Annotated in this window: 53 protein-coding genes, 2 pseudogenes, 1 CRISPR repeat array and 1 riboswitch (1 of these 57 only partly in view); of the genes and pseudogenes, 14 read left to right on the top strand and 41 right to left on the bottom strand. The window is 50.3% G+C overall.

Annotated elements, in window-relative coordinates:
* The 4 genes from TCARDRAFT_RS03200 to TCARDRAFT_RS03185 all read right to left on the bottom strand — a co-directional run.
* Nucleotides 1–49, bottom strand: the 5' portion of a protein-coding gene (locus tag TCARDRAFT_RS03200; protein ID WP_040682995.1) for a CitMHS family transporter. Its footprint begins 1,280 nt before the window's first position; only the first 49 of its 1,329 coding nucleotides appear in the window; its start codon is at nucleotides 47–49; its stop codon lies off the left edge, out of view.
* Between the two features lie 240 nt (nucleotides 50–289).
* Nucleotides 290–2,632, bottom strand: coding sequence for a hydratase (locus TCARDRAFT_RS03195; protein ID WP_007288565.1), 2,343 nt, complete (start codon nucleotides 2,630–2,632; stop codon nucleotides 290–292).
* Nucleotides 2,633–2,790: 158 nt separating this feature from the next.
* Nucleotides 2,791–4,194: a DASS family sodium-coupled anion symporter gene (locus tag TCARDRAFT_RS03190; protein WP_007288564.1), complete on the bottom strand. Its 1,404-nt coding sequence runs from the start codon at nucleotides 4,192–4,194 to the stop codon at nucleotides 2,791–2,793.
* 143 nt (nucleotides 4,195–4,337) lie between these two features.
* Nucleotides 4,338–5,486 carry a 2-methylaconitate cis-trans isomerase PrpF family protein gene (locus TCARDRAFT_RS03185; RefSeq protein ID WP_007288563.1) on the bottom strand — a complete coding sequence of 383 codons (1,149 nt, stop codon included), beginning with the start codon at nucleotides 5,484–5,486 and terminating at the stop codon, nucleotides 4,338–4,340.
* A 146-nt stretch (nucleotides 5,487–5,632) separates the two neighbouring features.
* Here TCARDRAFT_RS03185 and TCARDRAFT_RS03180 point away from each other — a divergent pair, with 146 nt between their 5' ends.
* Nucleotides 5,633–6,520 carry a LysR family transcriptional regulator gene (locus tag TCARDRAFT_RS03180; protein WP_007288562.1) on the top strand — a complete coding sequence of 296 codons (888 nt, stop codon included), beginning with the start codon at nucleotides 5,633–5,635 and terminating at the stop codon, nucleotides 6,518–6,520.
* 15 nt (nucleotides 6,521–6,535) lie between these two features.
* Here TCARDRAFT_RS03180 and TCARDRAFT_RS03175 read toward each other — a convergent pair whose 3' ends face one another.
* Complete coding sequence (locus TCARDRAFT_RS03175; RefSeq protein ID WP_007288561.1) at nucleotides 6,536–7,924, bottom strand: alanine/glycine:cation symporter family protein; 1,389 nt, start codon at nucleotides 7,922–7,924, stop codon at nucleotides 6,536–6,538.
* A gap of 114 nt (nucleotides 7,925–8,038) precedes the next feature.
* A riboswitch (glycine riboswitch) is annotated at nucleotides 8,039–8,142 on the bottom strand.
* Nucleotides 8,143–8,545: 403 nt separating this feature from the next.
* On the opposite strand from TCARDRAFT_RS03175, the gene TCARDRAFT_RS03170 reads away from it, so the two are divergent.
* The 4 genes from TCARDRAFT_RS03170 to TCARDRAFT_RS03155 all read left to right on the top strand — a co-directional run bounded on the left by TCARDRAFT_RS03170 (nucleotide 8,546) and on the right by TCARDRAFT_RS03155 (nucleotide 11,791).
* Nucleotides 8,546–10,000 carry an amidase family protein gene (locus tag TCARDRAFT_RS03170; protein ID WP_007288560.1) on the top strand — a complete coding sequence of 485 codons (1,455 nt, stop codon included), beginning with the start codon at nucleotides 8,546–8,548 and terminating at the stop codon, nucleotides 9,998–10,000.
* Nucleotides 10,001–10,140: 140 nt separating this feature from the next.
* The gene (gene queC / locus TCARDRAFT_RS03165) at nucleotides 10,141–10,812 is read left to right on the top strand and encodes a 7-cyano-7-deazaguanine synthase QueC (protein WP_007288559.1); all 672 of its coding nucleotides are present in this window, start codon (nucleotides 10,141–10,143) and stop codon (nucleotides 10,810–10,812) included.
* On the top strand, nucleotides 10,812–11,204 hold the full coding sequence (gene queD / locus TCARDRAFT_RS03160) for a 6-carboxytetrahydropterin synthase QueD (RefSeq protein ID WP_007288558.1): 393 nt from the start codon (nucleotides 10,812–10,814) through the stop codon (nucleotides 11,202–11,204). The genes queC and queD overlap by 1 nt, the downstream gene beginning before the upstream one ends.
* Nucleotides 11,165–11,791: a 7-carboxy-7-deazaguanine synthase QueE gene (locus TCARDRAFT_RS03155; protein WP_232199082.1), complete on the top strand. Its 627-nt coding sequence runs from the start codon at nucleotides 11,165–11,167 to the stop codon at nucleotides 11,789–11,791. Before queD ends, TCARDRAFT_RS03155 begins: the two co-directional genes overlap by 40 nt.
* 9 nt (nucleotides 11,792–11,800) lie before the next feature.
* Here the strand turns inward: TCARDRAFT_RS03155 and TCARDRAFT_RS03150 are convergent, their stop codons facing one another.
* Both TCARDRAFT_RS03150 and TCARDRAFT_RS03145 read right to left on the bottom strand, forming a co-directional pair.
* Nucleotides 11,801–12,067, bottom strand: coding sequence for a hypothetical protein (locus TCARDRAFT_RS03150; RefSeq protein ID WP_007288556.1), 267 nt, complete (start codon nucleotides 12,065–12,067; stop codon nucleotides 11,801–11,803).
* A 58-nt stretch (nucleotides 12,068–12,125) separates the two neighbouring features.
* A pseudogene (locus TCARDRAFT_RS03145) lies at nucleotides 12,126–12,443 on the bottom strand (arsenate reductase family protein); the annotation flags it as partial.
* 132 nt (nucleotides 12,444–12,575) lie between these two features.
* Here TCARDRAFT_RS03145 and TCARDRAFT_RS03140 point away from each other — a divergent pair.
* Complete coding sequence (locus tag TCARDRAFT_RS03140; protein WP_040682993.1) at nucleotides 12,576–12,902, top strand: hypothetical protein; 327 nt, start codon at nucleotides 12,576–12,578, stop codon at nucleotides 12,900–12,902.
* Nucleotides 12,903–13,091: 189 nt separating this feature from the next.
* On the opposite strand, the gene TCARDRAFT_RS03135 is transcribed toward TCARDRAFT_RS03140, so the two are convergent.
* Nucleotides 13,092–14,249, bottom strand: a complete 1,158-nt coding sequence (locus TCARDRAFT_RS03135; protein ID WP_007288554.1) for an MFS transporter — start codon at nucleotides 14,247–14,249, stop codon at nucleotides 13,092–13,094.
* A gap of 76 nt (nucleotides 14,250–14,325) precedes the next feature.
* The gene (locus TCARDRAFT_RS03130; protein ID WP_007288553.1) at nucleotides 14,326–14,883 is read right to left on the bottom strand and encodes a hypothetical protein; all 558 of its coding nucleotides are present in this window, start codon (nucleotides 14,881–14,883) and stop codon (nucleotides 14,326–14,328) included.
* Nucleotides 14,884–15,337: 454 nt separating this feature from the next.
* Between TCARDRAFT_RS03130 and TCARDRAFT_RS03120 the strand changes: the two genes are divergently transcribed.
* On the top strand, nucleotides 15,338–15,898 hold the full coding sequence (locus TCARDRAFT_RS03120; RefSeq protein WP_040682991.1) for a DUF6883 domain-containing protein: 561 nt from the start codon (nucleotides 15,338–15,340) through the stop codon (nucleotides 15,896–15,898).
* Entirely contained in the window at nucleotides 15,885–16,082 is a 198-nt protein-coding gene (locus TCARDRAFT_RS03115) for a hypothetical protein (protein ID WP_007288552.1), read from the top strand. Before TCARDRAFT_RS03120 ends, TCARDRAFT_RS03115 begins: the two co-directional genes overlap by 14 nt.
* Before the next feature lie 223 nt (nucleotides 16,083–16,305).
* A CRISPR array of direct repeats spans nucleotides 16,306–17,321; the repeat unit is 37 nt; unit sequence CTTTCAGTCCCCATTAAGCGGGGAATGTGGGTGCAAC.
* Between the two features lie 130 nt (nucleotides 17,322–17,451).
* Here TCARDRAFT_RS03115 and cas4a read toward each other — a convergent pair.
* From cas4a to cas6, 9 genes are all read right to left on the bottom strand, one after another.
* A complete protein-coding gene (cas4a, locus tag TCARDRAFT_RS03110; RefSeq protein WP_007288551.1) occupies nucleotides 17,452–18,372 on the bottom strand; it encodes a type I-A CRISPR-associated protein Cas4/Csa1 in 921 nt (306 codons plus the stop codon).
* The gene (gene cas4 / locus TCARDRAFT_RS03105; protein ID WP_007288550.1) at nucleotides 18,356–18,970 is read right to left on the bottom strand and encodes a CRISPR-associated protein Cas4; all 615 of its coding nucleotides are present in this window, start codon (nucleotides 18,968–18,970) and stop codon (nucleotides 18,356–18,358) included. The genes cas4a and cas4 overlap by 17 nt, the downstream gene beginning before the upstream one ends.
* Entirely contained in the window at nucleotides 18,963–19,232 is a 270-nt protein-coding gene (cas2, locus tag TCARDRAFT_RS03100) for a CRISPR-associated endonuclease Cas2 (protein WP_007288727.1), read from the bottom strand. The genes cas4 and cas2 overlap by 8 nt, the downstream gene beginning before the upstream one ends.
* Nucleotide 19,233: 1 nt before the next feature.
* Complete coding sequence (cas1, locus tag TCARDRAFT_RS03095; protein WP_007288549.1) at nucleotides 19,234–20,241, bottom strand: CRISPR-associated endonuclease Cas1; 1,008 nt, start codon at nucleotides 20,239–20,241, stop codon at nucleotides 19,234–19,236.
* 209 nt (nucleotides 20,242–20,450) lie between these two features.
* Entirely contained in the window at nucleotides 20,451–22,826 is a 2,376-nt protein-coding gene (locus TCARDRAFT_RS03090; RefSeq protein ID WP_007288548.1) for a CRISPR-associated helicase/endonuclease Cas3, read from the bottom strand.
* A gap of 8 nt (nucleotides 22,827–22,834) precedes the next feature.
* A complete protein-coding gene (cas5, locus tag TCARDRAFT_RS03085; RefSeq protein ID WP_007288547.1) occupies nucleotides 22,835–23,608 on the bottom strand; it encodes a CRISPR-associated protein Cas5 in 774 nt (257 codons plus the stop codon).
* Nucleotides 23,596–24,693, bottom strand: coding sequence for a type I-B CRISPR-associated protein Cas7/Cst2/DevR (gene cas7i / locus TCARDRAFT_RS03080; RefSeq protein WP_007288546.1), 1,098 nt, complete (start codon nucleotides 24,691–24,693; stop codon nucleotides 23,596–23,598). The genes cas5 and cas7i overlap by 13 nt, the downstream gene beginning before the upstream one ends.
* 7 nt (nucleotides 24,694–24,700) lie before the next feature.
* Complete coding sequence (locus TCARDRAFT_RS03075) at nucleotides 24,701–26,104, bottom strand: hypothetical protein (RefSeq protein WP_007288545.1); 1,404 nt, start codon at nucleotides 26,102–26,104, stop codon at nucleotides 24,701–24,703.
* Nucleotides 26,098–27,078, bottom strand: coding sequence for a CRISPR system precrRNA processing endoribonuclease RAMP protein Cas6 (cas6, locus tag TCARDRAFT_RS03070; RefSeq protein WP_007288544.1), 981 nt, complete (start codon nucleotides 27,076–27,078; stop codon nucleotides 26,098–26,100). Before cas6 ends, TCARDRAFT_RS03075 begins: the two co-directional genes overlap by 7 nt.
* 177 nt (nucleotides 27,079–27,255) lie before the next feature.
* On the opposite strand from cas6, the gene TCARDRAFT_RS15210 reads away from it, so the two are divergent.
* Nucleotides 27,256–27,480 (top strand): rhodanese-like domain-containing protein, encoded by a 225-nt coding sequence (locus TCARDRAFT_RS15210; protein WP_050769569.1) that lies wholly within the window; start codon nucleotides 27,256–27,258, stop codon nucleotides 27,478–27,480.
* A gap of 63 nt (nucleotides 27,481–27,543) precedes the next feature.
* Here TCARDRAFT_RS15210 and TCARDRAFT_RS03060 read toward each other — a convergent pair whose 3' ends face one another.
* Nucleotides 27,544–28,128 carry a DUF6036 family nucleotidyltransferase gene (locus tag TCARDRAFT_RS03060; protein WP_007288543.1) on the bottom strand — a complete coding sequence of 195 codons (585 nt, stop codon included), beginning with the start codon at nucleotides 28,126–28,128 and terminating at the stop codon, nucleotides 27,544–27,546.
* Between the two features lie 611 nt (nucleotides 28,129–28,739).
* On the opposite strand from TCARDRAFT_RS03060, the gene TCARDRAFT_RS03055 reads away from it, so the two are divergent.
* The 3 genes from TCARDRAFT_RS03055 to TCARDRAFT_RS03045 are packed head-to-tail and all read left to right on the top strand — an operon-like array spanning nucleotide 28,740 to nucleotide 30,356.
* Nucleotides 28,740–28,934, top strand: a complete 195-nt coding sequence (locus TCARDRAFT_RS03055; RefSeq protein WP_040682990.1) for a hypothetical protein — start codon at nucleotides 28,740–28,742, stop codon at nucleotides 28,932–28,934.
* On the top strand, nucleotides 28,931–29,647 hold the full coding sequence (locus TCARDRAFT_RS03050; RefSeq protein WP_007288542.1) for a CoA transferase subunit A: 717 nt from the start codon (nucleotides 28,931–28,933) through the stop codon (nucleotides 29,645–29,647). Before TCARDRAFT_RS03055 ends, TCARDRAFT_RS03050 begins: the two co-directional genes overlap by 4 nt.
* A gap of 40 nt (nucleotides 29,648–29,687) precedes the next feature.
* A complete protein-coding gene (locus tag TCARDRAFT_RS03045) occupies nucleotides 29,688–30,356 on the top strand; it encodes a 3-oxoacid CoA-transferase subunit B (protein WP_007288541.1) in 669 nt (222 codons plus the stop codon).
* 168 nt (nucleotides 30,357–30,524) lie between these two features.
* Here the strand turns inward: TCARDRAFT_RS03045 and TCARDRAFT_RS03040 are convergent, their stop codons facing one another.
* The 19 genes and pseudogenes from TCARDRAFT_RS03040 to TCARDRAFT_RS15425 form a co-directional block, all read right to left on the bottom strand.
* A complete protein-coding gene (locus TCARDRAFT_RS03040) occupies nucleotides 30,525–33,590 on the bottom strand; it encodes a molybdopterin-dependent oxidoreductase (RefSeq protein ID WP_007288540.1) in 3,066 nt (1,021 codons plus the stop codon).
* The gene (nrfD, locus tag TCARDRAFT_RS03035) at nucleotides 33,517–34,761 is read right to left on the bottom strand and encodes an NrfD/PsrC family molybdoenzyme membrane anchor subunit (RefSeq protein ID WP_007288539.1); all 1,245 of its coding nucleotides are present in this window, start codon (nucleotides 34,759–34,761) and stop codon (nucleotides 33,517–33,519) included. The genes TCARDRAFT_RS03040 and nrfD (TCARDRAFT_RS03035) overlap by 74 nt, the downstream gene beginning before the upstream one ends.
* Nucleotides 34,754–35,569 (bottom strand): sulfate reduction electron transfer complex DsrMKJOP subunit DsrO, encoded by an 816-nt coding sequence (gene dsrO / locus TCARDRAFT_RS03030; protein ID WP_007288538.1) that lies wholly within the window; start codon nucleotides 35,567–35,569, stop codon nucleotides 34,754–34,756. Before dsrO (TCARDRAFT_RS03030) ends, nrfD (TCARDRAFT_RS03035) begins: the two co-directional genes overlap by 8 nt.
* Nucleotides 35,570–35,874: 305 nt before the next feature.
* Entirely contained in the window at nucleotides 35,875–37,272 is a 1,398-nt protein-coding gene (locus TCARDRAFT_RS03025; protein WP_007288537.1) for a sigma-54-dependent transcriptional regulator, read from the bottom strand.
* On the bottom strand, nucleotides 37,229–39,094 hold the full coding sequence (locus TCARDRAFT_RS03020) for a sensor histidine kinase (protein WP_007288536.1): 1,866 nt from the start codon (nucleotides 39,092–39,094) through the stop codon (nucleotides 37,229–37,231). The genes TCARDRAFT_RS03025 and TCARDRAFT_RS03020 overlap by 44 nt, the downstream gene beginning before the upstream one ends.
* Nucleotides 39,091–40,131: an ABC transporter substrate-binding protein gene (locus TCARDRAFT_RS03015; protein ID WP_007288535.1), complete on the bottom strand. Its 1,041-nt coding sequence runs from the start codon at nucleotides 40,129–40,131 to the stop codon at nucleotides 39,091–39,093. The genes TCARDRAFT_RS03020 and TCARDRAFT_RS03015 overlap by 4 nt, the downstream gene beginning before the upstream one ends.
* Before the next feature lie 119 nt (nucleotides 40,132–40,250).
* Nucleotides 40,251–40,652: a transposase gene (locus TCARDRAFT_RS15430; RefSeq protein ID WP_007288725.1), complete on the bottom strand. Its 402-nt coding sequence runs from the start codon at nucleotides 40,650–40,652 to the stop codon at nucleotides 40,251–40,253.
* A 238-nt stretch (nucleotides 40,653–40,890) separates the two neighbouring features.
* Nucleotides 40,891–41,109 (bottom strand): annotated as a pseudogene (locus tag TCARDRAFT_RS16335) (group II intron maturase-specific domain-containing protein); the annotation flags it as partial.
* A 573-nt stretch (nucleotides 41,110–41,682) separates the two neighbouring features.
* Nucleotides 41,683–42,537, bottom strand: coding sequence for an NrfD/PsrC family molybdoenzyme membrane anchor subunit (nrfD, locus tag TCARDRAFT_RS03005; RefSeq protein WP_007288534.1), 855 nt, complete (start codon nucleotides 42,535–42,537; stop codon nucleotides 41,683–41,685).
* Nucleotides 42,538–42,552: 15 nt separating this feature from the next.
* Complete coding sequence (gene dsrO / locus TCARDRAFT_RS03000) at nucleotides 42,553–43,158, bottom strand: sulfate reduction electron transfer complex DsrMKJOP subunit DsrO (protein ID WP_007288533.1); 606 nt, start codon at nucleotides 43,156–43,158, stop codon at nucleotides 42,553–42,555.
* Nucleotides 43,159–43,178: 20 nt separating this feature from the next.
* Nucleotides 43,179–45,872: a molybdopterin-dependent oxidoreductase gene (locus tag TCARDRAFT_RS02995; protein WP_007288532.1), complete on the bottom strand. Its 2,694-nt coding sequence runs from the start codon at nucleotides 45,870–45,872 to the stop codon at nucleotides 43,179–43,181.
* Entirely contained in the window at nucleotides 45,869–46,546 is a 678-nt protein-coding gene (locus tag TCARDRAFT_RS02990) for a TorD/DmsD family molecular chaperone (protein WP_007288531.1), read from the bottom strand. Before TCARDRAFT_RS02990 ends, TCARDRAFT_RS02995 begins: the two co-directional genes overlap by 4 nt.
* Before the next feature lie 93 nt (nucleotides 46,547–46,639).
* The gene (locus TCARDRAFT_RS02985) at nucleotides 46,640–46,828 is read right to left on the bottom strand and encodes a hypothetical protein (RefSeq protein ID WP_007288530.1); all 189 of its coding nucleotides are present in this window, start codon (nucleotides 46,826–46,828) and stop codon (nucleotides 46,640–46,642) included.
* Between the two features lie 89 nt (nucleotides 46,829–46,917).
* Nucleotides 46,918–47,250, bottom strand: coding sequence for a hypothetical protein (locus tag TCARDRAFT_RS15685; protein WP_071934002.1), 333 nt, complete (start codon nucleotides 47,248–47,250; stop codon nucleotides 46,918–46,920).
* Between the two features lie 12 nt (nucleotides 47,251–47,262).
* A complete protein-coding gene (locus TCARDRAFT_RS02975; RefSeq protein ID WP_007288528.1) occupies nucleotides 47,263–48,417 on the bottom strand; it encodes a hypothetical protein in 1,155 nt (384 codons plus the stop codon).
* Between the two features lie 229 nt (nucleotides 48,418–48,646).
* Complete coding sequence (locus TCARDRAFT_RS02970; protein WP_007288527.1) at nucleotides 48,647–49,327, bottom strand: Crp/Fnr family transcriptional regulator; 681 nt, start codon at nucleotides 49,325–49,327, stop codon at nucleotides 48,647–48,649.
* A gap of 167 nt (nucleotides 49,328–49,494) precedes the next feature.
* Nucleotides 49,495–50,055, bottom strand: coding sequence for a GDSL-type esterase/lipase family protein (locus TCARDRAFT_RS02965; RefSeq protein WP_007288526.1), 561 nt, complete (start codon nucleotides 50,053–50,055; stop codon nucleotides 49,495–49,497).
* Nucleotides 50,056–50,057: 2 nt separating this feature from the next.
* Nucleotides 50,058–50,366: a hypothetical protein gene (locus tag TCARDRAFT_RS02960; protein ID WP_007288525.1), complete on the bottom strand. Its 309-nt coding sequence runs from the start codon at nucleotides 50,364–50,366 to the stop codon at nucleotides 50,058–50,060.
* A gap of 108 nt (nucleotides 50,367–50,474) precedes the next feature.
* A complete protein-coding gene (locus tag TCARDRAFT_RS15425) occupies nucleotides 50,475–50,651 on the bottom strand; it encodes a hypothetical protein (RefSeq protein ID WP_156784630.1) in 177 nt (58 codons plus the stop codon).
* Between the two features lie 177 nt (nucleotides 50,652–50,828).
* Here TCARDRAFT_RS15425 and TCARDRAFT_RS02955 point away from each other — a divergent pair, with 177 nt between their 5' ends.
* Together TCARDRAFT_RS02955 and TCARDRAFT_RS02950 are read left to right on the top strand one after the other, a co-directional pair.
* Nucleotides 50,829–52,163: an NAD(P)-dependent oxidoreductase gene (locus TCARDRAFT_RS02955; protein ID WP_007288524.1), complete on the top strand. Its 1,335-nt coding sequence runs from the start codon at nucleotides 50,829–50,831 to the stop codon at nucleotides 52,161–52,163.
* Between the two features lie 25 nt (nucleotides 52,164–52,188).
* Complete coding sequence (locus TCARDRAFT_RS02950; protein ID WP_007288522.1) at nucleotides 52,189–53,499, top strand: hexokinase family protein; 1,311 nt, start codon at nucleotides 52,189–52,191, stop codon at nucleotides 53,497–53,499.
* Here TCARDRAFT_RS02950 and TCARDRAFT_RS02945 read toward each other — a convergent pair.
* The 3 genes from TCARDRAFT_RS02945 to TCARDRAFT_RS02935 all read right to left on the bottom strand — a co-directional run bounded on the left by TCARDRAFT_RS02945 (nucleotide 53,496) and on the right by TCARDRAFT_RS02935 (nucleotide 57,051).
* Nucleotides 53,496–54,476, bottom strand: coding sequence for an asparaginase (locus TCARDRAFT_RS02945; protein ID WP_007288523.1), 981 nt, complete (start codon nucleotides 54,474–54,476; stop codon nucleotides 53,496–53,498). The genes TCARDRAFT_RS02950 and TCARDRAFT_RS02945 overlap by 4 nt on opposite strands.
* 249 nt (nucleotides 54,477–54,725) lie before the next feature.
* A complete protein-coding gene (locus tag TCARDRAFT_RS02940) occupies nucleotides 54,726–55,958 on the bottom strand; it encodes an IS110 family RNA-guided transposase (RefSeq protein WP_007288521.1) in 1,233 nt (410 codons plus the stop codon).
* A 382-nt stretch (nucleotides 55,959–56,340) separates the two neighbouring features.
* A complete protein-coding gene (locus TCARDRAFT_RS02935) occupies nucleotides 56,341–57,051 on the bottom strand; it encodes an IS110 family transposase (RefSeq protein ID WP_007288520.1) in 711 nt (236 codons plus the stop codon).
* Nucleotides 57,052–57,399: the final 348 nt, after the last annotated feature.

Genomic DNA, 57,399 nt, shown 5'->3' with positions numbered 1-57,399 from the left:
ACACACATACCATCACAAAACCGATGATAGCCAATGTCGACACATTCATCCCCCCTGAATTATTTTTAACGGTTTGAATTTTTCGTCTATTTGCCCCATTCTCACCCTCCCTCATGCGTTTTAATCCATTTACAGTTTACTGCATGCCAGCCGCAGCGAGAGCCTTTTTGGTCGTTTTGGTCGTACTGGTCATAAAGGCCGCCAAAATAAAAACCCTTTGCCGAAGCAAAGGGTTGCAAATATCCCATTCTACCTGAAATCATTACAAAGCATGCAAGGCCATGAATAATTATTTGGCATAATAGTTGATCAAGCAGCCGGCGAGGATTATTTCCCGTTCCTCGCCCGTCAAATCTTCCAGTTTCAATTCAAGGGGTATTTCGCCGGCCGGCTTGAGAATTACGGCAGGCACGCTTTCTTGCCCATTGGCTACCGCTTGGCGAATACCGGGAATATATAGCCAGTCATTGACCGCCAGGTTTTGTTCCTGGCCAGGTTCGATCGTAAACGGCAACATCCCCCAGTTGATGAGGTTGCTCCGATAGCGCTTGGTCGCGTACTCGATGGCAATATTGGCGTCCCCGCCCAGCACCCGCTGGCTGGACGCCGCCTGCTCCCGTGCCGAGCCGTCGCCGGGACGGACGGCGAAGATGACGCTGCCCAGGCCGGTTGTTTCGATAAGCCGATGCAATCGCTCGCTTGTTTTGTCAGTTTCCCGCGCCAACAGCGGCCCGAAAACTTCCGCCAGTGCGGCTACATCGCCACCCTCGGCAACCAGTTTTTGCCGCTTCAGCTCTTGTGCCTGGACGGCTTTGGCCCGGCCGACATATCCCGGGTCTTTACGGGCCAACGTGAACTCGGCCAGTTTAACCGGGTTTGACCGTAATGACGACGTTTCACCCGACGGAATGAGCTCGTCGGTGGTAGTAACCGGATCATGAATCACCGCTGCCACCTTCAGCAGCAAGTTTTCCGGCAACGGACGAAACTTGGGCCAATCAGCGATATTGGGCCCAAACACCAGCTCTTCGTCAGGACATGGCCGGCCAAAACCGTGATAAACCCGGTTAGTATAAACCTGTTTGTTGAAATAGTACGGTTTCGTCGGCGATGCAGTACAAACTTCGGTGGCTGGGGTGAGAATACCGCCGTTGGCCGCCGTCGCGGCGATTGAGCGTGCATCCATCAGCGCTACGGCCGCCAGTTGCCCGTTACCCGGTTTCGATCCCTCCCGGTGCGGGAAATTGCGGGTAGTATGCCTGATACTCAAGCCATGATTGGCAGGAATATCGCCAGCGCCGAAGCACGGCCCACAGAAAGCGGTATGGACGACCGCGCCGGCCACCATCAATTTTTCCAGCGAGCGGTTATTGAGAAGTTCCAGATATACCGGCTGACTCGCCGGATAAATGCTGAGCGAAAACCTACTATCTGTAATAGGCTTTTGCAAAATCTCCGCCATCGCCACGATATTTTCAAAACTGCCGCCGGCACATCCCGCGACCACGCCTTGATCGACTTTCAGCCGGCCGTCGACCAGTTTATGCGTCAGATTAAAGGTTAGGTTGGGATTTTCTAGCTGCTTTTGCCCTTCCGCCTCGACCTCGCGCAGAATCTCGACAGCGTGCCGGTTGAGTTCGGCAATTGTCCAGGCGTTGCTGGGATGAAACGGCAGCGCAATCATTGGCTCAATCCGGCTCAGGTCTACTTTAACCAACCGGTCGTAGTAGGCCACTTCCCCAGGTTCCAGCCGGCGGTAGTCGCCCGGACGGCCATGGATCTTATAATACTCCGCGACCAGGTCATCGGTACACCAAACGGACGAAAGGCACGCCGTCTCGGTAGTCATCACGTCGATGCCGCTGCGGAAATCGACCGAAAGATTGGCCACGCCCGGGCCGACAAACTCCATGACCCGGTTTTTCACAAACCCGTTTTTGAACACCGCCCGGATGATCGCCAGCGCCACGTCCTGCGGCCCGACGCCCGGGCGCGGCTGCCCTTCCAAATAAACGGCTACGATTTCAGGATAAGCAATGTCATAAGTTTTGCCAAGCAGCTGTTTGACAAGCTCCGGACCGCCTTCGCCGATGCCCATCGTCCCCAAGGCCCCGTAGCGGGTATGGCTGTCCGACCCCAATATCATTTTCCCGCAACCGGCCATCATTTCCCGCATGTATTGATGGATGACCGCCTGATGCGCCGGAACAAAAATCCCGCCATATTTACGGGCGGCGGACAGGCCAAATACATGGTCGTCCTCGTTAATCGTCCCGCCGACCGCGCACAGGCTGTTGTGGCAATTGGTAAGGACATAAGGCACGGGAAACTCTTTAAGACCGCTGGCCCGGGCCGTCAATATTATCCCGACATAGGTTAAGTCATGCGACGTCAGCGCATCGAAGCGCAACTTCAAGTCGCGCCAGTTGCCGCTTGTATTGTGATTGGCCAGTATTTGATAGGCAATGGTGCCTTTGCGCGCCGTGTCGCGGTCAATATGTCTGACCGTCAGCGGCTCGCATCCGGCCTGCCCCAGGATATTGTTTAACTCGTCCAGGCTTCGCCTGTCCGCATCCTCCATAAGCACGCGTCCTTTTAACAGATAAACGCCTTTCGCAACTAGTTCAACCACTGTAGCTTTCGCCTCCAAAATCTTACAAGTTATCTATCATGGCATCTGCAAATTGTTACGTCCGCAATTCTTTAGCCCCAGGCATTGCCTAGGCCGAAGCATAGATGACAGTTTTTTACCGTACGGTTTTGCCCAGCGCATCAATGATTAGTTCTGCGTTACCACATCCCTAAAATTTTCCACCATGCCGCACCGGCGATTAACCAGATAACCATTCCCACTATTGTTACAATGTGGCCAATTTTCCACCATGCACTTTGTTCGACATAACCCGTACCAAATAGAATAGGCCCCAAGGCGTTACCATAATGGGTCATAACACTTCCCAGCATTGATGATGCCGCCATAATCAAAACCAACGGTTTAGCCGGTAAATGGGCTAGAGCTCCGAGCGTATAAAACACCGGTATCAGTGTTGCCACGTACGCAGCCGTTGAGGCGAACAAATAACGGACAATTATACTGATAAACAAAATTCCAAACAATACCAAGTACTGATTCAATCCGGCAATATTAAAGTTATTAGCAATCACTTGCCCAAGCCAACTAAACAACTTTTCTTTTCCCATACCATTAGCCAGGGATACAATACCGGCAAACCATAAAAAAGTGTTAAATGCTTGTTCGCAAGCAAGCAAACTCTTCCACTTCACTATACCTAACCAGACGCTGGCCGCCACAATACCAATTGCGATAGCAGTAGCATTTATTTTGGTAATAATACTGGTCGACCATCCCAATAAAGCTATAACAAAGAGTATGAGTAGCCGTTTTTCCTGTGAAGTTATAGGCCCAAGCTCCTGCAAGCCTTTGTTTGCTATTTCCCGATTATTTATACTTTTAATTTCAGGCGGATAAATTTTATATATAAGATATGGTACTGCCAACAAAGTAAGAATACCTGGCACAAACATGCCTACCGCCCACTCAATCCAGGAAATTTCAACATGTAATATATTTTTAGCAAAAGTAAGATTTAGAGGATGAATAACTCCTGCCGTAATAAACATAGCTGCAGTAACTAGACTAATATTGTACATAACTAGCATCTGGTAAGAACCAATGCGGCGAGCTGTAGGCCCAGGTTTCGAATCAAGCGTAAGCACCAAACTTTGAAAAATGGGAAAGACCAAACCTCCGGTACGAGCGGTATTAGAAGGTATTGCCGGCGCAAAAAACAAATCAGCAAAAGCCGCCACATAACCTAGCCCCAAACTTGATTTCCCAATATACCTGATTAATAAGTATGCGATCCGGCGACCTAACCCGGTTTCAATAAAACATATCGAAATCATAAATGCGGCGAAAATCAGCCAAGCTGTGGGATCAGCGTAACCAGACAATGCCATGCCAATATTTTTATAGACAATACCGACCACTGCAATAGCCGTAAGCAGAACAACAGCTTCCGGCACCGGTTTTAGCATAAGCCCCAGTATAGCGCCGATATATACCGCCAGAAGCTGCCAGGCAAGAACCGATAATCCCGTTGGCACCGGAATGGCCAAAATCAACAATGGCACGCATAAACAAATTAGGCCCCTCAACAAATTACTTCGCATTTTCTTCCCTCCCTAAAAATCTGCTTAGCATAAACTCGCACCAGTTTTATCTGCACATTCAAATACATTATCAACTACCGGACAATCTAACATCACCAGCGCCCATGCAGCAGATCCGGCAGATCATGCATGCATATTAAACTTTAACCAAAAACCCTACGGGGAACATATACATAGCCGTCCATGATCCAACGGGCCGTGCGCCCCACTCCCGCTTTTGTCAACGTTAAACCAGCCCCGCTCCGTTCGAGCCGTATTTCGAAATCCAAAACCCCAGACGGATGGCCGACCCGCACTATGCCGGTTTCCTTGGCACGCTTGGCCACAACCTCGTTGACGACCGTGCCTTCAATCAGCGCCGCCGTCGCCACGCAAATCCCACCTGTCACCGCATAGGCTTTGTGCATTACCGCCAGCGCCTTGGTGCGCGCCAATAGATCAATTTGGCTGGCGTCAACTCTCGTCCCAGTCACAGTAAAATAGTCTTGCGGCGCAGCGACAAACGCTACTTTCGGCACGGCCGGCCCAACCTGAGCCTTGTCGGCGGCCAAACCCATCATCACTGCTGCCGTCGTCCGAATATCTTCCATTGTTGCCAGTATGGCCGGATTTGTCTCCGTATCCTTGGGCAACTCTTTCCCACTGCACCCAATATCTTCAGCTTTGACGAAAACGGCCGGATTGGCGGCATCCACCATGCTTACGCGCACCTTTTTCCCGGTCGCCAACGTTATCTCGTCAACCGGGTTGCCGGTAGGCAATAACTTTCCGGTCTTTGATCCTTCTGAATTCAAAAAATTCAAAATAATTTTGGCACTCGTACCCGGCACCCCGTCAATGGCGTAATCCCCTTCGGTGACGACCTCGCCGTCTTTGACCGGCACCTCGGCTTCGATAACTTTATTGGTATTGGTATTATAAATCCGGACTTTGGTTATCGGTTCAACGCATGGCACCAGCCGCTTCATTATCGCGAACGGTCCCACCCCCGACGAAATATTGCCACAGTTGCCGTCATAATCGACAACCGCCTCTTTAATGCCGACATAGCCAAACGTATAATCGACATCGACACCTTCGCGCCGCGACGGCGAAATGATCGCCACTTTACTGGTAAGCGGGTCTGCCCCACCCAGGCCGTCAATTTGCCGTATGTCCGGGCTGCCAAAAATACTGAGAATGACCTTGTCCCTAACCGCCGGATCGGCCGGCAAGTCGTCGGCCATCAAGTAAACGCCTTTGCTGGTGCCCCCCCGCATAATAACGGCCGGAATTCTGACATTCGCCCCCATGTTACTCCTCCTTGCAAGTTGTAAAAAAATATTATTTAATTTCGATAATCAGTATAGTAAAATAAGTGTTATAAGTGAAATATTTGCATTTTATTCGTTACAATCAAATTTTTTTATTGCAACAATAATTGACCGAGGTGGGCGCCGTGGACGATAAAGACTGGCTTATCCTGAAAACCATCTGTGAGGAAAAAAATATCACCAAAGCCTCCGAGCGGTTATATATATCCCAGCCCGCCCTCACCTACCGCTTAAAAAATTTGGAGGCCGAATTTAAAACCAAACTTTTTCACCGTTCAACCAGTGGCGTGTTTTTGACACCACAAGGGGAATATCTGCGCAAATATGCTGAAGAAATGCTGCAACGCCTGCAACTTGTCAAAGACCACTTGGCAAACATGGAAAATACCATTCAAGGGACGTTACGGCTGGGCGTATCATCTATTTTCGCCCACTACCAACTGCCGACCATTCTTAAAACTTTTGTCGAGCAATTCCCCGACATTGAAATTACCGTCAAAACCGGGTTAAGCTACCAAATCAACAAATTATTACATAAAGAAGAAATAGCCGTCGCCATTCTCCGCGGCGATTATTCCTGGCCGGAAACGAAAATATTGTTGCGAGAAGAACCCATCTGTCTGGCCACCCACAAAAAAATAAGCCTGGATAAGCTACCATCTTATCCAGGCATTAGTTATAACACCGACTCATCCTTACAAGCGATGATCGAAAACTGGTGGCACGAGCGTTACTCCTGTCCGCCGCACATCACCATGGAAGTCGACAAGATGGACACTTGCATCCAACTTGTTCACAGTGGCTTAGGCTGGGCGATTTTGCCCGCGATCGGACTGGATAACCAGCCGTCCTTGTTTACGCAAGAACTCTTCTGGCAAAACGGCGAGCCCTTGGTGCGGCGAACCTGGCTACTGTGCCGGCACTCGGCCTTAAATTTGTTACCGGTTAAAGCATTTGTCGAGTTTATTACCACCAGGGAACTCTACGCAGCTTACACCAATACCCCAAAATAGCTTTAAGGCATTTCTTTAACCCTGAACATCTTCAACTGCAGGCATTGCCTCAGTTTCTGCTTCCTCGATCCGCAGATACGCAAGGTACCGCTCTGTTTCCCGGACGACCACACCGGATAAGCCCAGCAAGGCAACCAGGTTGGGCAGGGCCATCAGGCCGTTGACAATATCGGCGATGAGCCAGATGGTTTCCAGTTTGAGAAACGCGCCGGCCGCTACCAAGGCGATGAACGTCCAGCGATACGGTTTGATGCCTTTAACACCGAACAAATATTCGCAGCAGCGCTCGCCGTAATAGTTCCAGCCAAGAATGGTCGTGAAAGCAAACAGCACCAGACCGAAGGTCAACACGTACGACCCAGCCACCGGAAAAGCGGCGGCAAAGGCCTGCTGGGTCAACGCCGCGCCTTTGAGGCCGCTTTGCCAGGCACCAGTCACGACAAGCACCAACCCGGTCATGGTACAAATAATGATGGTGTCAATAAATGTACCGGTCATAGAAATAAGACCTTGCTCGGCCGGCCACTTGGTCTTGGCTGCGGCCGCAGCAATTGGGGCGCTGCCCAAACCAGACTCGTTGGAAAACACACCGCGAGCCACGCCATTACGAATGGCCATCATCACCGTGGCTCCCATAAAGCCACCGGTCGCCGCCGTGCCGGTAAACGCGCTGGATACAACCAGCCGCACGGCTTCCGGCAGTTTGTCGGCAAATACGACCAACACGCCTATACACGTCGCTACATAAAACACGGCCATAAACGGCACGATTTTCTCGGAAACACTGGCAATACTCTGCAGGCCGCCTAAGGTAATCATCGCGACCAGCAGGGTGATAATGCCGGCAGTAACAGGCACCGGCACGCCAAACGTCAACTGCACGCTATCAACGATGGCATTGACCTGGGGAAAGGTACCGATACCGAAAAAGGCGACCAATACGCCGCTGGCCGCGAACATCACGGCTAGCGGACGATACCGCGCACCAAGCCCCTTTTCAATGTAGTGCATCGGACCGCCGGCGATTTCCCCGTTGGCGTCGACCGACCGAAACTTCACGGCCAGCAGCCCCTCGGCATATTTGGTGGCCATGCCGAAAAAGGCGGCCATCCACATCCAAAAGAGCGCTCCCGGGCCGCCGGCATAAATAGCCGTCGCCACGCCGACAATGTTCCCAGTGCCAACCGTAGCCGCCAGAGCGGTACATAAGGCGCCGAAGCTGTTGACATCACCGGCACCGTCGTTTTTGGCGGAAAAAATGAGCCTGAGCGCGAGCGGCAGCCGTACAACCTGCAAAAGGCGCAGCCGCAGCGTAAGCAGAATCCCGGTGCCGACAAGCAAAATAAGCAGCGGCGACCCCCACACAAAACTATCAATTTCATCCAGTAGTTTTAGCCAATCCATTGTCACCATCTCCTTTTATCGTAGAAAAATAAAAAGAGCCAAATCCTGCGATTTGACTCTGGTGACAAGACGCGATGAAAATGCAAATGCCAAACGACCGGTCAGTTTGGCCTGCCGTGCGTCTCTGTCCTTTTGCCTGAGAGATTTAGCGGACAGCGTAAAGCTCTCCGCATTGCCCCTTCGGCGCCCTTTTGCAGGGTCTCTCCAGAGTCCCGTCCGCTAACGGTTCCCGCTTAAAAAAGCGCCTGAGAGTTTTACTCCTTCGGCGGGCCTTACGGCCGCTCTTCCGTTTAGCATCATCCGGCATATTTAGTTATCCAGATAACAAGCATTATTGTAGTGGACAAGTTTCCAAAAATCAAGTCGAGATGTGTTTTTCTAAAATTCAGTTTTACGCGGCGCTTTACACCATGACCCTTATTGGCAGCTATTCCGGCAGGCTGGCAAGATGCTGCGTTACCCGCGCCACACGCCGCACTATTTATTTTTTACAGAAAAAGGAAATGGGCAGGCGGCGTAGAAATCAAAAATAACTTTTATTTTTTATTTTAGTAAAGATAGGCCGAGGATAAGGGAGGAATCTTTACGTCTTTTCATCTTGAAGAAACAACCATCAGCGATGTGCATCAAGCGTACTTGTCCGGTAACTTAACCACGGTAGACCTGATCCAATGGTATTTGCGGCGGATTGACGCTTACGACAAACAGGGTCCGAAACTCAACGCCGTCATTTACATAAACCCCAATGCACTGGCAGAAGCAGCCGCCTTGGACGCTAAACTGGCCGCTGCCGGTAAACTGGTCGGCCCCCTGCATGGCATCCCCGTCCTGCTTAAAGACAATGTCAACACCAAAGATATGCCGACTACGGGCGGGTCGTTAAGCCTTGCGGACTATGTGCCGCCTGAGGATGCAACTGTAACCAAAAAACTGCGCGCCGCCGGCGCCATTATTCTGGCGAAAGTAAACCTCCATGAATTTGCCATCTGGGGCGAAACCGTCAGCTCCATCCTTGGCCAAACACTCAACCCCTACGACCTTACCCGTACCCCGGGCGGCTCTAGCGGCGGAACGGGGGCGGCACTTGCCGCTAACTTCGGCCTGCTCGGTATCGGCACTGACACGGTAAACTCCATCCGTTCCCCCGCGTCGGCCTGCGGCATCGTCGGCATCCGCCCCACCCTTGGACTAATCAGCCGCGCCGGCGTAATCCCCTATTCTTTTACCCAGGACACCGCTGGCCCGATGGCCCGCACCGTTAGTGACGCCACGAAACTGCTGAACGTTTTGGTCGGTTATGACCCGGCGGACGAAGCTACCGTCTGGAGCATCGGCCATGCCGAACAAGACTATACTGTGCATTTGAAAGCAAACGGACTGCAAGGTAAACGTATCGGCATCCTGCGCAGCTTTTTCGGCAAAGAACCGGTTCACGCTGAAGTAAACAAAGTTGCCGACCGGGCCGTAGAAGAACTGAAAGCATTCGGTGCAACCGCCATAGGCCTTGACACACCTGACCTTGACGCGGGAAAAATTGCCGCTGAAATCAGCGTGCATCTTTACGACCTGAAACCTCACCTTAACGCTTATCTTTCTGCTCCGGATGCCAACACGCCGGTAAAATCGCTTGCCGAGATTATCGCTTCCGGCAAGTATCATCCCGGCATCGACGCCAACATCAAACAAGCCCAAGCGCTGGAGCAGGACGACCAATACCGCCTTCGCCTGGCCAAGCGCGCCGCCCTTAGGCAGCGAATAATGAAAATCATGGTCGATAATAATTTGGATGCCATCATGTTCCCCCACCAGAAGCGGCTGGTCGTTCCCACCGGCGGCTATGTGCAGGTCGACCGCAACGGCAGCCTCGGCGCAGTCACCGGCTTTCCTTCCATCGTCGTTCCCGGCGGCTTCTCTCCGCCGACTGAAACCGCCAAAATCGGCGTCCCGGTCGGCATCGAATTTCTCGGCCGCCCGTGGAGCGAAGGAATACTTATCGAAATCGCCTACGGCTACGAACAAGGCGCCAGCCACCGCAAACCGCCGCCAACCACGCCGCCGCTGCCTGGGGAACCATAAGGCGGTTTATTTATGTCCTAGGACAACTTGAGAATATCAGTCCAAGGACATCTCGAAAATGTTGGCACCGCTCTTGGCATACTAACCAAGAAAACTTATAATTGATGTGAAATTGCTGTAATAGCGCGGAGGTATGCTGCATGTTCGGATTAAATAAAGAAAATGCCCTGGTTGTTTTCAGCGGGGGCCAGGACAGTACTACCTGTCTGTTTTGGGCTATGAAACATTTCCAAGAAGTTGAGGCGGTAACCTTTGATTACGGACAGCGGCACCGGGCGGAAATTGAGTGCGCGCAAAAAATAGCCGCCGAACAGGGTATCGCGCATACCATTCTCGACCTGTCTTTATTAAATCAGCTCGCGCCCAGTGCGCTAACGCGCGCCGATATTGAGGTCAAAGCCGGGGAAAACGGCGGTCTGCCGACAACCTTCGTGCCTGGACGCAATCTCTTGTTTTTATCGTTTGCCGCCGTATTGGCCCGGCAAAAAAACATCCGGCATATCGTTACCGGGGTCTGTGAGACCGATTTCAGCGGCTATCCGGACTGCCGGGACGCATTTATCAAATCGCTTAATGTCACCATCCAGCTGGCCATGGACTATCAGTTTGTCATCCATACGCCCCTGATGTGGCTAAACAAAGCCGAAACATGGGAGCTAGCCGACCAGCTTGGGGTGCTGGATTATATCCGCAGCAATACCCTAACCTGTTACCATGGCGTAATCGGCGACGGCTGCGGCCAATGTCCGGCGTGCCGGCTGCGGGTAGCCGGTCTAAACGCCTATTTGGCAAAGAGAGGACGGATGAAATAATGCGTCAACCCACTGTACGAACCACCAAGATTTTTACCTTTGACGCGGCCCATTTCCTCCCCGGCCATGAAGGCAAATGCGCGCAAATGCACGGCCACACCTACCGACTGGAGGTAACGGTTGAAAGAAAAGACGGCGGCGTCGCCACCGGCGGGCCGGAAGACGGCATGGTCATTGATTTCGGCCGCTTAAGCGCCCTCATCAAAGACCGCGTCGTCGACAAACTGGACCACAAAGTCCTGAACGACTGTTTTCCCTTCCGCCCAACATCGGAGAATATGGCGCGGCATATTTTCATCGAACTCAGCGCCATCTTGGCCAACGAAGACGTTAACGTCGTCCGCGTCGTGCTGTGGGAAACCCCTACCTCTTACGTGGAGGTCACAGCATGAAGGCGATTAAATATCCAGTTGTCGAAATCTTTACCAGCATCCAAGGCGAAGGCACCCATATGGGGCTGCCGGCAGCCTTTATTCGCCTGGCCGGCTGCAACCTGCGCTGCCGTTGGTGTGACACCGTCCACGCCTTCGATCCCGCCAACGCCACTTATCTAACGCCGGACGAGATCGCTACCGGCCTTGCCCCACAGCTGGTGGTCATCACCGGCGGCGAGCCGACGCTTCACGACCTCGGGCCCCTGGTCGCCGCCCTACACGCACGCGGCAAATATGTGGCCATCGAAACCAACGGCACCAACCCCATTCCCGAGAAATGGGGCATTGACTGGGTGACCGCCTCGCCCAAGCCGAACAGTGGCTATCTGCTGGCCTGTCAGGCGGACGAGCTCAAGTATGTCGTCGATGACGAGTTTACCCTCGACTGCGTTGCCGATGACGCCGTGCCGCCGGGCCGTATCTTTTTGCAGGTTGAAAGCGCCCGCCCGGAATCGGCAAAAAAAGCGTTCGCCCTGGTCATGGAAAATCCCGAGCGCGGGCTGCGGCTCGGGATCCAACTGCATAAAATATTAGGGGTTGACTAGGGCGCTGCCTTAACCCAAGGCGGCCAAATGCTGGGCTACCTGCTCGCGCAGTTCTTCTTCGCTCAGCGCAAAATCGGCGTCATACTCTGCATCGGCAAAAATCGCCATACCGTTGTCTTCACTAATCTGGTCAAAGACCTCGTATTCCTCGTCGTTGAGCGCGTCCTCAACCTCCGCGTAGGTTTCGGCGAACGCTTCGAGATAGTCGAAAAGATCGATCTTTTGGTTGAGAAAATCCAGGCATATCGCCTTTAATTTTTCGGCTGCGGCCGTCATTGTGAGCATCTCCTTCTGGAAAAGTGGAAATCGGTAAGTGGAAAGTAACAACGTCAGTTTAAGATTGGCTGCTAGTAACCAACATTTGATACTCGTTTTCTTTAAAGCCTAAGACAACAGTTTGGCCATCGGTCACTATGGGTCTAACCATCATAGTAGGATTGGCCTGCTCCAGGCCGATGATCTCCTCTTCGCTCATGCGGCCAAGATCGGGTTTAATCCTTTTGTAAGTTTGGCTGTTCGTGTTAACAAGCTGGGCCAGCGCCACACCGCCGCACTCGGCCAATTGCCTGAGTTCTTTCTCGGTCGGCGGTTCTTTGGCAATATTGCGGAAGACAAACTCCATGCCCTGCTGCGAAAGCCACGCTTTCGCCCTCCGGCAGGTTTGTCAATTGGGCACGCAATAAAAAGTAAGCATTTTGCTCAACTCCTTTGGGTTTTATGCCAATCCAGTGCTTTTATTTTGCCATAAACCGGCATAAAATTAAACTTAAAGGTGGTGCCGGTAATGAACTGGTTTGACTTTATCTTCCGCATATTTGTTTTCTGTATTTCATTACCGTTTGGCGCTGTTTTCGCCCTTATCCCGGCGGCTTTTGACGGTGAAATTCTCAACCAAATCGGAATACCTCTAGACTGGGGTAGATGGATAATGGGCATCATTGCAACCTTATGGTTTTGTTTGTATATGCAAGCACAAATCTTTCCATCCGAAGCGGAAATTGAAGAATTAATCAAAAACCCGGAAAAACTCAAGACAGACCATCAAGAACGACAAACAAATGCCAACCCCCTGATCTGGTTTTTACTCGGCTACTGGTTTGGCAAAAAGTGAAATATCACTATCAGCCATAGCGAAACTGCATTCTACCTAAATATATTCAAAGCAATAAGAGCGACAAACGCTGCCGCGATTATGAGTGCAGTCGACATAAAAAATACTTGGCAATGCCGAGGATTATATCAAACACAGCGCTCCACCTCATACTTCTTGGGCGCAGCTGCCATCAGCCCGGCAAGCCAGCTATGCCCGTTCAGGGACTGTCGCTTCGCAAGCGGCTGGTTCTTTCATAAACAGCGCCAAAATAAAGGCCGCTACCGGCAATACCGTCAGAATGTCAAAAACCATCGGCAATCCTAAACCGTCGGCCACCCGGCCCAAGGCCAACACGCCCATGGACCCCAGCCCCACACTGAAACCGATGGTCAGCCCCGAGGCCATGCCCACATTGCCGGGAAGCATGTTCTGGGCCAGTACCAGACTACTGGCAAATGCCGCCGACAACAGCGCACTGGCAACAACCAAGACGACAAACACAATCCAGCCTTCTACCGACTTAAACATAAACAGTAATACCGACACCGGCAGAATCGACCAGACCATGACTCGTTTGCTGCCCAAACGGTCACTCAAGATGCCGCCAAACAACGTCCCCACCGCCCCACCGGCAAGATATACGGTAAGTAGCGAACTGGCATAGAGCGGATCGCCATGCAAAAACGAAACATAGTAGAGAGGCAAGAAAGTGCTTATCCCAGCGGTGACTGTCGCCCGCAGAAAAACAATCCCCAAAATGATCAGTACCGGCGAGCTAACGGCCGCCTTGAGGCCACCGGCAACCGCTACCCGGTCTGGCGACTGGCGCGGTAGCAGTTTGGTCAGCCTATATAGCAATACGGCCAAAACGATAAACGGTAACAGATACAGGAGCAAGCGGTCGGCACGGTCATCGGCCAATAAAAAGGCCATAAATAGCGACCCGACGGCAAATCCGGCGTTGCCGCCAACGGCAAACAGACTTACTCCCTTTCCTTTGGCTGCGCCACTCAGGCGATTGGCACTTTTGGCCCCCTCGGGGTGAAACGCTGCCACCCCAAAGCCACATAGCGCAGTAAAAGTGAGTACCAACCAATAAGCCGGCGCCAGCAGCGAAGCCACCATGGCCGCCCCGGAAAGGAAACAGCCGGCCGGCATTAGCCATGGCCGCGATTTTTTATCGGTAAAATATCCGAATAGCGGCTGACTGACCGACGAAGTTAAGTTTTGCACCAGCGCAATGGCACTTACCTGCGCATAGCTCAAACCAAATTTGGCTTTAAAATACGGCAATGCTACCAATAATGCACCTTGTGACAGATCGGTAACTCCGTGAGCAGCAGATAAAAGAAAAAGCGGCCACATCGACACACCACCTCCAGGATTTTACAAACGGTAACGATATTATAAGCCTGGAACAAGTAGCTGTCAATGCATCCCCTCACCCCATGTCCCTAAAACTGCCATAACCTTCACCGATTGCACCCTTCAGCGAGTCGGGGGCGGCTTCTTTAGCGCCCATTTCAATTAGGTTCTGCATGAAGTAATGCCCGACCATCTCGTGAATAAGCGTTGCCGGGTCATGGTTCTCAAAGAGCGTGATTATTGCCCGGCCTTCAGCGTCCCAGCTTATCATGCCTCGTGGCTCGGCATTTTCGTTCTGGAACAATTCGCCCGGTTTTGGTATACTATTATCAATAGAGGATTCTGCTCCCGCGCCGGTACGAGTAAGTGAAGGATCGGCGCGTGTAGTCCCGGTCGAATCGTTACCTTCACCGGGTACGCCAGAATCCTCTTTATCATTTTTCCATCCCGTCAGCAGCCATGTTTGAATGCGACCATCCTTATATAAAGACAGAACAGCCGTATGTCCATCGTGATAAACATTGACTCTTTCCCATTCTGGAGGGCCGTACGGTTCGCTGATTTTCCCCTTTGCAATAACCTCAACGAGGTTCCGGGCTATTTCTTCTCCGTTCTTACCTTCCGAATTCCGCATGGCGATAATATGAGAAACACCGCTGCCGCCCTTAAACTTCTATCCTCTGCCTGGCGTTCCCCAGTAAAATGAGATTCCTCCAAGCTCCGGTCGGTACATGGCGTTTAATACATCAGTTTTTTCCCGGATAACTTTTTCCATTGCAATCTGGCCGCGTTTGTATTAGCAGCAATACTATCACTGCTATAAGCGTACTCCTTGCCGCCAAAAACAACAATAGCGTCCGACCTAAGGTCAGGCGCTATTTCTTTTCTTTGCTCCGCCCTCAAGTCGGCGCGGTTTTCCGTGTCGCGAGCTTCAATTTCGCCGGCCAACTTTTGATATCGGCGATAACCGACCATCCATTGTATGTTAGGCTAGCACACCTATTTCAATCCATCATGTGTAGGCTAAGAGCCAGTTGCAACCGGCGCATCCGCATTGTTTATGCCACTGGGAAGAAGTTTTCGACGGCGTGTTGGACGGTATGCGCCAAAGGGATCAGGTGCAAAAAGGTGGCGACGAGTTTTTGCGGAAGATCGATCCTGCCAATCGGCGTCGGCTACTTGGTATTGAAGGTGATATTGCATGGTTACATGGTCGGGATTGGCGGCAATATCTTAGGCAATGGAAAGGGCACGAAGATCCACGGCCGCGTTTAACTAAGGATGACTTTAAATTACAACGCCTAGCGGATAATTACTTAGATCCTCAACAGGCAAGAGGCATAAAGGAAAAATTGCTGTCATATTCATTAAATAGCAATCATCCTGTTGGAAAACATAAGGCTATTGTATTTGAGAAAGAATTAGGATATACTGAAAGTAATTGGGAAAAACTTGAAAAAGAGATACTGTCAGGCTTAACTAAGTTTCCAGCAGTATATGCAGGACAAACGCCGGTTAGTAATAACCCCAAATACGTGGTATCAATGAAAGTGCAAGGTGTAAATGGCGCCACATCTACAATCTTGACAGTCTGGGAACAGACAGCCAGTGGTGAAATAAGGATGGTGACAGCCTATGTCGACAAATAAAGTTCCAAAAATGTTTGATGTAGTACGCCTTAAAGACGGGCGCGAAGGCACGATCATTGATATTTCTGAAAGAAATGGCAATAAGGCATTTGTTATTGAATTTGATCCACTTGATCCGAACATTGAAGTTGAGTGGATTGAACCAAATGAAGTTAAAGAAGTTGTCTGGGAATTTAAAGAATAATTATCATTACCGCCTTTAAGGGCGGTTTTTTCATGCCCAATTTTAGCCAAGGAGGGCAATTGCATGATCCGCGATAAACCCATATATTTACAAGCGCCTGATGGCCCTGGCGGCCGGCTGGCGCTATTTTTATGTCTTCAGTATCTAGGGCCTGGCGCCCATTAGGCGGGGAATGCGGGTGCAACGGTCCGCGGCTGCCGGAGGGGGCAACGTAGCTGCCTGACTTTCAGTCCCCATTAGGCGGGGAATGTGGGTGCAACTACGTTTACCATTTACTAAATCACCATTTAACCAACTTTCAGTCCCCATTAAGCGGGGAATGTGGGTGCAACTCTAAAACTAGTTCACCTTCGTTAGTGTAGGTTTTGATACTTTCAGTCCCCATTAAGCGGGGAATGTGGGTGCAACACCATGAAAAAAACTAATTGCGCCGAAGGCGCGTCGGACCTTTCAGTCCCCATTAAGCGGGGAATGTGGGTGCAACGTCTGGGAAACGCCGCTTCAAAAGATTGCGGACAGCCTCACCTTTCAGTCCCCATTAAGCGGGGAATGTGGGTGCAACACTGATAGATAACCTGAAGAAGTAGAAACGTCAACTACCTTTCAGTCCCCATTAAGCGGGGAATGTGGGTGCAACCCCTCACACGCTTTAACCAAATCATCAAAAACAATCTTTCAGTCCCCATTAAGCGGGGAATGTGGGTGCAACAAAGACATAACGTTTGACCGGCTCAAAAAGTGCGTTGCTTTCAGTCCCCATTAAGCGGGGAATGTGGGTGCAACTTATATCCGATACAAGTTTAATGGCCTGACTCATATATCTTTCAGTCCCCATTAAGCGGGGAATGTGGGTGCAACCGAGGATGGCAGATGGGGATAGGGGGTTCAATCTCTGAGCTTTCAGTCCCCATTAAGCGGGGAATGTGGGTGCAACTCATAAACGACTGGGAACAAAATATTGCCGTAATAAAGCCGCTTTCAGTCCCCATTAAGCGGGGAATGTGGGTGCAACAACGGCATCATTTACCTTTCCCAACAAGCGATCAATTACCTTTCAGTCCCCATTAAGCGGGGAATGTGGGTGCAACATTTACATTACAAGCTACTTTTAATCCAGGCATTGCTACCTTTCAGTCCCCATTAAGCGGGGAATGTGGGTGCAACGTCCAGATCGTACTTGGCCGGAAAGGGACAATAAAAGCCTTTCAGTCCCCATTAAGCGGGGAATGTGGGTGCAACCGACTACGTTGACGGTCCTAAAACCCGCGTATTTTCTGGGTTAGCAAGCATTACATGATTTACTTCACTACTCCAAAAACCCGCAAAAGCATTTTCTGCACGAAAACCACCGGTATTTGCGAAAGTCACTTTACTGATGACAAAATTCGTACCCGGGACAATATTCATAACAACCCTCCGCAATACCAGGATCAATTTCCTCACAGATCATCCTCATTTTATTATCGCGAGACTCAATAAACCATTGCCGCAATTCATCGTCGATCAAATGCATATCCTTGGTTACGATGAGGCGACCGTTGCGGAACTCGCCGTATACAATACAGCCCAAATTAACCGGAACCTCATACAGTGCTTCCATCGCTAAGGCATAGCCAGTAGTGGATAGGCGGTGATATTTTTGTGGCGTACCAAACTTGAGGTCGATAATCATCGGTTCGGACAAAATTAGCGCATCGGCGCTCAGATATTGACTAAGCCCGAGAAACCGCCCATCCAGTTTATTCTCGCACACCAGCGGAATCGCTAAATGAGCCAGCGAATCGGCGCCAATATAAGGTTGTTGCGTTAATATTTCGCCAATTCTTGCCGCAATCCTGCTTTGCTCATAATCGCGCAGAAAGTTTCCTTTTGTCTTAATATCCTGACTCTGTTCGGCCGAAAGCAAATTCAAATCGTCAGGCCATTTGATTGCAATTGGCTGCCGCAGCGCAGCCATTAGCTTCTCCGGTGCATATGTGCCATGATAATAAATCTGTTTTTTTGCATTCTCCATTACATCTACTATTATTTGATGAAAGACCCGGCCTGATATCATGAAAAAGTTGGGCTTCAGCTTATTTTTCAGAACACGGCGCAAATATAAATCACGGCTGGTAGGGCAATAGCCACTACTGACTTCATAGACGGCTAATCGTTCTTCATAGACAGGCTCAAGTGGCGCCTGGTGCCAATTCCAGCCGCGCAGTTCTTCATCGATGTCCAAGCGGCGTGCCTTAGGCAGCATTTTTTTGAGAAACATTTTCCGTTCATCATCAGTTAAAAAATACATTTACCTTCTTCTCCTTTTTCAGGTCATCTACATCGCCGCAGAAACGTTTGTACTCGCAGTCCCGGCATTTAACCACATGGCGCGTTTTGTCCGGCATGCGCTCAGTCGCGATAATATCGCGGATTTTCCCAAGTATTCCATACACAAAAGCGCGAGCATTGGGAGTAATTTCTACCGGAATAATCTCTTTTTTCGGCACGAGGTATAAAAGCCCGTAGCGTACGGTGCAGTCATAATGATCCTCGTGGAGCATCGCATAACTGATAAGCTGATACTTATGATTAAGCGAAGCGCTCCGTTCGGTGAACTTGAATTCCACCGGAAAATATCCTCTGACGGTCGCAATATGCATGTCCAGTTTCCCTTGAAGCCCAAGACGGGCCGATGCAAGCTGCATATGAAAGATCCGCTGGCCTTCCTCTAAGTTGTACCGTTTCAGCGTGCGGCGCTTTTCCAATTTATCGAGAATAAGGTGATCCTCTTTGCCAGCTTCCATTTTATAAGTAGTTTTTTTCTTGACCGGACATACATATAAAAAATAGATGATGCGCGGACAGTAAATATATTGTTTAATATCGGAAACTGTTAGGTTATGCATCTTCCTCACCCGGTTCATCGTAAGTGTTTAGCGATTTCACAAGCCGGAAATCTTTGTCACAGACCGGAACAATAACGAGTCGTGCCGCTTTACGGCCGATGAGTTTCTTGAATTTTAAAAAAATCTCTTCCCGCCGGTTATGATTGAGTTCGCCGAAAAACATACTGTACTGGGCATGTCTTAAGCCGTAATCTTTGCAGGTTTCAAAAATTTTCGTCCGCAGTTTATCATCCTCAATATCATATATAACAAAGTGATTCATACTACCACCCGCAGATAAATGGTTTGTACTTAGCCTCACCGCGCAGGAAAGTAGCAATCCTTCTAGCCTGCGCCTGGATGATAGTTTTTAGTGACTGTTTGCGGCCTTGAAACCGTTCACTCGCCTCCAGCCGTTCAATGATTTTAGCGGCGAGGCTCTTGCGCGTAGCCAAATCAAGCAATCCGTCTTCTATTTTTATGTCCATACCCTTATTAACGGCGGCAATGACCGCGCGATCCACCACCGGTTGCCGAAATTCCTCGATAAAGTCATAGACCAAACTCTTTTTGCCCGGGCGGTCAACATGCAAAAAACCGCCGAAGGGGTCAAGCCCGGCCATTACAAGTGCCCGTTCTACCTGATTAGCTAAAATGGCATAGCCATAATTGAGCAGTGAATTAACCGGATCCTGCGCGCCCCGATGTTCCCGTCCGGGAAACTGAACATTCCCGGAGAATAACAGTTTAACACACTCCCAATACAAGTTACTTATACGTCCTTCCAGTGCCATAATACTACCCCGCACCTCGTCAATGCAGGTTCCCTTTATTTGCGGAAGCGTGCCGGCCAACATCGCCATCTCGTCCACCAAACTGCATACGGCCTTATATTCCGCGGGGTTAGCCGTTTTCCGGTACTTGGCAAAGTATTTCACGGTATTGATCTGGTTGCCAATCTTGCCTTTGACAAAGCACTTTGCCATCTCAATTCCTCGCTCATCCCGGTAAGCGAACAATTGCTCACGCCGGGTCAGGACTGTACCGTTAAGCGTGGGTTGGTACAACAGGGCATATGAATCTCCGCCCGGAGTCATGAAACTGATGGTTATCCCATGTTCGGAACATTCTTTAATAGCGTCACTGGAAATGGTAACGCCGAGGCTGTCGATGGTGATGTGTTCAAGGTCATGAAAAGGATACTCGCCTACCACTTTTCCGTTTTCTTTTACCATTAGCCGTTCACTTTTCTTGCCGATAAACGCCCCATAATTTGAGATAAATAGATGCATTAAATACCACCATCCGAAGATTGGAAAAACTGGCTTATTCGTTTCTAAATGCCTTTTTCCTTATTCTTCCTCATAAAATGGAAAATTATTACACGATATTTATTTTTATAATAAAAAAAGCGACCATCGCTGGTCGCTTTTTCGAGGTTACTCCCGAAAGATGTCATTTAGCCTGTTTCGTATGGGCGGGTAAAGACATTCTCTCACCCCTAATCAGGTTCCGCATCTAAGGTTAAACCCAAGTCAGCGGTATAATCACTTTGAACAATAGAAACTTTTAAAGTATTATCATAGTAAACTTTGCCTAAAGTTTGTAACCGCCGTAATTGACCAATTGATATTGGTACTAATAGCTGGGCAACCTCTAGATAATTACTGCATGAATAGGCCTCCGAAACCAAGCTTTCCGGCAAGACCTCAACTCCATTAAATAATCTATCCCATTGCGCTTGTAGTTCCTTAAGCGTATCGGCACTTTGCAGGCCATAGGGAAGCAATTGTTGCGCAAAAGACTGGTCAAACTCGTAAACAGCACGATCTAATTCATCTGCCAGCTTACGCTTTAAAGTTTCGGGGTAGGAGCTATCCAGAAGACTTTGAGTCATGCTTTCATCCCATATTCTGCAGTGGCTGCTACCTAGAAAATCGTTTATTACTTGAAGCACTTGAGAAAGATGTTCAGCATCGTATGGCTTCGCCCAATCATCAGTTACGTTGCCTTCCGGCGGGCTAAAAATATACACGTCAGCAGGATGCACCTGTTTTCCGTGGCGATTTACACGCCCCATCCGTTGTAATAGCGCTTCCAAAGGTGCTGGTTCAAAAAAACCAATATCATAATCAATGTCAAGTGAAACTTCTACAACCTGGGTCGCTACCAAGACATGCCCAGGTTTAGGAGCTAACTGTTTTTCTTTTCTGCTTCGGTCGCGGGCATTAAAACGGCTGTGTAGCAGTACTACATCGCTAATTTCTTTTCGTAGCATATTGGCTAGCCTTATAGCACGGTCAACCCGATTGACCACGGCCAGAACGGATTTATTTTTAGCAGCGGCCTTAATATGCTGAACAGTTTCCGGAGAAAGAGAAGCAAACGGCAGTCGCGATATTCTATGGCGCTTGACCTGTTTAAGCCAATCTACCGCAGGTTTTACAGGCGCCCTTATACTTGGAAACATCTTTTGTATCGATTGCAACAAGTGACTAGGCAAGGTTGCGCTCATAAACAAAACCCTAGCATTGAACCGCTCACATAGAAATTGGGCAGCAACCAGTAACATCGCAGTTATTTTGGGGTCGTAAGCATGTATCTCATCGAACACTAACTGAGCGCTAAGTGCCGAACAGATAATGGTTTCATATCCTTTTTGCGCGAAAAAACTTTTAATAAGCTGATAAGGGCTGCAGACCCGTAAAAAAGCTACGTTGAGCCTGTTAAGAGCCTCTTGTTGCTTAGCTGTTACCAAGGCATTAGCGGGACTGTATTCCTGGTCTAATAGTTTTTCGTATAGGTAGATTAAGCTTTTTCCATGAATAATAGCAACGGCATCTTTACCAAAAACCATCCCTAACCTCGCGGCCATGGCCTGCATACTCGCCCGATAAGGCAAGAGAAAGAATACTCTCCCGCAAGTCTTGTTCTTATCCCTCTGCAACGCGGCCCATAATAAAGCGCTCTCCGTTTTGCCCGTTCCTGTCGGCGCAATCAAGATCGCATTGCCTTCGGTTTTCGCAAGCAAACGTTGGTGCTCCCATAGATTATCCAGCTTTATGTTTAACGCTGTCAAAACTTCTTCTACATTACTAAAACCGGTTTGTAAGTCAACCTTCGCCGCACTGGCTAGGTGATCAGCCGCGATCATTAGCCCGCGAAGCAAAAAACCGATGTATGCTTTTGGCCAATCAATTGCAGCATGTCGATGTCCCCGATTTTGCTTTTTTAGTTGTAATACAATTGTTTCGGCATCCTGAAAAGATTGGTAGATTGCGGTACGCAGATCAATTGCCGATGTTGGCTTATAGTCATAAGGCTTAATCGTCAGACCGGTCACATTCTTAATTATATTTGCACTATCAGCCAGCAGCCGTTTTAAGCCACCTATTTTATCCTGGGATAAATCGGCCGTTAGCTCCGCTAATGGGGCAATCGCGTCAACCGGTACATACCGGTTATAATAAGCTACTGTTGACCCTTCACCTACCGTAAGTGTACGCCAACCTTTATGATGTAAGACGATTGCGGCCGCCAGATACCCCCGCTCAAATGGCGGTATGTCAAGATACTGTAAAAAGGCCAGACTGAGCACTTCGTGCCGCAGGCCAAAACGGCAATACCCCCGCAACTGCTGTTGAAAGCGGGGATGAATTTTGCCGAAATCGTGTAATAATGCGGCATAAAGCAGAACACGAGGCAAGTCGATGTGTTTTACAGACCGCAATTCTTCTTCATATAAACGAATGTAGTCTCCCATCTGAGCCAAAACAGCAAAAATATGATCCACCAAGGAAGCCGCTGTTTCGTCAGGACCCGGCGGCGATTTAGCCCAAATATCCCCCAGGGATTGTTTAAGCCCCTTATCCAGCAACTTGTTAGCTACCTCCCCCAGGAATGAAACCAAACGCCCCGTGGCAATTCACGCCCTAAAAAAGTTCTCGTATCACTTTCGTCTACCAGCAGGTTGGCAAAGGGTTCTATGCTAAATACATCTTCTTCTACTCCCTCACCAAATATTCGCAGCGGCCGGTCATCAATCTCCAGATATCGTTCAAATACCGGTTCTCGCAATTTATGATAATTGATCCATTTTGGCATGTAAACCGGTCTGCCAACTGATACCCATTGCCGCAACGTCCACGGCAGTAAGGTATTGGCAAAAAACGCCCCAGAAGCTTGTTTAAGTCGAGCCCATGTAATGCTATGAACAGTAGCCAAATCTTGGCTTCTTCCCAATATATAAGCAAAAGCGGGCGATTTAAAAGCCTGTTCCAACCGTTGTAATATTTTATCGTCACCTTTTAAGTATAGCGTCATCCGTGGTCGGAACAAAAATTGCCTACGCTGGGGATTTAAGCTTCCTTTCATATTTTTGGGCAACCCACCCAGCGTCTTTTCACTTCGTCCTGAACCAAACTCAATCATATGGCCTAGTTCTACATCTTCGCCAATACCACCATGTGTAAAAACATAAGAAAACTCAAGGTCCCCAGGATTAAACCATTCTCCCCAAACCCCGCAAAGATGACCATAGATGGTAGCAGGAGGCGGCATCTCAAAAGTAGGTAACCGGCCGATCATGACATGGGGATAGCGAAACGAGGCTGTCATAGCACTCATTTCAATCTTTAACACGTCAACTATGCCAGCCATACTGAACTTTCCCGTTTTAATTCGGCAATAAAAGCCTCAATCGCTTCCCGTGGATGCCCTAGGAATGTTACCCGATCACCATAGATAGCCTTATTTGTCGCAATCTCCTGGAGAGCCTGCTCTAGTTCCTCCCGTTGTTCATCCAGGTATCCTTGCGGTAATCCCACGTAAATACCGCTAAGCAGCTCCTCTTTGTAGACTCGGGCAATTTCTTTAAGTGCCTCGGTCTTGATTATTACTTGTCCCTTATTATTTGCACCGATAAATGTCGAAAATAGGTGGTTGCCTCCCTTGGCCACGGCCATCACACAGAGACGAGGTGTAACATCAGTATAATGCAATGCCAATTTTGCTCCGCCGGTAATCCGGCTTAAACCTTTCAGCAACATTTCTACCCGGTGAAGCCGCTCATTAATCGGTAGTTGATAGGCCTTGCCATTATCATAAGCTTCCAGCCCTCTTTCTTTTGCGAGACTGACGCGCACTTCATCCAAGTGTTTATAGCCCGTACGCTGGATATGGTAAAACCGCCCTATCATAGCTAAATCCAACGAAAATAAACCTTGTAAGGTCGTGCGATAAAACTCATGATAAAATGGCACCGGATACCCCTCGTGCCGCGACATTACTCCATAATCATTGGTAATTTCTTTTAGCGGTGCTACTGATACTAACGTACTCACTTTAAGAGGAGACTGTCGCGTTAAAGTGACGCCCGACTCAACCGCTGTTGCGTTTGCCAAAAGATTACTTTCCTCTCGCTGTTTCTGAGCATCTCTCTTAGTTGACGGAGCGCGCATATAACCAAACAAGTCGTCTTCCGCGTATATGATTGGATTGGCATCAGTATAGGCTATATCGCTTTCGCGGTAAATAGGCGATGCTGTCCAACCCGGTATGTCTTTCAGACTTTCCCGCCACCAGTAACGGAAAGCTTGGGCTGAAACATATGGATAAATCCCGTCCTTACTTTTAATAGCTTTAACAGCAATAGCGTTATCGGTGTTCATGCCATCTTTTTTGCCGGCGTTGTTCAACGCGGAAGCCGGACAATCAATTAGTAATAATCCGGATAAGTATGCCATATCCTTTCTACCTCCCATCACTTTCGCTATCACTCATTTTTTCAAGCAAATCCTGTTTCTCTTTAACTACTCGCTCAAACATCCGTATCAACATTAACGACCTTATAAGATATGCGTCTTTAATATTGGCGTCATCTTCAGAGGCCATGTCAAACATGAGTAAAATGCTATCATACGAAATTGGTTTACCAAACCGGGATAACTCCTTTTGCACTCTGACTAAATATCGCAAAAACTCTTGAGGTAACATTTCCCGGTTATAAAGGTCGTTCAACCACCGAACATCGTTATTGCCTAAGACCAAAACTTCAATTATTCGGTCACTAATATCCCTAATGATATCCAACCGCTGCTTCTCCATGCCACCCACCCTTTGCAAGAACATTTCACATAGTTGAAAATTGTTTAGATGTAAATTTTCTTGCTCTGTATTAAGATAAAATCTTGTCACTATGTTGCGTACTTCTTTCTTCCAATCGCGTTCTTTAAACGCACGCCCTAACGCCTCATAATAAAAGTTACGCCGCGAAACAATATGTTCACCGCTTTGGTTTCCTTGTTTAGCCTTTTGTTTTTTGCCACCACCTTTTTCCTTTTCCGCTTCCCAGGACTTTTTTTCAATCTGACTATGAACTAAACGTACTGCTTCAGGAGCAAATTTTAGGTCACGCCAAAACTCCAGCAATTCTTTTGGGATATGGTATTGCTCAAAATCAGGTTCTGACCCGTAATTAGTGACGTGATACCCAATGCAATCTGCTAAAGGTTTATCTTCACCCATCAGATCATATTCTTCCAACACTCTGCGAGCATCTTCCATCAGACGTGTGTAGGGCCATTTAAAATTAATGACCTTATCTTCCGTAACTGCTAAACTTTGCCTAAACTCACCAAAAGTATTACTAACCAAAGCAAACGTCAACTCAGGTTCGACTGTCCACCAAAATAGCGGACGCCCGTCTACTTTCTTAGTTCCTAGAGGATAGAACTGTACGGCCATCAAGCAGTACCCGCATACCGGCAAACCGGCTACGCCGCCAGGTGCCGTAACCAAAACAGTAGCTCCTGTGAGCAACGGTATATGTTGACGATCGGCCAGAAGCTGCGCCTTGTTGCTGCAAAATGCACAAGACCGCTCTGGCTCCAGCGGTGGAGCATCATAGGAGAAAAGCACTTTTTTGATATATTCTTCCTTTTTAGCCTCTTTGATTGTCGGATTACACCAGCCGGAATTAGGAAAATGAACAGTTAAGTATCCTCTCAAATCCTTACGCTCATAGATGCGGATCAGCCAATCAGCCGCAAATTTTAAATCTTTTCTAGTAAACGCATGACATTCCTTGGGCCTTAAGAGACTTTCCATAACCGCTATGCCCACATCGACAAATGGATGCCCGGTATATCTTAGCATATTGATCCCTCCTCTCTTCTTTCGCTTTTCACCTCATATTTGCCCAGCCCAAACACGCACCCTTTACCGACATGGATTACTTCCCCGAGCTTCAGCAGCGGCCAAAACGGAGCAATGTCGCCTGCATAAACGATTTCCCCGACCAAGCCGCCCATGTTCATTTTTGTTTCCTGCCGGTGCGAATAACGCTCCCAGTCGACCAGCCGCAGGCTGGCATGGGCGGTGTCCACCGTCTCCGCTTCGGCAATAAGCCGCCGGTAATCGACATCTTCTTGCCGATAGCCGTGGAAGAAATAATAGAGCGTACTAATGCGGCGAAGCAAGTTGCGAATAAGCACATGAAAAGGTACCGTCGTAACGAGATTGTGCTCATATTTTAGCCGGGTCATGGTTACAAAGTTTATCACGAGTTTATCAGCCGCAAAGGTCTCTCCCGCCGTTAACTCCCCCAGCGTGACGCCCGCATTACCCGGCGTCACCATGTTGGTCGCCCGGTTATAAACAGGAACAACCCGGCCATCGGCCATCACTGCCCGAAAGTCCGCCAAAACAAACGGCAAACGCCCTTTTCCCAGCCCAATATTGCCTAACTCCTTAAAAGTTAGAACAAAATAGGGTAAATACTGGATAGCTTGTCCAATTAAAACAAGGCCAAACCTGAGCTGTTCCCCCGGCGCGTAAAGCGTTTTGGTCTCTAACGGCGGTTCAATGACAAAAGGCCGGGGAATATCGGAAAGGTTTTTCAGCACAGCACTGCCGGCCGGTGGCGACGGCTCAAAAATTTGCCCATAAGCACAGGCTTGTGCCAACATACACTGCAAGCAACCTGTTTCTGTCTGACTGCAACAAATGCGGCGAAAAACATGGCCAAAGCCGCCGCGCAGGGTAGAGCCTTTATACGGCGGCAGCAGCAAGCCCTTCGGCCCGGCTTCCAGCACCACCTCGTAGCGCGCAACGTGAAAATCAGTAAACAATTATTAGCCCCCTTTACAACGAGGAAAATATCTAAATATTACTAATTTATACCATTCCATATTTTGTCATAATTTCCTGCAAAATTATTCCAAATTTCCCTACTTCAGCCCAATTAATATCCATCCCTTACTTCACTACGCTTCACCACACCATTTTCCCCATTGAGTCGACACCCCATGGCACTTTTTACAATATTTCCCGGGAAATGTCGTTCACTGTTTCAATTTCGGCCGGCAGCCGCGTCATTTCTACATGATCTTCGCCGCAAAAAGGTGCTGGTCATCTGCCGCAGCGGCAACCGCAGCAGCCAGGCCACCAAACTACTACGAAACAACGGCTTCACCAATGTATACAACGTCCTCGGCGGCATGAACCACTGGCCGGGGCCGGTAGAAAAGTGACGATGATATAAAAAGAGCAGCCTGCCTCGCGCAAAAGCTGCTCTTTTCTTTACAATTGTTTATTTATACGTTTTCGTTAAAAAAAGTTTCTCTCTGTATTTTAGCCCATTCCTTACTTTTATTTATAATTTCAACGCAGTCCATTTCCCGAGAACGTTTGCTTAAATAGTCCCAATCTATATGCTCGAAATTTCCTACCATCAAATAGTTGAGCCACTCTTCCGGATCATTCCAATATTTTACTGCACAAGCTCTATCTATTAGAATATCTTCGATGCCTATAACATTAACATTTGTCCCATCTGGCAACGTCACATTCTGAACTCGATTCCAATCACCACCAAGCGGGCCCTTGGGAAATTCAACGACTATGTTGGGATTTTCAGGTAAATACCATGTTCCACCTTCGTTTTTGAAGCCCAAGCCAGTCATAACCTCTTTTATATCATCAGGTCTTGTAGCAATAAAATCAATATCCCGAGTTAAATAGTTTGCGGCTGTATAAAATTCTACCGCCGATCCGCCGACCAAGACCACTTTGGTACCTTTTTTTTCAAGTTCGGTTGCTATTAAAGCCGCCACTGTCATTTGCCGTTCCAACGGATCTTTAATATTGGCGGCTCTAATTATTCTTTCTCTGGTTTCCACGACATTTTATATCCTCCTGGTACTTTTACGATATACCCCGTTTCTTCCGCTTTTTTCAATGAATAATATACCGCCCGGGCCAATGCCCTGGCTTCTTCCGGAGTTCGGGAGCTGATGGGGCGATACTTCCGCGCCGGGCGAGTTGCGCGTGGAAGTTTGACATATAAATTTTTGGTGCGATTAAGAGCAGCATTTAAGTCTATACTGTCACTCATAATTTCACGTCCTTGCTCGTTAATCTCTTCTTAATAATATTTTACAACATTTTATAAACTTTATGGGATCAAGTCCTAATTTATATGTAAAAAGCCCTCAGCTCGTTGAATGTTGTTGGCGCTTCATTCTAACTGAGGATTTTAAATTGGCTCTTTTTTTAATAATTCCTTTTTACACAATTATACGGACTCTACTCTATTTTGCCTATTATATTATTTGTAACTATTTTCACAATTAACGATACTATGATAAAATAACCTTAGTTGTACGAATGATGCGCCATTTCTGCGGATACGCCACTGCTAGGCTACGCCGGCCACGCCTGTTGATACAGGAAGTCGCGCCGACACTGGAAACCGACCATCGCTTTCCTCAAAAAAGCAGACGGCGCCATTGTGCCGATGTTCAATGCGGACCGTAATGTAGCACGGGTTAAGGAGTTCAATAACAGCCATTATACTCAAGCGTTTGTAATTGCCGCTGTTTTAAGCATTGCCGGCATTGGGCTGACGCTCATCGCCCAGCACCGGAAAAACGCAGCGCTACAACAGCTGGCTCATACTAACAATACGAAAGGAGAGGGAATATGAACAAGGTTATGGATTTGGACAAAGTCATGGAAAAGGTTCATGATGGCGCTACCATTATGATCGGCGGTTTTCTGGGAGTGGGTGCGCCGCTGAAGTGTATTGAAAAACTGGTTGAACGACAAGTCAAGGACCTTACCTTAATTGCCGTCGTCAACTCCTACCCCGGCGGCGGGTTCGATTTGGCCCCGCTGTTTAAGAACAAACAAGTAAAAAAATTTATTACCGCCCATACGGGCACATGCCCGGAAGCTCTCGAAATCTACAAAAGCGGCGAATTAGAGGTAGAGTTCTATCCAATGGGCACATGGATCGAGAAAATCCGGGCCGGCGGCGCAGGCTTAGGCGGCGTGCTGACCCCGATCGGCGTTGGGACGCTGGTGGAAGAAGGCAAGCAGAAACTGACAATTAACGGTAAAGAATACCTGTTGGAACTGCCTCTCCGGGCAGACTTCGCCTTCATCAAAGGCTACCGCGCTGACCGGCTGGGCAACGTCCAGTACCGTGGCGTGTCGATTAACTCCAACCCCATTCTCGCCATGGCCGCCGACTATACAGTGGCGGAAGTTAACGAAATTGTCGAAGTGGGAGATATTGAACCAGAGCGGGTAGGCACACCCGGCATCTTTGTCAAAGCGGTCGTGCAGGGATACACCTTTGCCGAGCATCAGGAAATTTTTAAGGACTTGTGGGTGCGGACGGGCCGCTTAAGCTGATTTTTTCGGCCAAATTTTTATGCAAGGAGGTTCATGCACGATGGATTTTAGAGAAATGATTGCGCGCAGAGCAGCATTGGAACTAAGCGACGGAGAAGTGGTAAACCTAGGGTTTGGCATTCCGACAGCGGTAGCAAATTATATCCCAGCCGGCATCAACGTAATTTTGCAGTCGGAAAACGGCTGTCTAATGTTTGGCCCCACTCCCAAACTGGGCGAGCAAGACGCCGACATCGCCAACGCTGGCGGGCAACCAATCACGCTCATGCCCGGAGCGTCGATTTTTGATCTGGCTACCTCGTTCTGCATTATTCGTGGCGGTCATGTTGATACGACTATCCTAGGCGCCCTGGAGGTGGACCAGGAGGGGAATATCGCCAACTGGGCTATGCCCATCGCGCCGGGCAAATATTCGCCGGGGATGGGCGGCGCCATGGACCTTGTCGGGGGAGCGCGCAAAGTCGTTGCCACTTTGCAGCACACTGACAAGAAGGGCAATTCCAAAGTGATGAAAAAATGCAGTCTGCCCCTTACCGGCAAGGGCGTAGTAGACGTTATCATTACTGACAAGGCGGTGTTTAACGTAACACCCCAGGGATTGGTGCTAAAGGAAATTGTGCCCGGTCTGACGGTACAGGACATTAAAAACATTACGACAGCAGAATTCACCGTAGCCGATGATCTTTGTGAATACCGGCTGCATCCGTAAAAAATCTCGGCCCGGGTTGCCGGCTTGCCGGTAGGCCTCCCCGGATAAGAGCACTGACCTTCGCCCCGCGCCTATCCCATTTACTCTACCGTGTCAGTGCCCATGCCGGGCGCACGAAGAAAAATCCAAGACCGCTATAAACCGGTCTTGGATTTTTTTGTAATACCATTATGCCTTCACTTTTTCAATTGTAACCGGAACAGCTTGGCGCGCATTGGAACCACAAGCAAAATCAGCTAAAGGCTGTCGGCCCTTGCGGCTTGGATCAAACATACCCAATTGGTTAATCCAGGCGCCGGACGCCCGGCTTTTCGACAGTTTCATCACTTGATCTCCCACTACAACGTCGGCAGCGCCTTCCCCAAAGCGGCCGAAGCCATGTTCAACCCCGACGGCTTGAGGATGGATCCCTTGCCGCAGCCGGCAGACGCCGGTTAAGGTACCGTGCGGAGATCTAAGCTTAATTGTGTCGCCGTCTTTTAGCCCCAGCTTATTACCCGTCTCTGTATTAATATCAATATAGTTGGTATACCGAATTTCCCGTATTTGTTCGGAGGAAGCTGAGGCCGCTGATACCACGTGAGACTTATAACTAAATGCCAGGAAAGGATATTGGGCCGGGTCGGCAACGTGGGCCAGCGGCGTACCGTCCGTAAGACGGGGCTCGTAATACAGCGGAACACCGCTGTAGCGCTCGCCGGTTAAAGCGTTGCGGGTTGTACCTACCGTTTCGTTATAGATTTGAATCGCCTTGGGGTAGCGTTTTGCCAACAGCTCACCATCATATGCTTTGGACTTCGATTCATACCGGCCGCCCCTTGCCATGATGTAAGCTACCTTACGCCAGTTTTCGCCACACACGTTTTGTAATCTTTCACGCCACTCATTCAATCCGCATATCTCTAATTCTTCGTCGCTAATATCCGGTACGGGCGTACCATCCAAAGCAATGTTTTCAAACACCCGCAAATAGACATCTTCGGGACGATGCAATGGATACAGCTTCCCGTCCGTCCCCTTAATTGCCTTATCGCCGAAGCCGGGAAGTTTCAATGCCTTGCCCAGTTCGATGAGAAAACTGTCCAGACAAATCGGTTCACCATTGGCCGTTTTGGCCGTTCTTGGTTCCACAACCGGGTACCGGATAACACTGGCTTTGGTCAGCGTACCGTGCCACGGTCCTAACACACCCCAAGTTTCATACATAACGCTGTCAGGAATGATATAGTCCGCTAACTGCGAAGTTTCGTTGATAAAAGGATCAACTGATATAATCAGCGGAATGGACGCCTTGGGATCTTTCAGCTTTTCCGCTAGAAACTTGGCCCCCGATGTGCCGTAAATAAAGGAAGCATTATAGAGGAGCAGCGCTTTTAACCGGTATGGATAACCATTTATCGATGCATTAAGAAACTCTGTTTCCACCGAGTTAGTAAACGGGTACCACTGGTCTTCAGCCGGATAAGGCTTGCCTTGGGCCTTTTTGCGCTTGTATTCACTACTCTTTTCATAAGGGCTGCGGGTGCGGTCCAGGCGGATGCCGGATATTTTCGGCTTATTAGGATAAGCAAAAAGATCATACCGCGGTCCTTGCCAATCAGCGAATTTGCCGCCGCCGGTACTCATGCCCCCTTTGTATCCGACAGCGCCGACGAGAGCCGTCAGCGTCAGAATAGCGTAGGTAGTATAAAATCCGGTAGTGTGCATGGTTCCCCCATGGCAATGGATCCCAACCTTACGGCCATGACTGGTAAACTCGTCGGCCAGCCATATCAGATCTTTCAAGGGCACACCGCTAATCTCACTGTATTCGTGCAGCGTTTTTTGCATGGCCGCTTCTTCCAGCAGCTTAAACGACGACTTTACAGCAATGCTTTGCCCGTCGATGGTTACTTTCTGATCCACACTTAGTCTTGCTTTGCTTGTCTGGGTGACAAGAGCCAATTCTCCGGTCGCGTGGTCAATACAGTAGAAAATCTTGCCCGGCTCCTCGCCTTCTTTAACCGGCGGAACTTCTTTGAACAAAAACTTTCCTTCTAACGGATGGCCTTTTTCCACGACCACCAGATGGGAAGCGTTGGTAAAACTGCCCTCTTTGTACTGCTTCATCGCTTCCGCACTCGGTATCGACAAATAGGCTTCGTTATACCGCTTGTTTTCAATAATCCAGCGAATCATCCCCATGGCCAGCGCCAGATCACCCTGCGGTTTTATCGGGATCCACGTCGAACGGTCTGTAGCAATGGTATCGCTGTTGGTTAAGATAGGTGTAATGGTAACATAACGTAATTTCTTTTCAGCCCGGGCATTGGCAAGCAGTTTTCCCATTAATTTAAAAGGATTACCTGCCTGCCCAGGAGCCGTCCCCCAGTTGATAAGAAATTCGCATTCGTCAAAGTCTGGTTTTAAATGGGGGTACTTTTCAAAATCGCCCAGAAAAGCGGCGCTGCCGGCCCGCATTGAAAGGCCGCAGATAGAAGTGTGATTGGCCATATTTTTTGTACCGAAGGCCATAAGAAACCGCTGGACGACAAAATTTTGCCGCCCATCATCAACGGCGCCGATACAACCAAGCTGCTGCGATTTGGGACCATAATCCGGATTATCGGGATCAATCAAGGTAGTGGTGTCTCGTATGGCGGCCAGGCCGTCCACATGACCTTCGCCAAAGAGGTCTCCCCCTTCGACGATTTCCTTGATGGCTTGTTCAAGCGAAATGGGTTGCCATTTGTTCTCGCCCCGTTTGCCTACCCGCTTGAGAGGCGTCAAAACCCGGTAAGGATCGTGAATTTTGTCAAAGACGCTGTTGCCGCGGGCACACACCGTAGAACGGTTGGTTTTCTTATCACCGCCTCCTGCCGTCCATGCAAGACTCTCTTTGATCTCTGTATTGAATTCAAGCCACGGATGGCTGGAGAGCGGATTGTATGGATTTCCGGTTACCCGTACCACCTTGCCGGTCGCTTTGTCTATTTTAACGCGGACACCGCAATGGGTAGTGCAGCCATTGCACATGGTATTGACCAGTTTAAAGCCTGGATCGAGATTTACTTTGCCGTCTTCGCTAACGGTGTATTCAGGTTGTAAAGCATTGCCGTAAACAGGATCAGCGGCCCGCTCCCCTTGATCGCGGAAAGTGGCGGCCAAAGATAGCATATCCTTATAGCCCGAGATTGCTCCCACGGCTGCTATTCCCGCCGTGGCTTTCAAAAAGTTTCGGCGACTCGTATCCATGATAGGCTCCTTTCTCATAATAGCGTTTCATCTCATCCCCCCAAGGGAAAAGAAGCATAACAAGACATAATACGGCAACAAACAGGCTGCCGTTAGCCAATACGGACGCAATACTGTCCTGTCCGGTAACGGCTGCATGGTACTCTAACAATCCACCTGTAGATTTGGCCATTCCCTGACCCCCAATGACGGTGTTCCAGCGGAAAAGCCATACGCCGGCGGCACTGATGAAGCCTGCGGCCATGACGAAAGAAAGCTTTTGCCGTAGCGCGGTGAAACCGACCGCCATGGGCAGAAAGAGGCCAATAATATATTCGATGACCACAATGTCAAACTGATGGTAGCTGAAAAACTCATAAAGAGCATATTTTTCGCTGCCGTTAAAAGGCATGGCAAACGTTAGCCAGAAAAACCGGATTACCAAGTCGATGACAATGAACCAGGCCAATAATTTTCCTAAGTCAGCCATTAGCGCCAGATCCACTTTACCAACAGGGGAAAAGAACTTTTGCACGACCGGCAGCAGCACCAGCAGAAGTCCCGTGCCTGACACCATGGCGCTTGCCAAAAACAGTACGGGCATTAAAGGCGTATGCCAGAGCGGAAAGGCATGGACGGCGCCAAGAATATAGCCGGTATAGCCATGAACGGAAAGGGCCAGCGGTATACCGGCAGCGCCAAGCCAATAGCTTAACTTGTGATCTTTCTTTCGCTCCGTATCGTTAATGGCTGTACGGCCAAAAGTAAGAAACTTGTATATTTTTTTCATGATACTGTTCCGGGAAGTTTGCATTCGTCCTATCAGATCTTCCCGGTACATGATGCAAGCTTCAGTGAAAATTAACAGCGGATACGCCAGCAGCAGCAATACCCCCCACTTCATCGGCGAGGTAGGAAAGTTCTCCCAACCGTAAAAGAAAAAGTGAATGACTCGTCCCGGCTGCCGCAAGTCGTCAATCAGATTAAAAGGTGCGACCACCAGCAGTACAAAAGCCAGAAGCAAGGAAAACCCGGCAATGGGTTTATATTTTCTCATCCCGAATACGTGGGCAAAACTGGATATGATGAAGGCAGCCGCACTCGACCCGGTAAACCAAAAATAATTGGGAATATCAATCCCCCATGGCCGATCCGGCGTAATATTCCAAAGAGTTGTCAGAAACTCATTCACCTTTGCTTGCCTCCTTCGTATGAATTGTCGTCCATTCTCCCCGCAGGGTGCCTTCTTGTTTCCGAACCAGGTCTTCCAACGCTGCGCTGGCAACAGGTACCTCCTGAATCCTTCTGTCAAGATGAATATAGAAGACCATGGGGCCCGTACCTTGCGACGGACGCAAAACACTGGTGGGGAATTTCTGCAACAGCTGACTCACTTCACTCTTCGGATCGTTTAAATCACCGCAGATCCTGGCGCCGCCAACACAGGTTTCGACGCAAGCCGGCAGCAATCCCCGGTCCAACCGATGGGCACAAAGAGTACACTTGTCAGCCACTTTGGTAACGGGGTTGAAAAACCGCTTATCATAGGGGCAAGCGTTAATGCAGTAACCGCAACCCCAGCAAATCGTATCATCTACAACAACGATGCCGTCATCCCGTTTAAAGGTGGCTCCCGTGGGGCAAACGGAAACGCAAGCCGGTTCGCTGCAATGGTTGCACAATTGAGGCAAAAACACTTTACGCACCGCCGGGTATGTACCGGTTTCAAATTCGGCAACCCAAGTCCGATAGTAACCTGCAGGTACGCGGTTTTCTATTTTACAAGCAGCCGTGCAGGCCTGACAGGAAATACATTTTCGCAAGTCAATAACCATACCGAACCGCTTGCCGGTCTGACCGGTATACCGGGGATCCTTGCGATCCCGACCGGGAATCTTCATCGATGCGGAAGCTACGGAAGGGGCAGCGGCTACGGCCGCTGCCAAAGTCGTCGATAGTTTTTTCAGAAAGCTGCGGCGCTTCATTTTGTCTTGTTCCATAATTCCTCCTCTTTCCGTTCCTGACACTGAATCGTCCGTATGGTATATTGCATGTTTCATGCCAACTGCATCGGCCCTTCAAAACCGGGAAAAATCGCGGTAACCACAAATGGTTGCATGCGTAAACTTAAGGATCTTTGCCAATATGACAAAACGTTTATGCATAATTGGCAAGAAGCATTGCACCTATGCCAAAATGGCAGACAACAAAAAAGTCATACATACCCACGCCGCGGACTTAAGCACGCGCATGGGGATGTATGACGGTACACGCCAATAAAGTAAATAAAAACAGGATGAACCAATTACGTTAGTTCATCCTGCTGTGCCAAATTCCATTCCTCCAAATACCGGTATAAGGTTCGGAGTCCAATGCCAAGTTTTTCTGCTGCCACAGCTTTATTGCCCCCTACCATGGCCAAGGTTGCTAAGATGTGCCTCCGCCGCACCTCTTCCAGCGGCATCCCCGGCGGATAGACAAAGGCCGAATCAGCCGGCTTGTGACTACGGGAACGGTCAACTCCATCGTCACAGAAGCCAACGAAATGGTGCCAGCTAAGCATCCCGCCATCATACAGCATACACGCCCTGTCTACCATGTGGGCCAGTTCCCGCACATTGCCCGGAAAGCGGTATGCCTCCAGCCGTTCCCAGACCGACGGATCGATGGGCGGCTGGCGATGCGGATAACGGCGTTTCAGGAAGTATTGTACTAAGAGGGGTATATCGCCCCGTCTTTCCCGTAAAGGCGGTAAACGCAGCACCATGCCGCTAAGGCGGTAATAGAGATCCTCCCGGAATTGCCCGGCAGCAATGGCTTCCTCCAAATTCTTGTTTGTGGCGGCTACAACGCGAACCTTACTTTTAAATAATCGGTTATTGCCGATCCGTCGGTATTCGCCGGACTCTAAAAACCGTAGCAATTTGGCCTGCAGGCCAACCTCCAGTTCACCAATTTCATCCAAAAATAACGTGCCCTCATGGGCCGCTTCCACCAGTCCCACGCGGGAAGCGACAGCACCGGAAAAGGCACCTTTTTCATGGCCGAACAGTTCGCTTTCCAGCAAGTTACTTGGTAAAGTCCCGCAGTTAATGGCAATCCACGGCTTCCCCTTCCGGTTGCTCCAATGATGAAGTGCTTTAGCTATCAATTCCTTACCGGTGCCGCTTTCACCGGTAATCAGAACCGGTATATCCCATGAAGCCGCTTTGCGCGTCAAGTCAATCACCTTTAGCAGGGCCGGACTGTTTCCCACTATCTCCGGCTCGCCTGTCTGCCGGTCCAGGGCCCGGTTCAATCCTTCCACCCGATCGGCAAGGCGGCGTTTTTCCAAAGCTTTTGCCAACACCAGTTCCAATTCTTTTAAATCCAAGGGTTTGGTCAGATAATGGTATGCTCCTTGGCGCATGGCCTCAATGGCTGTTTCAATGGTGCCATGGCCGGTCATCATGAGTACTTCTGGCGGCGACTGCAGTTGCCGCAGCGCTTGGAGTACCTGGATGCCGTCCATGCCCGGAAGGCGAATGTCAACCAGTGCCACATCAAACGACTTTTCTCGGGCCGCTTTCAGGCCCTCCTCGCCGCTGGCCGTAGCGGTTATGCAATATCCTTTGCGATTAAGTCTACTTTCCAGCAGCGACCGAAACGAATCCTCATCTTCAATGATCAACACATGAATCACTGCTGACGTTTGGTTTTCCATGCTGATCTCCCCCGTTATTTGCGAGGGGAAGCCGTAAGGTGACCACCGTCCCTTTGCCTTCTCCCTCACTGAAAATCTCTAATCTGCCTCCCCAGCCTTTCACCAGCTCATTAACAATATATATTCCTAACCCCGTACCTTGTCCGGGCGGTTTTGTCGTAAAAAAGGATTGGCCGATACGAGACAGGTTTTCTTTGGGGATGCCCACACCGGAGTCAATGATACGCAGAAAACACTCTTGGTCCCTTACTTCGGTCTGAATTGCGACCCGGTCGCCTTCGCCGCAAGCATCCAGCGCGTTAATCAGCAAATTGAGCAATACCTGCTGCAACTGTCCCCGACTGGCTATGACTACCGGCAAAACGCCGGCGCCATTCGTTATTAGGCATTTTTGCAAGGTAACGCCCTTCTTTTGGGCACGATACAGGAGCAATTCCCGGACAGCCTCTACCGTCTCCACAACATTGACAGGTTCGCTTTCAGCTTGAGGCAAACGCGCCGTATCGAGCCACATCCGAATTATGTTTTTGCACCGTTTCGTCTGGTCGCAAATAATGGAAAGATATTTTTCGCCATCGACAAGCAGCGCCTCATTGTCTCCTTCTCTCAGCCGATCGAGCATATCCTCACTATATCCGGAAATAACAGCAAGCGGATTGTTTATTTCATGGGCCACACTGGCAGCGACCGTTCCCAGGGCGGCCATTTTGTCCGTTTGGACCAGCCGTTCCTCCAATTCTTTTTTCTGCCGCTGCTCTTTTAACATCCGGTTAAAGGCACTGACAAGACGGCCGACTTCGTCATCACCGCCGCCCGGAAGGTCATGATCCCATTCTCCCCGGGCTATTTTGTTTACGCCTTGCTCTAATTCACGAATGGGCTTGGTAATTTTGTTAGCAATAATATAACTGATACCAACCGCCGATAAGGATAAAAAAAGGCCTACAAAATAGAATCGCACCATCCAATCCCTAACCGGTTTTAACGCCTCATCCCGCTCTTTCTCTACCACTACAGCCCATCCCCAGCTGCCCACAGGAACATAGGCGCCTAACACATCAGCCCCTTGATAATTCACGTATCGTTTGGCTGTTGTTTCGCCAACCGCTGCCGGTGTTTCCTCACGGCGTAAGGTTTGCATGAACTCTTGCACCGCTAAACTTTTCCGGACATCGACGCCGCTCAATACTTGACTAAAATCTTCATGTCCGACCAGTTGACCCGTTTCATCAACAATGAAACTGTTTTCCCGTCCCTGCGTATTACCGGTTAAGGCCAAGTCGGCCACGCCTCTCAAGCGCACCTTGCCGCCCAAGTAACCGATGGTCTCCTGCCAGCCGGTGGAACGAATGGGTGTGCAAATCATCGATGTGATCCTACCGTCACTTTCTCTGTGAACATTGGTAATAAAAGAACTCTTTTTTTCCGGTTTGACTACTGCTTTTTCCGGCTGGCCCGACCCGGTCGGCCGCCACCGGGATACCCAAGCAATTGAATTGCCTTTTTGGTCCAGCAGATACACCTCTTCCAGCAGGGGATTTGTTTTTAACAGATCATAAAACAAAGCTTGACGGCTTTCGGCATCCATGGTAAACAGCCGCTCATGGGAGGTCATTGCGACAGCCTGCAGATGATTGTCTACTCCCATCAGCAGTTCATTCACCACATCGGCTTTGACACGAGCGCTCGCTGCCGCTTTTTCGGCGACTCCCGCTTCCAGTCTGGGGCCGATGGTAAAGATGACAAAGAGGCAAATTAAAATGAGCGGCATCCATGCCATAAACAGCCCGTATGCTAATACTCTGGTTCCAATCTTAGTCATTGGCAGTCCTTTCCTACCAACTGGTCGGCATAATGCAACTGAGCCGGCGTTAACGTAACACCTATTCGCCGAGCAATATCGACGTTGATCACAAGTTCAACCCGATCCGGAGTTTCCACCGGAATATCCTCTGCCGAGCGTTGCTTAAGCATTTTCGCCACAAGTCTGGCCGCCTGCCGTCCTTGATGATATACATGAGGGCCGAAGGATGCAAAATAATAGGTTGAGGCATCTTTAACCCGCAACCCAAAAACAGGAATTTTTTTGGCCAGCGACAAGCGGTATAAAACTTCTCCCCCCGACTCAATCATAAAACTTGGCATGAGCAGCAATCCGTCACAAGCACCAGGAAAGAGAGTTGTTTCCAGGGCAAGCAGGTCATAAGGAGAACGAACAGGGTATTTCACCACTTCCACCCCCAGCAGTTGGGCGGCTTCTTGGGCGAATTGCACCCCTTGCTCACTGGGAACAATGCCCGGCTCATAAACAACACCGACCTTTTTCAAACTTGGTACCAAGTGCTTGAAGTATTCAAGCCTTTTCCCCGACAATTCGGCGTCAAGGTTTTCCACCCCTGTAATGTAACGCGGTTGTTGGGGATTTTGATATAATCCCCGGGACGCCGCCGATGCTACCCCGGCAAAAACCACCCTTACAGTTCGCCCCGTTTCTTTATACCGGCGCTCTACTGCTTGCTGCACAGCGTCAACTTCCAGACCGCCCAGCGCCACAACAACGTCCGGTTCCGCCCGCACCAAATCCCAAGCCAGTTCGGCAAGCCTCAGCCGGTTTTCACCGGCAGAGATTATCTGATACACAATATGGTTACCCTCCACAAAACCAAGTTCAGCCAATCCCTGCTGCAACCCCAGCAGTTTTCCCCTCCGCGATTCACCTGACATCAGCACCGCCACCCGCCGGGGCTTTTCCTCTGTTCGCTCAGAAAACAGTACGGTTAAAGCAAAACCGGCAAGAAATACAAGCCCCAGGATGGCCATGATGATGTATATATATTTTTTCTTTTCCCCTTGCAACATGCCTTTTGTCAACTCCTGACCCGGACTACCCGCCTTGTCTGCTTACATCGTTACTTTCTCCTTCGCTAAGAGATTGCCCTTTCCTTCTGTTTTAACATATGGTGTAGGGCGCCCCATTATCAAGACACATTCTTTGGAGCGGTAATAGGCGCTGGTGCGGTTAACAGCCAAAAGCTCGGCCTGCTTTTTAGTGTGATTTCCCGGCATTCTAAATCCCTTTCTTCTACGCTGGCTGAGTTCTGAAGATTTTTTGAGCCAGTTAACTCTACAGTCAACTGACCAATTTGCCTTGCTAATTCTTCTTTTTCAGCTTCATATTTCTTGCACATCTTTTCCATTTCACTGGCGCCTCGAGTAAACAGGCTTGGCAAGTTATCAATGGCTTCCGCCTTCCAGCGGGCTAGTACCGTGGTATGAATCCCGGTTTCGGCGGCTATCTGCGAAATCGTTCTTTCTTCCTTCAATAGTTGAAGGACAATACTAGCTTTTTCTTCTAGTATGTAAGCTCTTCTCTTCTCCATGGCTCTTATTATAGCTTAATTTTTTTGCTTTTGTGTCCAACCTATGGGTCCATTATATAGAGTCTCCTTTAACGTCCTCCTTCATAGGGTTCAATCCCTTATAGGTAGATCGAGTAGAAGGGGGCGGCTAGCCCCCGCCCTCTCACTCCGCCGGACATGCGGGTCCGCATTCGGCGGTTCACCAAGCTTGACGAAGCATTTGGTAACGCTCGGTTAAACTCATCAGGCCCTGGACTTGCTAGTAGGCATTGCCCAAGGCTCTGTTCATTGGCCCGTGGGCCATTCGCCATGGCTCTTTGCGGGCGTTGGCGAATTCATGTGCTACCCATTTTGGCAGTCCCAGTACGCGTAGTTCGCGATATTTGGTTCGCACTCGCTTCCACTGCTTCCAGAGGCACATGCGTAGTCTCCCCCGCATCCATCCTTCTAAGTCCTTGAATATGCTGGGCGTGTCAGCCTGGACGAAGTATCATATCCACCCACTTCCCCATCCACAACCACACCATTAACCATGATGCCTGCCTGGAGGTAGCGACAGATAAGTTTTAGCACTCTCTTGTCCGTTACTTTCCGGGCCACTCGGGCCATGAGAATGTCATGGTTTACTCGGGCAAATAATTTCTCGAGGTCTGCCCTCTGCTGACTCCTGCCGGCTCAGCCGGACCTCTCGGCCCGGGTTGCTAGCTTTCTCTGGCTTGCTGGCAGGCCTCCCCTGGTAAGAACACTGACCTTCGCCCCGCGCCTGCCCCATTTACTCTACCGTACTTTGACAGCCTAGGATTTTGCTGTGTAGCGCCAGCTCATCCGAACGGACCAGCCTCGTATGGGGGTCTTGTTCATCAGGCCGCGGTTTTGCCTCCGGCCTCCTTCAGACCTCACCTCGCGGTAGGCGCCCTTGCTTTTTGGCTAGCAGGCTGGTGCTGCCTCGCCTGCAGTGGACTTTCACCACCAAGTCAGTGCCCATGCCGGGTGCACAAAAAAGAGCAGCCTGCCTCGCGGTAAAGCTGCTCTTTTTTATATCCAATAATTGTTACCCCAGCGGCATCCACACGCCGGCCACGACAATGCTGTAGCGCAGAGCTAACGCCCCAACCAAGAGACCTAAACCGCAGATAAGAGCGTTTTTACTGCTATGGTCTTTGCTGCACAGCTCAATATAGAGCGGAAGTGCCAGACCGGCAAACACGACAAGCCCCCAGAACGGCAGAGCAAGCGAACCTTTGAGAAGGATGTCAACACTGGCCACCGTAGCCGCGTTGCCAGTACCGGCTACAACCAGAAGAGCGGTAAGCAAGAAAGCTTTGCTGAACAACAACCAGAGGTCCAAGTGCATGACAGTGACTATCACCGTTTCTTTCACCCCGCGGAGGCCCTTATCAATGACGGCCAGAACGAGGACCAAGCCAGCGCCGGAAGACAATGCCGACAACAAGAACAGGGCTGGCAACAGCGGGTTGTTCCAAAACGGAATTGCTTTGACGACGCCAAGCAAAAGGCCCGTATAGGTAGCCGTGCCAATAGCTAGTCCAAAACCGATGCGGTCAAAGACAGGTAATGCTTCTTTTTTCGCCCAGGCACAGTAAAACTGGTAAAGGCCTAGGCAGATAAATAAGGCAAGAATGATAGTACCAATAGAAATCATGGAAGAGTAGAACCGGATAACGGCCAACACCGCCCGCGTCGGTTGCCCCAAATCAAGGACCAGGAGCAGTGAGCCGAAAGCAACGAGAGCCGGTCCCCAAAAATAGGCGGTGCGGGCCAAACTGTCATCGCGCCGCCACAGCTTACTGCCTATTCCCAACATATACACACCCGCACCCGCTCCGGCCAGGAAAAGATACCATGCTACAAGATGTCCCCAGGTAGTCTGCACAACGAACTGCACGTTTCGGCGCCTCCTTTAGTCGGGAATGTAGTAGACGGCCGGCCTGGTTCCCATGTTTTCCATCAGGCGCGTCGTGTAGCTTGAACCGAGCAGCTTGGCCACCTCACTCTGCGGGTCGTCCAGATCGCCGAATATGCGGGCCCGGCCGGGACAAGCCACCACACAGGCCGGCTGTTTTCCTTGCTCCAAGCGGTGCAAGCAAAAAGTGCACTTGGTAGCCGTGCCGGAGCGGTGTTTTTTATAGCCATGTTGTTCAAGCGGCGTCAAACCGTGTTTGGGATAATAGGGCTTGATCTCAGTAATGACACGCTGCTGATAAGGGCAGGCGACAACACAATAGCCACAGCCCATACACTTGCCCGCATCCAGCGCCACAATGCCATCCGGGCGCTTATAGGTCGCTCCAGTCGGACACACAGCCAAACAGGGAGGGTTGGCGCAGTGATTACACAAGACGGGCAGGAAGGTCATACGGGCATTGGGGTACTGCCCCGTTTCCTTTACATAGACTTTATTCCAAAATACCCCCGGCGGCGTAGCGTTTTCTGCCTTGCAGGCCATCACGCAGGCATAACAGCCTACACAGCGCCGGAGGTCGATCACCATACCATACCGTGCCATGGTTTACCTCCTAGTACAAGTTACAGCTTCTGTAGCTTTACTTTAGTATCCCGGTCAAGACAGATTTTCAGCGGGTTTATATACTCCTCTGACAATTTCAGGAGGTCGACAAAGGCCGGACCGACTGCTGTCGCCGGATTGGTGTTGGCGTAACGATGCCCGTAGGCACCGGCGATTGCCAACACATCATGATGGATGACCTGGCTGGTCCTGATTTTACCCTGCACCTTACCACCCGTAAAAGAAGTAAGTTCTACCAGGTCGCCGTCCTTCAAACCCCGCTGGCGAGCGGTGGCAGCGTTCATAACAATATGCAGCGAATAGGGATCCTGGGCAACGGTGAGATCCATCAGCCAGGGATTGCTAATATTGCAAGCAAAATGATGCTGCATGTTTTTATAGTTAATGCAGTACAGGTCGAATTCACCCGCTGCTTTATGTTCAGGATGGGGCTCCCAACTCGGCAGCGGGGCGAAATATTTTAACACAAAGTCATTGCCGGGCCGCCGGACAATCCCTTTCTCCGCCAGTTCGCGTTCCAGCCGCTGGCGGTGGGAGGCGAACTCCTCGATATAGAGGGGAAAACGGGCCTTAGGAAACCGGGAGTAGCCGTAATATTCTTTAACGCCAAAGGCTTTGACAAGGAGTAAGCCATTTTTTTTGAACCAGGCAAGGTCATACATGCCATTGGTCTTGGCCTTGCACTGCCGGTCCATGATTTCTTCCCAGGTATAGGTCTTCTCGACGTTCAAACTGTACTTGCCCAGGCGCAGACCGCTATTAAGCTGCGCCAGCACACCATTGGGTCCCTTAAGGATGCCGAGGCGTTCACTGAGTTCTAGGATGATTTGATTGCCTTCTTTGGTATTATACAGCGGTTTTTCCAATACCGGCTGCTGCAGCGCCAGACCATAAGTTCCTTTTTCCCGAAAAGCACTAGTAAAGGAGGTTCGCGGCGCTAAGGCGCTTATTCCGTACCGCTCTAGCCAGCTGCTTTCCGGCAGCACGATATCGGCATACTCAGTAGGCGCGTCGAATTCATAAGAAATAGCAAAGATAAACGAAAACTTGCGAAATACTTCGTCAAGATGCTTAGGGTCGCCTAACAGTGCCTGCGGATTACCTCCCCATATTCCCAGCACCTCGGGCGTATACTCAAACCCATAGGCCTTGGGGTCCTTCATCGTGATCCAGGCCAAACCGGACGAAGATCCAGGAATAGGCGAATGGTCTTCCAGGCTAATCTTATCCGGCACTTTTTTCAGGGGTCGATAGTAAAACTCCCGGCAGGTGTTCATGCCATCCACCGGATTAATTGTGACAAAGGGCCGTCCGGCTGCTTTGGCCGAACCGGGCACATCGGTGGCACCCACAATTTGCGCCAGAATTTTTGCGGCATGGACGACAAAATAATTGTCCACATGACACTTAGCCCCCTGTTCGGCAATGACAGCTACCGGCCGGTAGGGGTAAGTCACACCGTCTATGATAATGGTTCGGCCGATTTGAGCGTTGTCCACCCATTCACGGGCCAGCCGCCGCACGACCTCTGGTGCAATGCCGGTAATGTCCCGGCCTTTTTCTGGTGTGTAACCCTTTACATGCTCCTTTAGAACCTGGAAGCTGGGTCGGCATTTTTTGCCGTTCACTTCAAACACGCCTTCCAGGGCAACGTCCTGGACCGTCGGGTCGTCGAAAGCTTTCGCCGCGTTAGCAACGCTATCCCAGACCATCGGTTTACCTAGTTTCTGACCCCGCACCTTGTCGTCGAGTTGGTCGGCGGTACGGATATATAGTCCGTCTTCGTCGACAAGATAGCCAGCGTTGGTCCGGTTTTTCAGATATGGCGCATCCCACACCTTGAGTTCATTAATGATGACATTAATCATAGATAAGAGAAAATAGCCCGTAGTGCCAGGAATAATCGGCACCCACTCGTCCGTTTTGGCAATTGACGGACTGATGACCGGCGTAACATTAACCACTTTCAACCCCTGGGCACGAGCGTTGACGAAGGCGTCTATTTCTTCGGTATTGCCCTTGCCCCCTTGCTGGGAGTTGGCACCTAGGTTGAGGAAATACTTACAGTAAAGCATATCGGCGCGGGCCTGGTAACCACCGTTGATTAAGACGTTGATAGGGCTAGCTGAACCACCGCAGGCAACGGAAGTGGCTCCGACGATGGTGTTAGGCGTGCCGAAGGCGTGGGCAAAGGCCTCGTCGGTATCAATGTTCAAGCTGGCGGCGTGGCCTACCATGAAAACAAACTTGCGGGGATCCTCGGCGCGAACCTTCTTCAGTTTGGTCGCCACCGTTTCCAGAGCTTCCTCCCAGGAAATCTCCACCCATTTAGGATCGACGCCAAGTCCTTTTTCCGGATTAGTACGCTTCACAGGAAATTTGACGCGATAGGGATTGTATAGAGTCATGAGGGCGGCATTGGACTTGGCGCAATTGCGGCCCAAGTTGGTAGGTGACTCCGGATTGCCCTCAATCTTGACGACCACACCGTTTACGCGCCGCACAAGAATGTGGCAGCGGTTGTCGGCCGCACAGCCCTTACAATGCGTTGGAATCCAGGTTTCTTCTTTAATCTCTTCGCCAGCAACGGCAAAGACGTCTTTATCCAAATAATTCACAATCTTGCCCGATGCCAGGGCAAGGGCGCCAACGGCCGCGGATGCTCCTAGAAACTGTCGGCGGGTGAGTTTCATGTAATACCTCCCTCGGTACAATGGATGAGCTCTTCAACCCAGAAATGTTCAACAGACAAGAACCCTTCCAAAATAGTCAGGACGCCGGGATAAAAGGGCAAGTCGGCATAGAGTTTCGCCTGGGCAGTAAAGTCAGGGATCCACGCTAAATGTTCCTGCAAAAATAACTGCTGCGTCCCGATCAGTTTGGCTAGAGTTTGTCCACACCGTCCCTGCTGCCGGTACCGCTCTTCCTCACCAACGAGACGGCCCATGAAGGCAAGCTGCACTCCCAGATAATCAGGGTCAAAGCGCGGCGACTGCACCTTAAGGCCATGCGCACGGTACAGGGCGGTAAGTTGCTCCAAGTCATAAGGCCGGTAAGCGGACGCCCGGGCCGGCGGCGGTCCATAGCCAGGATGGACGCCGCGAAATAGCCGCGTCCAGTCTACGGCGAGTGCTATAGCAATGGCGTCCTTGTCACCTCCTTGGCTATCCTGACAAAATTTCACCACCTGTTCCATACCGGTAGCAAGACGCTCGTCGCCGCTCTGCTGGGCGGGCAGCACCAAAGCATCGGCGCTCAGCTGGCAGAGGTTATTGACAAAGGTCTTGTCTGGCAAAGTATTAATAACCACGGCTAAAAAGCGGTAAACCTGGTTGCGCTCTTGCGTATAGCGGATGATGTCGTCCACAGCATTCCTCCGACGAAATATGACGGTCTTACAATAAAAAAGAAAAAAGGCTGCCGCACTAAAGTCAACAACCTAAAAATACATCTCATCAGGCTAGCATTTGCAGGAGTCTTCCTCTTCGGTCGGCATTTGCGGTTTTTTTTGGTCGTCGGCCTTTTCCCCTTCGGCCACAACGATGGCCGGTTTGCCGCTGAAGTCAACCGTCATGGCGGCACTGACAACGCCACCAACGAAAGTGGCCAGCATGAAGCAAATAACACCGACTTTCAAAAACTTGTTCATGAAAAACCCCCCTCAGTATTGGCGCGGGAGGCCGCCGGCAGACCGCCGAGCGGCCTCTTTTACGCGCCTCTCTTATACATTATATGACGCTATTTACCGGCTTTTGCTGCCGCCAGCTCAGCTTGGAGCTGAGCGATCTTGGCTTCTTGCTCAGCAATCAATTTGGTAGCCATTTTGCCAACAAAGTGAGCTACCGTACGGTTGCTCGTATTAATGAGCACGTCGATATTTTTGCCTTGCGCCCGTTCGGCCAGGTTGCCAGTCTTATTGCCCTTCGCGTCCTCTACATGCCAAGCTTTGACGACTTTGCCGTCAAATTCGTCAATAACAATCTTGAAGTATCCGTTCGGCCCAACAAACACGTTGTTGGTGTTATCGAGTATGATCTCTTCGTCATTTTCGAGCATCAACTCGATATACAACGAACAGGTGCTTCAGGTGTCGGGCCGCGCAACAAAACGGCGATCAAAGAACCAGTGATCAGGATTATTGATCTTGATAAGGTCAGTGTAGCCAACCAGCGCCACCTTGCCGTTCCGGAAGGGATTTCGGAACACATCGAGCTGCACCTGCACTTCGTCGTCGTAAGAGCGCATGATCATCTTGTTCCGGTTGAGCTCGTCAGCCGGCATATACTTCATGGTCTCCGGCGTAACCGGACCAAGGACTTTGCGGGTCACGAAACCGTCTTTGTCGATAAGCTCGACCGTAGCCGTACTGGCTGTAATGTTGACCACTTTCACGGTATAATTGCCCAGAGCGGCGGTTTCACCGGGAGCCAGCACCATTTCTACCGGGTCTTTGTCGGTGATAAGCATCCAGTTGAACGCACCGGTGGCAAATTCTTTCACCTTGACGCTATTCTTAGAAACTTCATCCACAACAAGGTAACTTTGGCCGCTGGTAGCTACCGGCGTGTCATAATACTCTACTTGCCAGTTTTGGCCTTTTTCACCCGGCAGGTAGGAACCAGTCATTTTCGCCGTCCCATTCTTCAAAGCGCCAGTAGTAATGTCAATAAGCTTCGGATCGGTTGCAACGGGGAAAGGCGTACCATAATAGTTTCCTGACGGCTTTAGAATTTGTAGCGTAGCGCGTGGCGCCTCAAAGCCGTTGTCATCCAGGCTGATGCTGGAAACTTCGAGACGTTTGGTGCCATCGCCAAACGGTACAGCCTCGCCTTTCTTTATTTCCACATTCTTTAGCACGTCAATGCGGGTACCATAGTCAGTCAGCGTATAAAGTTTACCGAGAATAAGTGTTTTTTCACCCCGCATAGCATGTAGGGGTGAAGTCCGGGTGGTATAGTACAGGCCGGACTTAGGAATGATAATCTTGCCATTTTCAATACGGCTTTGACGGATGACTAATCCTTCCTGTACGGCCTTATGTTCACCAGTTAGGGTTTCGTACTTCACATTTTTAAAGCCGACGAAGTTTGAGACTACTGCCGCATTGGCGGCTGGCTTAGCCATGAGTACTCGGCCGGCTGCATCGACGCCATTGGCAAAGGCCGGAGCAACCATCAGCATAACCATGCACAGCACGATAAACAGCGCGGACAGACGTAGTCTTAGCCCTTTCTGCATTGTAACACTCCTTTCTCTCTAAAATATATTGCATTTGCGGAACACTTGTCTCCTCACTCCGGTATATCCCTCCTTCCAGTTACACCTATAATTATAACGAATACCCCTATAAAAATCGGTCAAAAATGACCAAATGGCGTAAATATTTTTAATTATATAATTTATCGAAATTTGTCGATGAAAGTAAAAACCACCCCGTCCTTCCTCATGGAAAGACGGGGTGGCATATTTACCCTGCCAATTCGCTTAGCGTAATGCGGCCACGGGACTTCGTAATGATGCCGGCCGCCGCCATAGCGTCCAGACACTGGGTCACGGCCGACCGGCTAGCACCAATCATGGCGGCCAGCTGTTCATGAGTCACCTTCACCGACAAGCCTTCGCGCTTTTCCGCGCCACCCCGGCCGGTCGCCGCCAACTGACGCAGCACCCACAAAACCTTCTGCTCCATGTCCTGGAGCATAAAAACATGAAGACAGGCCATAATATAGTCCAGTTTTGCCGCCATCGTCTTATACGCCAACAGCATCAGCCTGGAATCACTCTGGAGAACCGCCTCCAGGTCAGCTTTGCTCAGGCAGTAGACCGTCACCTCGCCGACCGCCTCAGCACAGGCGTAAGAAAGCTTCTCGTTGAACAAGGCTTGCTCGCACACCATCGTACCCGGCCCAAAGGCTGGCAAGCTAAGTTCCTTACCCTGCGGCGAAATGATGTATAAGCGCAGCAACCCAGATTTTACGATAAATATTTCGTCTAAAAGTGTACCAGGGGTGTATAAGGTAGCGCCCCGTTGGTACCGCTGTTCCCGAACGATGGCTAAAATAGATGCAAATTCTGGCCGGTCTAGGCGCCACGGCGATAACTGCATATGCGAGGGAAAGGGACAGGCAATATGTACACTCGTAGACATTAGCCGCCACCTGCGTAACCCGTTGCCCGGGAAAATTTAAATTAGACTTTCTTGTATTTACTATTATTTACTATGATACAAAAACGCATCAGCTCCCTCTAGTATTTAAGCATCGTCTATCCCCACCATCCCCATTTGAATTTATTATGCCGTCATAATAAATTCTGCTATCTCATACCGCCCACCACTGGCCTAAGCGCGTCCACGGCCGCGCGGGCCATAACCCGGTAACCGGCTTCACTGGGATGAACGCCGTCGACGTGCAGCCCCTCGCGCAAGGCCGTTCCGCCTGGCGCCAGCATGGGGAAATAAAAGTCGATAAGCGCCACCTTTTCCCGCGCGGCGTATTCCCGCAGCCACTGCCGGTACCGGTCAAGCATAACTTCATCTTCGGGGTAGTTGGACGGAATCGGCATCCCAAGCACCGGCACAATGCCGGCCTCGCGGGCGGCTTGCACCATGCCGGCCAGGTTGTCGGCTACTTCCTGGGGGCGAATGTGGAGAAAGGCGTCGTTCGTCCCGCCCATGATAATTACAAGCTGCGGCCGGTGGGGCAGAACATCCTGAGTAAACCGGGCGCGCATATCACCGGTTGTCTCTCCGCATACCCCTTTATTAAGAATAATGATGTCCAGTTCCCGCGCGGCCAGGGCCGTCCAGGAATACTGCGGCCGATAAGGATAGCCGTAAGTTATCGAGTCGCCAATTGCCACGGCCGTTACCTTCATCTTTATCCCTCCACCTGCCGGCGGAACTTCAGATTAAACCAGGGCCGACCTTTTTCCGGCACTTGCTCCCAGCCATCATCGATCAGTTCTTTGACTACTGCTTCAAGCGCCGCCGCATGCTCTTTCTTTTTCTCATTGGGGCCGTATACATTGAACGCCCCTAAGGCAAATGCCTTGGATTTGGCGGCGATATACTCGCCGCGCGGACCCGCCGCCTTTGCCACGAAACGGACCGTTTCTTTGGGAAAAATCCCCTTTACCTCCCGTACCGTCTCGTAAGTTATCGTACACGTCTCCCACTGCTCCGTCATAATGTCCTCCTGTATTTTCCATCTATTCAATAGTATAGCAACTTGCCAGCGGCAGGAACATACAAAATTAAAATCCTCTGAACGCTTCAGAGGATTAATCCTATCACCCTATTCCGCTCTTTGCTCGGTAGTCTCCCCCGGCAGCGGCAGTCGCTCGAGCCGGTCGGCAATACGCTGCAGCGACCGGGCGATTGTCGACAACAAATAGAAAAAATATACAACAACAACCAAATAGACTAACAAAAATATCATACCAAACATGCCAAAGCCATAGCCCCACATCATGACAATTCCCTCCTTCGCTTTTACCTATCGTTCCCGAACTCGTTTTCTCCTATTCCGAAAACCTAGCAATTGTATCTAACTGGGAAAAAATTCACTTTGTTGCCCCATTGGAGTATATGGTTTATCATATTACATAAGTTTTGGTTTTGTACAGCATTAAACGGAGGTTTACGCACCATGCGCATTGATAAAATAACCGAAATCGACGAAGGCTTCAGTATGCGCGAAGCTATCGCCGAAGCGAAGCGCTGCCTGAACTGTCCTAAGCCGCTGTGCCGCACCGGCTGTCCCATCGAAAATGAAATCCCGGCCTTTATTCAGGCGCTAGCCAAAGGCAACATCGGCGAAGCCAGTGCGATTATCGCCCGCCGCAGCAACCTGCCGGCCGTATGCGGCCGGGTATGCCCCCACGAAAAGCAGTGCGAAGCTGCCTGCGTCCTAAATAAAAAGGGCTGCGGCATCCGCATCGGCAAACTGGAGCGCTTCATCGCCGACTTTGCCGCCGAAATGGATATCGATACTGTGGAAAAAATCAGCGAGCACAAAGGCCGGGTGGCCGTCATCGGTTCCGGGCCCGCCGGCCTGACCGTCGCCGGTGACCTGGCCAAAATGGGCTTTGCCGTTACCGTCTTTGAAGCTCAGCCGGAGCCGGGCGGTGTGCTCATGTACGGTATTCCTGACTTTCGGCTGAACAAAGAGGTAGTCCGCCGCGAAATCAAGAAGATTGAACGGCTGGGCGTCACCTTCAATACCAACGTCCTGGTCGGGCCGGATATTACCATCGATGAACTGTTTGCCGACGGCTATGACGCCATCTTTATCGGCACCGGCACCGCCCTGCCGAAAACGCTGGACCTCCCTGGCAAAGAGCTGCCTGGTGTGGTGCAGGCCACATACTTCCTTAGCATGGTATCGCTGGCTAACGCCGGCAAAGTCGACATCAAAGAAGTCCCTATCCATCTCGGCGACCGGGTGCTGGTCATCGGCGCCGGCAATGTCGCCATGGACGCAGCCCGTACCGCCCTACGAATAGGTGCCCGCCAAGTCACCGTCGTCTACCGCCGCACCGAAGCGGACATTACTGCGTTAAAGTCGGAGTACGAGGCCGCCCGTGCGGAAGGCGTCCAGTTCGAGTGGCTGGCCAGCCCGGTCCGCTTTGTCGGTGAGACCCGTGTTACCGGGCTGGAGTGTGAAATAATGGAAAATGCAGACGGCGGACTGCGCGGCACCGGCGAAACTAAACTACTCCCCGCCGACAAAATCATTCTCGCGGTCGGTCAGCGCCCTGCCGCCCGCATTGTCTCGACCACCACGGGTATCCAAGTGAACCCGCAGGGCTATGTCATCACCCGTGAACGCCCCTACGGCATGACCACCCGCCGCGGCGTTTTCGCCGGCGGTGACGTGGTGCATGAGCCAGCCACCGTGGTGCTGGCCATGAAAGAAGCCAAAAAAGTGGCGGCCGGCATTGCTATGTATGTCGAAGCGAAAAAACTAATGGAAGAATGTTAAATTGGCTGAGCTGCAGGAGGACGCCATGAGCGATCTAACCATGCGCCTTAACGACGTACGCGCCGCTTTCACTCTGTCGGCCGGCCAACTTGCCCGCCTGTCTCGCCAGTTCGCCGACGCTATGGACGCCGGCCTGACCGGCCGAGAGAGCTGCCTCAAAATGCTGCCTTCTTTCCTAAGCCGGCCCACCGGCCTGGAGCAAGGGCGATTCATCGCCCTTGATTTCGGCGGCACCAACATCCGCACCCTGCTCGTGGATCTTCACGGCGACGGACGTCTGTCGGTGCGGCAGACGCTAGCCGCCTCGCTCAAAGATCCGACCGCCGGCTATGATTATACGGCGCCGACAGTCCACGCCGATGAACTTTTTGCCTTTTTGGCCGCCCAGGTGGCCACCGTGACCGCAGCAGGCAGCGCAGACGGCCTGGGCTTCACTTTTTCCTACCCCTGCCGCCAGACCGGAGCCAACCGCGCCATCCTCCTCCACTGGACAAAAGAAATCGCCACCGCCGGTGTGGAAGGAAAGGACGTAGGCGAACTCTTGGGCGCGGCCTTAGCCCGGCGCGGTCTTGGCCACCTGGCGCCGGCCGCCATCATCAATGACACGGTAGGAACGCTGCTTGCCGCCGCCTATCAGGACCCCTGGACCGACATCGGTTCAATCTGCGGTACCGGCCACAACACTTGCTATCTGGAGCTGTCACCACCCGCGGCCCCTGCTCCCATGATCATCAACATGGAATCCGGCAATTTTGACGCCATGCCGCTTACCCCTTTTGACGCCGCCCTCGATGCGGCCAGCGACAAGCCGGGCCAGCAGCGCCTGGAAAAAATGGCGGCCGGGCGGTACTTAGGCGAGCTGGTGCGGCTGGCCGCGGCATCTCTCGCCGCGGCCAGCTCCTGCTTTGCCGCGCCAATCTGGCAGCGCGCCGACGCCTTAAGCGGGCCGGATGTCGCGCTGCTGGTAGCCGACACCTCCCGCACCCTGACGCGAATCGAGCACTGGTTATCCGGCCGCTTCGGCCTGGCCTCCACGCTGGCCGAACGCGCCGCCCTCAAAGAAATAGCCGCCTTGGTCACCGCCCGGTCCGCCCGGCTGGTGGCGGCCACTTACGCCGGCGTCCTGCTCCGCCTTCAAAGCGCCGGCCACACGCGGCATACCATTGCCGTCGACGGTTCGCTTTATGAAAAAATGCCGGGCTACGCCGCCATACTGCAGGCCGCCCTGGCTGAACTAGTCCCTGATGCCGCTGGATACATCCGGGTACGGCTGACGAAAAACGGTTCAGGAATTGGCGCGGCGGTAGCGGCAGCGATGATGAGAAAAAGCGGTTAGGGTACATCAAAATAGCCGGCCAGCGCCTGCCGGTCACGGGTCACGCCCAGGGCTAACATTAGCTTTATCCGCGCTTTCTGCCCGCTGATTTCGCCGGCCAGGATGACGCCCATCGCTTTTAACGGTTTTACTCCTCCCTCGTAGCCGTACACATCCAGGACCCGTCCGCCGGCGGTGCGGGTAGTCAGTACCACCGGGATGCCCTTGTCTAGTGCGGCTTTAATTCCCGGTACTACCGCTGGCGGCACGTTGCCGCGACCGAAGCCTTCGACGACGATGCCGCTGGCCCCTTTGTCGACAAGGCAGCGGAAGAAAAGATCGTCCGCGCCGGCTACCAATTTAATGAGATAGACATCATCGACCGGCGCGGCCGGCTTAATCTTTTGCCGCTTAAGCGAATGGCGGCGAAAAGTAACCTTGTCTTCATCCACATAGCCCAGCGGCCCCCAGAACGGCGACGCGAATGTTTTGGGGTTGGCCGCATGGGTCTTGGTCACTTCCCTGGCCGCATGGATTTCTTCGTTGGCAACCACTAATACGCCTTGGCCAACCGCCTCGGGGCAAAACGCCGTTTTTACCGCGCAGAGAATATTCTTCGGGCCGTCCGGGCTGATTTCGGCCGCATGGCGCATGGCCGCCGTCATACACACCGGCTTGTCGCTCTGGACTGTCAGGTCAAGGAAATAGGCCGTTTCTTCCAAGGTATCGGTCCCATGCGTTACCACCACCCCGGCTACGTCGTCCCGGGCCAAGAGATCGTCAATAACTTTAGCCAACCGCCACATGATCCGCGGCGTAATATGCGGACTGGGCAGATTGGCGAACTCCACTACTTCCACCGGCCCTACCTGCGCAAGCGGCGGCACCGCTTCAACCAGTTCGGCGCCCGTCACCGCCGGGAAAACGCCGCCCCTCACCGGGTCATACCGCATGGCGATCGTGCCGCCGGTAGTCACAATCACTACTTTTTTCGTCATGAAGCTTATCCCCCTTGTCCGTAGTGTATAAACGAAACCTAAAACCGCAGAGAACGCGGAAAACAATTTGTTAAAATTAATCTAAACCCCCAAGTGCGATGTATATCGCGCACTCCGTGCACTACTCCGAAAACTCACTTCAAAAATTTATGTCAACTACTTCGAATAGAGACAAAGAGATCCCAAGGCCTACTCTATAGGTTTTTTATAGTAGGCATTTGTAAAGAAGGATTTACTTTTAAACTGATCTTAAGCAACTATATTTTCAAGGTTTATTTCAATTCCTGCGTTTTGTAAAAGTTGAAGTGCTCTTTTTATTGCAGCATCTTTACTTCGCTGTTCAAAGTAGTTGGCACCTAATTCAATGTACGGCTGTTTTTTCTTGAGAATATGATAGGCAATTATTAAAATGCTATGTCCTACAGCTACTGCAGCACGGTTAGAACCACGACGGGAACAGATTCTACGGTATTGAGACGCAAGATAAGTATCTTTTTGGCGGGCGGCAGAGCGAGCTGATTGTACAAGTGTTGTTCGCAGATGTTGGTTTCCTTTACGGGTTTTTCCTGATTTTCGCTTATCAGCGCTTTCGTTATGCCCTGGAGCCATTCCTGACCAAGATGAAAGATGCTCCGCGGATGGGAAGCGACTCATATCTACTCCAATCTCAGCAATGATTTCTTCTGCATTGCGCCGATTAACACCGGGTATGGTGTCTAATAGCTCCAAGGCTTCTTCAAAAGGGCGCATACGGTCTGCTATTTCTTTATCCAATTCTTTAATACTTTCATCTAGCGTTTCAATATGTTTTAGTTGCATGGATAGCATCATTTTTTGATGGTAACCAAGAGAGCCCTTTAACGCCTTTTCTAAATCGGCAAGTTTATTACGCAAAGCTCCTTTTGCCATTTGCGCTAACTGCTTGGTATCATCGGTTCCTTTTATCATAGCTTCTATCATAGAGCGGGCGGAAACACCAGTAATGTCGGTTACTACAGAAGCCAACTTAATATTTGCCCCTTCTAAAACTTTTTGTAGCCGATTTACTTCTCTCGAGCGTTCTTCTATGAGGCTCCGACGATATCTTACTAATTCCCGTAATTCCCTCTGCTCACGACTTGGAATATAACTGCCCTGCAGTAACCCATGCCGTAGTAACTCAGCTATCCACTCTGCATCTTTAACATCTGTCTTGCGTCCCGGAACTGCTTTTATGTGTTGTGCATTGACTACCAAAATCTCAATTCCCGTATGTTCTAAAAGATTGTAAATTGGTTTCCAGTAAACTCCCGTGCTTTCCATAGCTACATGACTACAGCCGTGACTTTGAAGCCAGCTTACTAATTCATGCAAGTCGTCCGTCATAGTGCCAAATGTTCGAATTTCTTTGTTGTCAGGTGTGATAACGCAGGCAACGATAATCTTCTTGTGAACATCCATACCACAACAGCGTTCATGGACAATGCGGATTACTTGTTTCATGAGAAGATCCCCTCTGCGGCCTTATTTTGCGACTGGTGCAGTAACCCTTGTACGAGTAATCTACTCCGCGTGCTTCCTAAATGTAGGAGCAACAATTTGTGGTGCACCAGGTAACTGGGGTTCAGTCTACCCTTCAGGCTCGAAGCACTAGCAAGCTATCGACCTCTCTTCGCCAGCCGCAAAAAAATTATTCTACATATGCACCTGGTTTTCATTCTTTGTTGGTGTCGTGCTAACGACATGGGGGGTCTACCCTACTCCGAAAACTCACTTCAAAAATTTATGTCAACTACTTCGAATAGAGACAAAGAGATCCCAAGGCCTACTCTATAGGTTTTTTATAGTAGGCATTTGTAAAGAAGGATTTACTTTTAAACTGATCTTAAGCAACTATATTTTCAAGGTTTATTTCAATTCCTGCGTTTTGTAAAAGTTGAAGTGCTCTTTTTATTGCAGCATCTTTACTTCGCTGTTCAAAGTAGTTGGCACCTAATTCAATGTACGGCTGTTTTTTCTTGAGAATATGATAGGCAATTATTAAAATGCTATGTCCTACAGCTACTGCAGCACGGTTAGAACCACGACGGGAACAGATTCTACGGTATTGAGACGCAAGATAAGTATCTTTTTGGCGGGCGGCAGAGCGAGCTGATTGTACAAGTGTTGTTCGCAGATGTTGGTTTCCTTTACGGGTTTTTCCTGATTTTCGCTTATCAGCGCTTTCGTTATGCCCTGGAGCCATTCCTGACCAAGATGAAAGATGCTCCGCGGATGGGAAGCGACTCATATCTACTCCAATCTCAGCAATGATTTCTTCTGCATTGCGCCGATTAACACCGGGTATGGTGTCTAATAGCTCCAAGGCTTCTTCAAAAGGGCGCATACGGTCTGCTATTTCTTTATCCAATTCTTTAATACTTTCATCTAGCGTTTCAATATGTTTTAGTTGCATGGATAGCATCATTTTTTGATGGTAACCAAGAGAGCCCTTTAACGCCTTTTCTAAATCGGCAAGTTTATTACGCAAAGCTCCTTTTGCCATTTGCGCTAACTGCTTGGTATCATCGGTTCCTTTTATCATAGCTTCTATCATAGAGCGGGCGGAAACACCAGTAATGTCGGTATACAGAAGCCACTAATATTTGCCCCTTCTAAAACTTTTGTAGCCGATTTACTTCTCTCGAGCGTCTTTATGAGGCTCCGACGATATCTTACTATTCCCGTAATTCCCTCTGCTCACGACTGAATATATCCCTCAGTAACCCATCCTATAACTCACTATCCACTCTGCATCTTACATCTTCTTGCGTCCCGGACTGCTTTTATGTTTGCATTACTACCAATCTCATTCCCGTATTCTAAAGATTATTGTTTCCATACTCCGCGTGCTTTCCATAGCTACATGACTACACCTACTTAACGCTACTATCTGGCCCTATTC

This window comes from Thermosinus carboxydivorans Nor1, assembly GCF_000169155.1.
Taxonomy (GTDB): domain Bacteria; phylum Bacillota; class Negativicutes; order Sporomusales; family Thermosinaceae; genus Thermosinus; species Thermosinus carboxydivorans.
Note: the sequence above shows the minus strand (reverse complement) of the source record. Positions and strands in the feature narration are given on the sequence as shown.

What these genes read in the sequence shown, in the direction of transcription:
- TCARDRAFT_RS03190 (WP_007288564.1), bottom strand. Translation starts at nt 4,194, where the DNA reads ATGCGAAGTAATTTGTTGAGGGGCCTAATTTGTTTATGCGTGCCATTG.
- TCARDRAFT_RS03185 (WP_007288563.1), bottom strand. Translation starts at nt 5,486, where the DNA reads ATGGGGGCGAATGTCAGAATTCCGGCCGTTATTATGCGGGGGGGCACC.
- TCARDRAFT_RS03175 (WP_007288561.1), bottom strand. Translation starts at nt 7,924, where the DNA reads ATGGATTGGCTAAAACTACTGGATGAAATTGATAGTTTTGTGTGGGGG.
- queC (WP_007288559.1), top strand. Translation starts at nt 10,141, where the DNA reads ATGTTCGGATTAAATAAAGAAAATGCCCTGGTTGTTTTCAGCGGGGGC.
- queD (WP_007288558.1), top strand. Translation starts at nt 10,812, where the DNA reads ATGCGTCAACCCACTGTACGAACCACCAAGATTTTTACCTTTGACGCG.
- TCARDRAFT_RS03150 (WP_007288556.1), bottom strand. Translation starts at nt 12,067, where the DNA reads ATGACGGCCGCAGCCGAAAAATTAAAGGCGATATGCCTGGATTTTCTC.
- TCARDRAFT_RS03140 (WP_040682993.1), top strand. Translation starts at nt 12,576, where the DNA reads ATGAACTGGTTTGACTTTATCTTCCGCATATTTGTTTTCTGTATTTCA.
- TCARDRAFT_RS03135 (WP_007288554.1), bottom strand. Translation starts at nt 14,249, where the DNA reads ATGTGGCCGCTTTTTCTTTTATCTGCTGCTCACGGAGTTACCGATCTG.
- TCARDRAFT_RS03130 (WP_007288553.1), bottom strand. Translation starts at nt 14,883, where the DNA reads ATGCGGAATTCGGAAGGTAAGAACGGAGAAGAAATAGCCCGGAACCTC.
- TCARDRAFT_RS03115 (WP_007288552.1), top strand. Translation starts at nt 15,885, where the DNA reads ATGTCGACAAATAAAGTTCCAAAAATGTTTGATGTAGTACGCCTTAAA.
- cas4a (WP_007288551.1), bottom strand. Translation starts at nt 18,372, where the DNA reads ATGTATTTTTTAACTGATGATGAACGGAAAATGTTTCTCAAAAAAATG.
- cas4 (WP_007288550.1), bottom strand. Translation starts at nt 18,970, where the DNA reads ATGCATAACCTAACAGTTTCCGATATTAAACAATATATTTACTGTCCG.
- cas2 (WP_007288727.1), bottom strand. Translation starts at nt 19,232, where the DNA reads ATGAATCACTTTGTTATATATGATATTGAGGATGATAAACTGCGGACG.
- cas1 (WP_007288549.1), bottom strand. Translation starts at nt 20,241, where the DNA reads ATGCATCTATTTATCTCAAATTATGGGGCGTTTATCGGCAAGAAAAGT.
- cas5 (WP_007288547.1), bottom strand. Translation starts at nt 23,608, where the DNA reads ATGGCTGGCATAGTTGACGTGTTAAAGATTGAAATGAGTGCTATGACA.
- cas7i (WP_007288546.1), bottom strand. Translation starts at nt 24,693, where the DNA reads ATGGCATACTTATCCGGATTATTACTAATTGATTGTCCGGCTTCCGCG.
- TCARDRAFT_RS03075 (WP_007288545.1), bottom strand. Translation starts at nt 26,104, where the DNA reads ATGCTAAGATATACCGGGCATCCATTTGTCGATGTGGGCATAGCGGTT.
- TCARDRAFT_RS15210 (WP_050769569.1), top strand. Translation starts at nt 27,256, where the DNA reads ATGGCACTTTTTACAATATTTCCCGGGAAATGTCGTTCACTGTTTCAA.
- TCARDRAFT_RS03050 (WP_007288542.1), top strand. Translation starts at nt 28,931, where the DNA reads ATGAACAAGGTTATGGATTTGGACAAAGTCATGGAAAAGGTTCATGAT.
- TCARDRAFT_RS03045 (WP_007288541.1), top strand. Translation starts at nt 29,688, where the DNA reads ATGGATTTTAGAGAAATGATTGCGCGCAGAGCAGCATTGGAACTAAGC.
- TCARDRAFT_RS03040 (WP_007288540.1), bottom strand. Translation starts at nt 33,590, where the DNA reads ATGGATACGAGTCGCCGAAACTTTTTGAAAGCCACGGCGGGAATAGCA.
- dsrO (WP_007288538.1), bottom strand. Translation starts at nt 35,569, where the DNA reads ATGGAACAAGACAAAATGAAGCGCCGCAGCTTTCTGAAAAAACTATCG.
- TCARDRAFT_RS03025 (WP_007288537.1), bottom strand. Translation starts at nt 37,272, where the DNA reads ATGGAAAACCAAACGTCAGCAGTGATTCATGTGTTGATCATTGAAGAT.
- TCARDRAFT_RS03020 (WP_007288536.1), bottom strand. Translation starts at nt 39,094, where the DNA reads ATGACTAAGATTGGAACCAGAGTATTAGCATACGGGCTGTTTATGGCA.
- TCARDRAFT_RS03015 (WP_007288535.1), bottom strand. Translation starts at nt 40,131, where the DNA reads ATGTTGCAAGGGGAAAAGAAAAAATATATATACATCATCATGGCCATC.
- TCARDRAFT_RS15430 (WP_007288725.1), bottom strand. Translation starts at nt 40,652, where the DNA reads ATGGAGAAGAGAAGAGCTTACATACTAGAAGAAAAAGCTAGTATTGTC.
- dsrO (WP_007288533.1), bottom strand. Translation starts at nt 43,158, where the DNA reads ATGGCACGGTATGGTATGGTGATCGACCTCCGGCGCTGTGTAGGCTGT.
- TCARDRAFT_RS02995 (WP_007288532.1), bottom strand. Translation starts at nt 45,872, where the DNA reads ATGAAACTCACCCGCCGACAGTTTCTAGGAGCATCCGCGGCCGTTGGC.
- TCARDRAFT_RS02985 (WP_007288530.1), bottom strand. Translation starts at nt 46,828, where the DNA reads ATGAACAAGTTTTTGAAAGTCGGTGTTATTTGCTTCATGCTGGCCACT.
- TCARDRAFT_RS02975 (WP_007288528.1), bottom strand. Translation starts at nt 48,417, where the DNA reads ATGCAGAAAGGGCTAAGACTACGTCTGTCCGCGCTGTTTATCGTGCTG.
- TCARDRAFT_RS02970 (WP_007288527.1), bottom strand. Translation starts at nt 49,327, where the DNA reads ATGTCTACGAGTGTACATATTGCCTGTCCCTTTCCCTCGCATATGCAG.
- TCARDRAFT_RS02965 (WP_007288526.1), bottom strand. Translation starts at nt 50,055, where the DNA reads ATGAAGGTAACGGCCGTGGCAATTGGCGACTCGATAACTTACGGCTAT.
- TCARDRAFT_RS02960 (WP_007288525.1), bottom strand. Translation starts at nt 50,366, where the DNA reads ATGACGGAGCAGTGGGAGACGTGTACGATAACTTACGAGACGGTACGG.
- TCARDRAFT_RS15425 (WP_156784630.1), bottom strand. Translation starts at nt 50,651, where the DNA reads ATGATGTGGGGCTATGGCTTTGGCATGTTTGGTATGATATTTTTGTTA.
- TCARDRAFT_RS02955 (WP_007288524.1), top strand. Translation starts at nt 50,829, where the DNA reads ATGCGCATTGATAAAATAACCGAAATCGACGAAGGCTTCAGTATGCGC.
- TCARDRAFT_RS02950 (WP_007288522.1), top strand. Translation starts at nt 52,189, where the DNA reads ATGAGCGATCTAACCATGCGCCTTAACGACGTACGCGCCGCTTTCACT.
- TCARDRAFT_RS02945 (WP_007288523.1), bottom strand. Translation starts at nt 54,476, where the DNA reads ATGACGAAAAAAGTAGTGATTGTGACTACCGGCGGCACGATCGCCATG.
- TCARDRAFT_RS02940 (WP_007288521.1), bottom strand. Translation starts at nt 55,958, where the DNA reads ATGAAACAAGTAATCCGCATTGTCCATGAACGCTGTTGTGGTATGGAT.
- TCARDRAFT_RS02935 (WP_007288520.1), bottom strand. Translation starts at nt 57,051, where the DNA reads ATGATAGAAGCTATGATAAAAGGAACCGATGATACCAAGCAGTTAGCG.